The sequence below is a fragment of the Phytobacter sp. MRY16-398 genome, assembly GCF_003925915.1.
Taxonomy (GTDB): domain Bacteria; phylum Pseudomonadota; class Gammaproteobacteria; order Enterobacterales; family Enterobacteriaceae; genus Phytobacter; species Phytobacter diazotrophicus.
In genome coordinates this window covers 114359-171002 of record NZ_AP018756.1, presented here as the reverse complement: position 1 = coordinate 171002, position 56644 = coordinate 114359, and the positions used below count along the sequence as shown (strand labels likewise).

Below are 56644 nucleotides of genomic sequence, written 5' to 3'. Positions count from 1 at the left end.
GCAGTCCGCTGCCGGGGTGTTCTGGACCATTCCTGCTCGTCTGTTCAGCGCGGAAATGGCCGGTGGCGCACGCGGCGTGATTAACGCCCTGGGTAACCTGGGTGGCTTCTGCGGTCCGTATGCCGTGGGTGTGCTGATCACCATGTACAGCAAGGATGCGGGCGTCTACTGCCTGGCGGTGTCTCTGGCGATTGCCGCGCTGATGGCGCTGCTGCTGCCGGCGAAGTGTGATGCCAACAGCTCAAGCGTGGGCGCGACGAATACGGCCAAACGTGCGGTCTGATGCCCTCACCCCATCCCTCTCCCACGGGGAGAGGGTGAAAAAACAGGTGCGGTCTGATGCCCTCACCCCAGCCCTCTCCCACGGGGAGAGGGTGAAAAAACAGGACAAAAAGATGAGTGAAAAAGAGACCTTCTGGCTGGGTATCGATTGTGGCGGTACTTATCTGAAAGCAGGACTGTACAACAGCCAGGGTAAAGAATTTGCTATTGAACGCCAGTCCGTCCGCACTCTTAGCCCGTATCCGGGCTGGGCGGAGCGCGACATGGCGGAACTGTGGCAGCACTGCGCGGCGACCATCTCCCGCCTGTTGCGACGTACCGGCATTGGCGGTGAAAACATTAAGGGCGTGGGCATCTCCGCTCAGGGTAAGGGACTGTTTTTGCTTGATAAAAATGACCAGCCGCTGGGCACCGCGATCCTCTCTTCCGACCGCCGCGCCATGGAAATCGTCAAGCGCTGGCAGCAGGACGGCATTCCGCAAAAGCTCTACCCGTTAACGCGCCAGACCCTGTGGACCGGGCACCCGGCCTCGCTGCTGCGCTGGGTAAAAGAAAACGAGCCGCAACGTTACGCACAGATTGGCTGCGTGATGATGGGCCACGACTACCTGCGCTGGTGTCTGACCGGCGTAAAGGGGTGTGAAGAGAGCAATATCTCTGAATCCAACCTCTACCATATGACCACCGGGCAGTATGACCCCTGCCTGACACAATGGCTGGGCATTAGCGAGATAGACCCCGCGTTGCCGCCGATTGTGGGTTCTGCAGAAATCAGCGGGGAAATCACCGCTCAGGCAGCCGCCATTACCGGTCTCGCAGCGGGAACACCCGTTGTGGGCGGTCTGTTTGATGTGGTTTCCACCGCGATCTGCGCCGGTCTGAAAGACGAATACACGCTCAATGCCGTGATGGGCACCTGGGCTGTCACCAGCGGTATTGCCGAAGGCCTGCGCGACAACGAAGCGCATCCCTATGTGTATGGCCGCTACGTCAATGACGGGCAATACATCGTGCACGAAGCCAGCCCCACCTCGTCCGGCAACCTGGAATGGCTGACCGCGCAGTGGGGCGATATCAGCTTTTCTGAGATCAATCAGCTCGTCGACAGCCTGCCGAAAGCCGCCAGCGAGGTCTTCTTCTTACCTTTCCTGTATGGCAGCAACGCCGGGCTGGATATGACCAGCGGCTTTTATGGCATGCAGGCGCTGCATACCCGCGCGCACTTGTTGCAGGCGGTCTACGAAGGGGTGGTGTTCAGCCATATGACGCACCTCAACCGCATGCGCGAGCGCTTTACCGACGTGCGCGCTCTGCGCGTCACCGGCGGCCCGGCCCATTCCAGAATCTGGATGCAGATGCTCGCAGATGTCAGCGGCCTGCCCGTTGAGTTGCCGCAGGTGGAAGAGACCGGCTGCTTTGGCGCGGCCATCGCCGCACTGGTCGGCACCGGCGTCTATCAGAACTTTAGCGATGCCCAGCAGACGCTCAACTACGAGATGCACACCCTGACGCCGGACATGAACGCCCATGCGGCCTACCAGCGCAAATATCACCGTTACCAGATTTTAATTGAAGCACTTCAGGGCTTTCATGCCCGTATTAAGGAGCACTCTTTATGAGCCGACCACTACTGCAACTGGCGCTCGACCACACCAGCCTTGTCGCCGCCCAGCGCGACGTTGCGTTGCTAAAAGATCACGTCGATATCGTGGAAGCGGGCACCATCCTCTGCCTCAGTGAAGGGTTAAATGCCGTGCGCGCCTTACGTGCACAGTGCCCGGAGAAAATCATCGTTGCCGACTGGAAGGTGGCCGATGCCGGTGAAACTCTGGCCCAGCAGGCGCTGGACGCAGGTGCAAACTGGATGACTATTATCTGTGCCGCACCGCTGGCTACCATCGAAAAAGGCCATGCCGTTGCCGCCGCACGCGGGGGAGAAATTCAGATTGAGTTGTTTGGTAACTGGACCTTCGACGATGCCCGCGACTGGTACAACACCGGGGTGCGTCAGGCCATTTACCACCGTGGTCGTGACGCGCAGGCGAGCGGCCAGCAGTGGGGTGAAGCGGACCTGGCACGCATGAAAGCGCTGTCCGATATTGGTCTCGAACTCTCCATTACCGGCGGCATCACCCCTGCCGATTTGCCGTTATTTAAAGAGATCAATGTGAAGGCGTTCATTGCCGGACGCGCGCTGTCTGGTGCGGCGAATCCGCAGCAGGTCGCCGAAGAATTCCACGCCCGCATCCACGACATCTGGGGAGCGTAAACATGCGCAACCATCCGTTAGGTATTTATGAAAAAGCGTTACCGAAAGACTTATCCTGGCCGGAGCGTCTGGTTCTGGCTAAAAGCTGCGGATTCGACTTCGTGGAAATGTCCGTCGACGAAACCGACGAGCGCCTCTCGCGACTCGAATGGACCACCGCCCAGCGCGCCTCGTTAGTGGAAGCGATGCTGGAAACCAATGTGTCGATTCCGTCGATGTGCCTTTCCGCCCATCGTCGCTTCCCGTTCGGCAGCCGCGATGAAACCGTGCGCGAACGTGCCCGCGACATCATGACCAAAGCCATCAAACTGGCGCGCGACTTAGGTATCCGCACCATTCAGCTTGCGGGCTACGACGTCTATTACGAAGAGCATGACGCAGGCACCCAGCAGCGTTTCGCCGAAGGGCTGGCGTGGGCCGTTGAGCAGGCCGCAGGCGCACAGGTCATGCTGGCGGTGGAGATCATGGATACCGCGTTTATGAACTCTATTACCAAATGGAAAAAATGGGACGAGATGCTCGCTTCACCGTGGTTCACCGTCTACCCGGACGTGGGCAACCTCAGCGCCTGGGGTAACGACGTACCGGCAGAGCTGGCGCTCGGTATCGACCGTATCGCAGCTATTCACCTGAAAGACACGCAGCCCGTCACCGAAACCAGCCCTGGTCAGTTCCGTGATGTGCCGTTTGGCGAAGGCTGTGTGGATTTCGTCAATGTGTTCAGCACGTTGCAGAACCTGAATTATCGCGGCGCATTTCTGATTGAGATGTGGACCGAAAAAGCCAAAGAGCCAGTGCTGGAGATCATCCAGGCCCGTCGCTGGATTGAAGCCCGTATGCAGGAAGGAGGATTCGTATGTTAGAGCAACTGAAAGCCGAGGTGCTGGCGGCAAACCTGGCGCTACCCGCACACGGGCTTGTCACCTTTACCTGGGGAAACGTCAGCGCCGTCGATGAAACCCGCAAACTGATGGTAATTAAACCGTCCGGCGTGGAGTACGACGTGATGAAAGCCGAGGATATGGTGGTGGTGGATATCGCCACTGGCAACGTGGTCGACGGCAGTAAAAAGCCCTCTTCTGATACGCCAACGCACCTGGCGCTGTATCGTCGTTTCCCGGAGATTGGCGGCATTGTGCATACCCACTCCCGCCACGCGACGATCTGGTCGCAGGCGGGTCTGGATCTGCCCGCCTGGGGTACCACGCACGCGGACTACTTCTACGGCACCATTCCCTGCACGCGCCTGATGACCACCGAGGAAATCAACGGCGAGTACGAATACGAAACCGGCGAAGTGATCATCAAGACCTTTGAAGCGCGCGACCTGAACCCGATGCAGGTTCCGGCCGTGCTGGTCCATTCCCACGGGCCGTTTGCCTGGGGCAAAAACGCGGCGGATGCGGTGCACAACGCGGTGGTGCTGGAAGAGTGCGCCTATATGGGCCTGTTCTCCCGTCAACTGGCGCCGCAGTTGCCGGATATGCAGTCTGAATTGTTGGATAAGCACTATCTGCGTAAGCACGGCGCGAACGCCTACTACGGGCAGTAAGTTTTCTGCGGTCTGGACCCCTCACCCTAACCCTCTCCCCAAAGGAGAGGGAACCGATCGAGCCCGGTTGCACCTTAGCACCGGTTTGCTGGGCCGGGGTGAGCGCTCCGGTTTCTCCCTCTCCCTGTGGGAGAGGGAACCGATCGAGCCCGGTTGCACCTTAGCACCGGTTTACTGGGCCAGGGTGAGGGTTACGGTTTCTCCCTCTCCCTGTGGGAGAGGGCCGGGGTGAGGGCATCAGACCGCACCACATCAAAACATTCACCCCGAATTAATATGCTCCTTACAATACCGCCGCTTCCATGCGGCGGGCGTCAGCCCGGTGTGTTTGCGAAAAATCTGCCGGAAATAGCCCACATCATGAAACCCACACTGCCCCGCCACCTCTTTTAACGATAACGAGTCGCTGATCAGTAATTTTTCCGCCGCCCGTACCCGCTGGCGATGAATGGCTTCGGTCAGCGTCAGACTAAAGGCGCGCCGGTACACCCGCCCCAGGTAGTCAGCGTTGCAGTGCAGCTCTTTTGCCAGCGTCGAGGCCGAAATCGGCAGATGAAATTGCGTACCAATCATTTGCCGGGCTTTCCAGGCGAGCGCCATTCCTGGATTATCCACGGCACGCTCGCTGAGCGCAGAGGCCGATATTTGTTGCAGAATCAGCAGCAAAATACATTCCATTGCCACGCTGCGATGGACATTTTCCTGCTCATGTAAAAACTGGCGAAATAATGCCGTCATATATTGCGGATCATTTAAAGCTGTATGTTGCGGCAACATAAGCACACTGTTTTGTCCTGTTTTTTCCACCGCAGCCGTTAATTCAAAATGCAGCCAGTAGAATTTAAGATCTGCCGGAAATTCCCCTACGCCAACATGTCGTCGTTGCGGCCAGAGTAAAAGTGTTTCGCCGGCATTAACCGTAAAGAGTTTCTCTTCTTCGCGGATCGTTAATGTCCCCTTTTCGACGAAAATCACCTCCCAGGAATGCAGAGTCCGTGACGGATGGCTTCCCACACCGCGCGAGATAAATAAGCCGCCATTTTGCACACGAAGCGGAAATATTATGGATAATTCAAGCATAAATATGTCAATTCTCGCTACAGGAGAGCCATTACACTGCATCTTGTTTTTGATTATTAACGAAATATAAGCCCCGCGCCGGATCAAAATCACACTTTGCGCATCAGGTCGGAATCGTCATCTTTTTGTACTTTTCCCTTCCCTTGTTGTGTGGTCAATTCAATGCAAAATAAATAACGTACTTTGCAAACTACACAACAAAATCTGCAAATAAGCGGGTTACTTTTGGAATATCCGTGAGGCGTTTTCCATGACTTCAACATTAATTTCCAATACCGATTCAGCGCAAAAAGCGCTGGACGATAAATTATCCGTACGTGAAAAAATAGGCTATGGGTTGGGTGACGCAGGCGGAACGGTAATTACCTGCTTAATCATGAATTTCCTGACCTTTTTTTATACCGATATTTTTGGCTTAACCCCGGCATTGGTCGGCACACTGTTTATGGCATTACGTGTATTCGATGCCATATCCGACCCGGTAATGGGGATCATCGCTGACCGCACCCAAAGTCGCTGGGGCCGTTTTCGCCCCTGGCAGCTATGGATTGCCCTGCCTATCGGCATTATCGGTGTGCTGACCTTCACCGTCCCCGATGCCAGCATGAACGTGAAAATTGCCTGGGCGTTTGGCACTTATCTTCTGCTTTCTGTGGGTTATACCGCCATCAACGTGCCCTACTGCGCGCTAATCAATACGATGACCACGCGCCACAGCGAAGTGATCTCCTGCCAGTCCTGGCGTTTTGTGCTCTGTGGCGTGGCGGGTTTTCTGGTCTCAGTAGGCCTGCCGTGGCTGGTCTCCTCGCTGGGTAAAGGGAATGCCGCGCAGGGTTATCAGCTCGGTGTCGGCGTGCTGTGCGCCATCGCCGTGGTGATGTTCCTGTGCTGTTTCTTCTGGGTGCGCGAACGGGTGCCGCTGTCGACGATGGGTAAATTCACCCTGCGTGAACATCTGGCGGGGCTGCGTAAAAACGACCAGTTGTTACTGATGCTGCTGATGTCTTTCCTGCTGATCAATGTGTTCAACATTCGCGGCGGCGGCTACATGTACTTCATCACCTATGTACTGCAAGGCAGCACCGGTTATACCTCGCTATTTTTCACCATGGTGACCTTTGCCTCGATTCTTGGCTCGGTGCTGGTTAACCCGTTGTCGAAACGCTTCGACACGGTGAAATTCTACTACTACACCAACCTCGTGCTGGCCGCGCTATCGGTGATGATGTGGCTCCTGCCTACCGGACCGGCCTGGCAGACCCTGTGGCTGGCGGTCATTCTGGGTAATGGCGTGATCCTCGGCTTTACCCTGCCGTTGCACTTCTCACTGATGGCCTTCGCCGATGATTACGGCGAGTGGAAGACCGGCGTGCGTTCGTCCGGTATGAACTTCGCCTTCAACCTCTTCTGCATCAAGCTCGCGTGGGCGTCCAGCGCCGTCATCATCAGCCTGGTGTTCGTTTTCGTCGCCTATCAGCCCGGCGCAGGAAATCAGACACCCGCTTCGTTACAAGGCATCACCGCAATGGAGACGCTGCTGCCTGCCCTGTTCCACCTGCTGCTGGCGTTCGCTATCCGCGCCTGCAAGCTCAACAATCCCATGATGGCGCGTATTGCCACCGATCTGCGCCAGCGTCATGTTCAGTCTTAAGGAGTCTGTAATGGAAGTCGATCTGCACAAACTGAAAGTCAGCGATGCGTTTCTCGGCCAGTATCAACAACTGGTGCGCGAGGTTGTTATTCCCTACCAGTGGGATGCGCTGAATGACCGTATCGCCGAAGCCGACCCCAGCCATGCGATTGAAAACTTTCGTATCGCCGCCGGGCTGCAGGAGGGGGAGTTTTACGGCATGGTCTTTCAGGACAGCGACGTCGCCAAGTGGCTGGAAGCGGTGGCCTGGTCACTGTGCCAGAAGCCGGATGCGGAACTGGAGAAGACCGCTGATGAGGTGATCGAGCTGGTCGCCGCAGCCCAGTGTGACGATGGTTACCTCAACACCTATTTCACGGTCAAAGCGCCGCAGGACCGTTGGACCAACCTGGCCGAATGCCATGAGCTCTATTGCGCCGGGCATATGATTGAGGCGGGCGTGGCTTATTTTCAGGGCACCGGGAAACGCCGTCTGCTGGAGGTGGTCTGCCGCCTGGCGGATCATATCGATTCGGTCTTCGGCCCCGGTGAACAGCAGTTGCACGGCTATCCAGGGCATCCGGAGATCGAACTGGCGCTAATGCGTTTGTACGAAGTTACTCAGCAGCCCCGCTATCTGGCGCTGGTAAATTACTTTGTTGAGCAGCGTGGCACACAGCCGCATTTCTACGATGTCGAATATGAAAAGCGCGGGCGGACCTCTTACTGGCATACCTACGGCCCGGCGTGGATGGTCAAAGACAAAGCCTACAGTCAGGCACACCAGCCGTTAGCCGAACAGCAAACGGCTATCGGCCACGCGGTACGCTTCGTCTACCTGATGACCGGCGTGGCCCACCTGGCGCGCTTAAGCCAGGACGAAGGGAAGCGTCAGGATTGCCTGCGGCTATGGAACAATATGGCGCAGCGCCAGCTTTACATCACCGGCGGCATCGGCTCGCAGAGCAGCGGCGAGGCGTTCAGCAGCGATTACGATCTACCCAACGATACGGTGTATGCCGAAAGCTGTGCCTCCATTGGGCTGATGATGTTCGCCCGCAGAATGCTGGAGATGGAGGCCGACAGCCAGTACGCCGATGTGATGGAGCGTGCGCTCTACAATACGGTGCTCGGCGGCATGGCACTGGACGGGAAGCACTTCTTCTACGTTAACCCGCTGGAAGTGCACCCGAAGTCACTGAAATTCAACCATATCTATGACCATGTGAAACCGGTTCGTCAGCGCTGGTTTGGCTGTGCCTGCTGCCCCCCGAATATCGCCCGCGTGCTCACCTCGCTCGGCCATTATCTCTACACTCCGCGCGAAGATGCGCTTTATATCAACCTCTACGTTGGCAATAGCGTGGAGATCCCGGTGGGCGGCCAGGCGCTGCGGCTGCGGGTCAGCGGCAACTATCCGTGGCAGGAGCAGGTCACCATTACCATCGAGTCGCCGCAGGCGGTTGACCACACGCTGGCGCTGCGTCTGCCGGACTGGTGCGCCGATCCGCACATCACGCTGAACGGCGCGGAGGTGGCCAGCGATATCCGTAAAGGCTATTTGCATATTCAGCGCCGCTGGCAGGAGGGCGATACCCTGACGCTCACCCTGCCAATGCCGGTACGCCGGGTTTATGGCAATCCGCTGCTGCGTCATGTGGCGGGTAAAGTGGCGATTCAGCGCGGGCCGCTGGTTTACTGCCTGGAGCAGGCGGACAACGGGGAAGAGCTGCATAATCTGTGGCTCTCACCGCAGGCGACATTCACCGTTTTTGAGGGTAAGGGCATTTTCGCCCATAAAATGCTGATTCAGGCGCAGGGCTATAAGCAAACAGCGGCTGACGCGGGGCAGCAGGCTCTGTGGCGTTATGACAAAACGCCAGGCGAACGTCAGGCGCAGACGCTGACCTTTATTCCGTGGTTTTCCTGGGCAAATCGCGGCGAAGGGGAGATGCGGATTTGGGTTAACGAGGAAAGGTAACCGGATGCCGTAATCGCCGGAATGTCCCGGATGTCGGCGTAACGCCTTATCCGGGTTACCGTTCACCGTCTTACTTGAGCAGACGCACCCGGCAGGCTTTGCCTTTGATTTTGCCCTGCTGGAGTTGCTTCCAGGCCTGTTTTGCCACGGACTGACGCACGGCAACATAGGCATGCATCGGGTGCATATCAATCTTGCCGATATCCGCGCCATCCAGGCCAATATCACCGGTCAGTGCGCCCAGAATATCACCGGGGCGCATTTTGGCTTTCTTACCGCCATCGATGCACAGGGTCGCCATCTCCGCTTCCAGCGGCTTGATGTTGTTGCTGATAACCGGGGATTGCCAGTCGAGCGAAATAGCCAGCATTTCACCGAGAATAGCCGCACGCTGCGCTTCTTCCGGTGCGCACAGGCTAAGCGCCATACCGCTCTGCCCGGCACGCGCGGTACGGCCAATGCGGTGTACGTGCACTTCCGGGTCCCAGGACAGCTCGTAGTTGATGACCATTTCCAGCGCTTTGATATCCAGCCCGCGCGCGGCGACGTCGGTAGCCACCAGAACACGGCTACTGCCGTTGGCAAAGCGCACCAGCGTCTGGTCGCGGTCACGCTGTTCCATATCGCCATGCAGCGCCAGCGCGCTCTGGTTACGCTCATTCAGCGCATCGCACACTTCCTGGCAATCTTTTTTGGTGTTGCAGAACACCACGCAGGAAGCTGGCTGATGCTTGCTTAACAGACTCAGCAGCAGCGGAATTTTTTCCCGGCGCGAGACTTCATAGAAGTGCTGTTCCACCGCCGGTAAGGTTTCGACCGAGTCGATTTCAATGGTTTGCGGATCGCGCTGGAAACGGGTACTGATGGCCGCAATAGCCGCAGGCCAGGTGGCGGAAAAGAGCAGAGTCTGACGACGTTCCGGCGCATGACGCAGGATGGCGTCAATGGCGTCGCTAAAGCCCATATCGAGCATGCGATCGGCTTCATCCAGGACCAGCGTTTTCAGGGCGTCCAGGGTGACGGTGGCTTTTTCCAGATGATCCAGCAGACGACCCGGCGTGGCGACGATGATATGCGGCGCATGCTGGAGCGAATCGCGCTGTGCACCAAAGGGCACACCGCCGCACAAGGTCAGAATTTTAATGTTGGGCAGATAACGCGCCAGACGACGAAGCTCTTTGGCGACCTGGTCGGCCAGCTCACGCGTTGGGCATAGTACCAGAGATTGGGTCACAAACTGGCTGGCATCGATGTGCTGCAGCAAGCCTAAGCCAAAAGCGGCGGTTTTGCCGCTGCCGGTCTGCGCCTGTACGCGCACGTCTTTGCCTTCAAGGATCGCCGGCAATGCCGCCGCCTGGACCGGGGTCATGGAGTGATAACCCAGCTCATCAAGGTTGGCGAGGAGTTCAGCGGGCAAAGCATTTAAGGTTGAAAAGGCGGTCACGGTGTTATCTCTGAGTAGTTGCAGGCCGCTATGCTAGCAGACTCTGTGTGTCCGGTCATTGCGGCTACATATGTTTGCCTTTAGCTCGCTTTAAAAGGGTCTTTCTGGTCGTCCTTGCTGTCATCGCGCTTACGAGGGATTTCCCCCTGTTTGTTTGGCGCGTCTTTAACATCTTTGGTGTGTTGGTCATCGGACTGGTGATGTGTGGCCATATTTTCCTCCCGTGTTGTTTTATCGAGTATAGACAATCGGGATCGGGGACCGGAGGAATGGCGAATATTCCCTGTCATTCAGTCTGTTCCCCACCCGGTCGTAACCCCGGATGGCGGCGCAAACGCCTTATCCGGGCTACACCCGGTTTTCTCCCTATCCCCCGGGGAGAGGGTTGGGGTGAGGGGAATATGCGGCTCGGAAGGTGGGTTCCGTTCCCTTTATGTTTATGGCGAAATGGACCTCCTGAACACGTGAACGGGTAAAGGGGAACACCGCGTTCCCCTTTACAATCCCCGTAGCCCGGTAAGCGTAGCGCCACCGGGGGGCAGGCTATTTCGTAAACAGCGCTTTATCGCGCAGCACGTGGTCATTGCCGCGACGGCGGGTAAAACCGATGCGGTCGAAGTATTCCAGGATCTGAATCGCCAGCTTACGCCCGACGTTAAGGGTGTCGCGGAAATCCGCTGCGCTGGTCGAACCGTGAATCGGATCGCGGTCGCGGATCATACTCGCGAAAGCGACAATCCGATCGTTGCGGTAATAACGATCTTTGACGATCGCCGTTATCAGCCCCTGTTGTGCCGCCTGGCGCAACACGCTGCGCATCGCCTGCTCATCCGCGCCCGTCTCACGCGCTAAATCACGTACCCACCAGGGTTCGTCGCCGAACAACGGTTCGGCACGCTGCCAGATGGCGGCCTGCTCGTCGGTAAAGCCCGCTTTATGATCCGGCAGATGCAGCCAGCCGTGGTGGCTGTGGATCTCGCCGCTGTCGCGCATCTGCTCAATCAGCGTCAGCACCAGCGCTTCATCTTCCATCGGCAGGGCCATACGCCGTAAACGCTCGCGTCCAGGACCGGGTTCATCCGCATGCTGATCGTGATATTGGGCAAGCGTCGCCAGCAATTTACGCTGCCAGCCTGCGGCCACGGGCGCACTGAGCAGGTTGTCTCCCGCACGAATAAACCCAGGTTCGCTCACCAACGCCTCAAGCCCGGCATCGTTCAACTGCCGCGCCCAGGCAAAGGCCGGAAGGTTCACCGCCCCGCGTTGCAGATGCACGGCCAGCGCCTGCGCATCGCTTTCTGTTGCCGCCAGTGCGCCAAGCCACTGCTGATACTCCGGTTTGCGCTTGCCGCGACGCGGTGGGTGCAACGCCACCACGCGCGCGCCTGCCAGCGTTTCACGCGCGGAAATGTCCCGCAGCACCAGTCTGTCGTTGTCTGCCAGCCATAACGGCGTATCGAGCACCAGCTCCGCCAGGTTGTTATCCAGCAATGATACGCGCCCGGTGATATGACTCGCAGCGTGGTGAATATGCAGCGGCTGCCACTGGGTCAACGGCGTATGGGTTTGCAGCGCCACAATGACACGCTCCGAAGGTTCGGGCGGCGTGACGGAAAGCAGCCAGTCCCCACGGGTCAGGGCCTCTTTTTCCGCATCACCGGCGATATTCAGGGCGATGCGTTGCCCGGCATACGCCCGCTCGGTCGGCTGATTTTGGGCATGCAATCCGCGCACGCGCATCGGCTTATTCACCCCGGTGAGCCACAGCGTATCGCCCACGCGCACTTCACCCGACAGCGCGGTTCCGGTCACCACCAGCCCCGCCCCTTTCACCGTAAACGCCCGGTCGAGTGCCAGGCGAAAACGTTGATGCTGCGGATGCGCACGCGCAGGCAGTTGCAGCAGGTGCGCTCGCAGTTCGTCAATGCCACGCGCTTCGGTTGCCGCCGTCACAAACAGCGCCGCCTCTTTCCAGCCAAAGTCGTTTAACGTCGCCAGTACCTCGTGGCGGACGGCATCAATACGCGCCTCATCCACGCGATCGGCTTTGGTCAGCGCAACAGTCAGCGCCGGGTTACCGGTGAGTTGCAAAATAGCCAGATGCTCGCGGGTTTGCGCCATCACGCCATCGTCGCAGGCCACCACCAGCAGCGCATGGTCGATACCGCCCACACCTGCGAGCATATTGGACAGAAACTTCTCGTGGCCCGGCACATCAATAAAGCCTGGCACGCTGCCATCAGGCTGCGGCCAGTAGGCATAGCCAAGATCGATGGTCATACCGCGCGCTTTCTCTTCCGGCAAACGGTCAGCATTCACGCCGGTAATGGCCTGTAGTAATGTCGTTTTGCCGTGGTCGACGTGCCCGGCGGTGGCAATAATCATTTCAACAACATCTCCAGAAATCGGGGTTCATTCTCAAGACAGCGTAAATCCAGCCATAAGCGGCCATCAGAGATCCGCCCCAGCACCGGCTCTGGCAGGTTACGCCAGGATGCCGCGAGCGCTTCCAGGCGACGCCCGCTGCCGTCACGCGGGGTAAAAGTCAGCGCGGCGCTGGGCAGCCTGTCCACCGGCAGGGAACCGCTGCCGATTTGCGATAAACACGCTTCCACACGCAGGTCGAACGCATCGTAATGGTCGGCAAGTACCCCGGCAAGGCGCAACGCTTGCTGGCGAATCTCGTCTGGTTTTCGCGTCAGCAAACGCAGGGTGGGTAAATTGTCCCGCAGCTTTTCCGGGTGCAGATACAGACGCAGCGTCGCTTCCAGTGCCGCCAGCGTCATTTTATCTGCCCGCAGCGCACGCTTGAGCGGGTGGCGCTGCAACTGCGCGATCAGCGCTTTTTTTCCCACAATGATGCCCGCCTGCGGGCCGCCAAGCAGTTTATCGCCGGAAAAACTCACCAGACTCACGCCTGCGGCAATCAGTTCCTGCGGCATCGGCTCTTTTGGCAAACCATAGAGACTTAAATCCACCAGCGAGCCGCTGCCCAAATCCGCAATCACCGGCACATTTAACTCATCACCGAGCGTCACCAGCTCCGCTTCGTCTACCGTTTTGGTAAAGCCTTCAATGTGATAGTTGCTGGTATGAACCTTCATCAGCAGCGCGGTATTGTCGTTGACCGCCTCACGATAATCTTTCGCATGGGTGCGATTGGTGGTGCCGACTTCATGCAGAAAGCAGCCCGCCTGGCGCATGACATCCGGAATGCGAAACGCGCCGCCGATCTCCACCAGCTCGCCACGGGAGACCACCACCTCTTTACCACTGGCCGTTGCCGCCAGCATCAGAAGAACCGCCGCTGCATTGTTATTGACGATGCAGGCATCCTCCGCGCCCGTCAGGCGGCAGAGGATATCGGCGAGCGCCTGGTCGCGGTGGCCGCGCCCGGCGTCATCCAGCGAATACTCCAGCGTCACGGGTGAACGCATCACCTGCGCGACGGCGTCGATCGCCGCTTGCGCCTGTAACGCGCGCCCAAGATTGGTGTGTAACACGGTGCCCGTCAGGTTGATAACCGGGCGCAGCGCGCTGGCATTTTCATCCCACAAGCGCTGGTACGTTGCCTGTGCCCAGTCATTACACCAGACGGGCAGTGCCTGGCGCTGGCGGATGTCATCACGGGCTTCGTCCTGCAACTGACGCAGCGTCTGCGCCACACGGTTGTGCCCAAATTCGGTCAGTAACAGAGTGAACGCCTCATCACGTAACAGGCGATCGGTTGAGGGGATCTGGCTGTAAAGCGAGTGATTTTCCGTTGTCATGAAATGGCCTGGCTGAGGGTTGCCCCCTCCCGATGGGAGAGGGATTCGACATGAGGGGGATTGTACAGCGACTTGGTTCAGCCTGACATAACGGGCGTCAATCCTTTGGCGGTTCTGTGCGCGCAAAGCTTTCACGCTGAAAGAGATTTTCCACCATTTTAACCAATTGCGGACGATCCACACACCAGCCAGGGGAGACACGGCGGAAATTGAGATAGCTAATGGCGCAGGCAATGGCGATAGTGGCGAGGTTCATCTCATCAACGCGTAATGCCCCTTCGTTGATATAGCTCTCCAGGGTGTCGAGACCGCGATTGATTTTTTCGCGCTGGCGTAAGAGCTCCGTTTCCGATTGCTGGGCCACCGGACGCGCCTGCTCACGCACGGAAACCAGCGCCGCATCCATGATACCGTCCGCCAGCGCTTCAATCTGACGAATTTTCAGCGCGGCTTTGGGATCGGCAGGCAGCATGGCCGGAGCGATACCCAACAGGTCGATATATTCGGCAATGATCGGCGAGTCGTACCACACTTCACCGTCATCGGTTACCAGGGCCGGTACTTTTCCCAACGGGTTGTAATGCGCCACGCCGTTGATAGCGTTGTAGGGTTGTTCATTCACAAATTCGAAGGTGATGCCCTTCTCAAGCAGGATGACCGATATTTTTCGTACAAAAGGGCTGGTATAGCTGCCGATAAGTTTCATTGCCTTCTCCTCTTCGCCAACAAAACAGTAAGTATGTACTACCCGACCAAAGCGCGCGCTGACCATTTCATAAATGTGAAAACTGCTCTGACTATAGTGCGTTACGTCTTGCCTTCGCAGCCACGCGAAAAGTGAAAGGGAATTACAGTGGCTCAGGCCAGGAAAAACCACAGTTTGCGAGCGATCACACTCGGAAAACTCCTGGCAAAAATATCTTGTGATTTAGATCACAAACAAACAACAAACTCACCGCTAACAATTGTGATTAACATCACATTAACAGGCGCATGGCGGTGAAATTTTAGCCTTTGTTCTTTTTTTACACATAATTTTTGTGACGAAGATCACTTCATTGGATGGTATACCCCCTGCATTAACGTGATCTTTATCACACAAATTAGCACCATCTGGACAGTTCATCGATTCGGTGCGAGATTTCGCAGCACAGATCATGGGTCCGGCTACCTCTGCCGCCACGTTAACAACAAAACCTCGGGCTTCCGGCCTGTGAGATAGCAAACATAAGAAGGGGTGTTTTATGTCATCCGATATCAAGATCAGAGTGCAAAGCTTTGGTCGCTTCCTCAGCAACATGGTAATGCCCAATATCGGCGCGTTTATCGCGTGGGGTATTATTACCGCATTGTTTATTCCTACAGGATGGTTACCAAACGAAACGCTGGCGAAACTCGTCGGCCCAATGATTACTTTCCTGCTGCCGCTGCTGATCGGTTTTACCGGTGGTCGTCTGGTGGGTGGCGATCGTGGTGGTGTGGTAGGTGCAATCACCACCATGGGTGTTATCGTCGGTGCTGATATGCCGATGTTCCTTGGTGCAATGGTTGCCGGTCCTCTGGGCGGTCTGTGCATCAAGAAATTCGACGCCGCTGTAGACGGTAAGATCAAATCCGGTTTCGAAATGCTGGTGAATAACTTCTCCGCTGGCATCATCGGTATGATTCTGGCACTGCTGGCGTTTAAAGGCATCGGCCCTGCGGTTGAAGTTCTGTCCAAAGGCCTGGCTGCTGGCGTTAACTTCATGGTGGCGCACGACATGCTGCCGCTGGCGTCTATCTTTGTTGAACCGGCGAAAATCCTGTTCCTCAACAACGCCATCAACCACGGTATCTTCTCGCCGTTGGGTATTCAGCAGTCTCATGACCTCGGCAAGTCTATCTTCTTCCTGATCGAAGCCAACCCGGGTCCGGGGATGGGCGTTCTGCTGGCGTACATGTTCTTTGGTCGTGGTAGTGCTCGTCAGTCTGCTGGCGGCGCGGCTATCATCCACTTCCTGGGCGGTATCCACGAAATTTACTTCCCGTACGTGCTGATGAACCCACGTCTGCTGCTGGCGGTAATCCTCGGCGGTATGACTGGCGTGTTCACGCTGAGCGTGCTGAACGGCGGCCTGGTTTCTCCGGCTTCTCCGGGTTCCATCCTGGCCGTACTGGCAATGACGCCGAAAGGCACTTACTTCGCGAACCTCGTGGCTATCTTTGCTGCGTTGATCGTCTCCTTCGTTATCTCCGCGATTCTGCTGAAAACCAGCAAAGTGAAAGAAGAAGATGACGATATCGAAGCGGCTACCCGTCGTGTACAGGACATGAAAGCACAGTCTAAAGGCGCTACCCCGCTGGCCGCTGGCGACGTGACCAACGACCTGAGCCACGTTCGTAAAATCATCGTTGCGTGTGATGCCGGTATGGGCTCCAGCGCAATGGGTGCCGGTGTGCTGCGTAAGAAAGTTCAGGATGCCGGTCTGACCAACATCTCTGTGACCAACAGCGCTATCAACAGCCTGCCGTCTGACGTTGACCTGGTGATTACGCACCGTGACCTGACCGAGCGCGCTATGCGTCAGGCTCCTCAGGCACAGCACATTTCGCTGACCAACTTCCTGGACAGCGGCCTGTACACCAACCTGACTGAACGCCTGGTTGCCGCACAGCGCCACGTGGACAACAGCGTAAAGGTTCAGACCAGCTTGCAGGATAGCTTTGACGCTGGCGACAGCAACCTGTTCAAGCTGGGCGCAGACAATGTGTTCCTGGGTCGTACAGCCAGTAACAAAGAAGAAGCTATCCGTTTTGCCGGCGAACAACTGGTGAAAGGCGGTTATGTTCAGCCGGAATACGTTGAAGCGATGCTGGAACGCGAAAAACTGACCCCGACTTACCTGGGTGAGTCCATCGCGGTACCGCACGGCACCGTTGAAGCGAAAGATCGCGTGCTGAAAACCGGCGTAGTATTCTGCCAGTACCCGCAAGGCGTGCGTTTCGGTGAAGAAGAGGATGACATCGCCCGTCTGGTTATCGGTATCGCTGCGCGCAATAACGAGCACATTCAGGTGATTACCAGCCTGACCAACGCACTGGATGATGAAACCGTTATCGAGCGTCTGGCAAATACCAACAGCGTTGAAGAAGTGCTGGCGCTGCTGAAAGCGTAACCCTGGTCCCGGATAAGCGAAGCGCATCCGGGAGACACCTCCCCTCTCCCTCAGGGAGAGGGTTAGGGTGAGGATAATTTCACGTGGTTCCTCACCCCAGCCCTCTCGGGTAAAAACATTGATTAAGGTTAATTCTATGAAAGCATTACATTTTGGCGCAGGTAATATCGGACGTGGCTTCATCGGCAAACTGCTGGCTGACGCGGGGATTACGCTGACATTCGCCGATGTTAATCAGGTGGTTCTCGACGCCCTTAATGCCCGTCATAGCTATCAGGTTCACGTTGTTGGTGAAAAAGAGCAGGTAGACACCGTTTCCGGCGTCAATGCGGTGAGCAGCATCGGCGACGATGTGGTTGATCTGATTGCCTCTGTTGATCTGGTGACAACCGCCGTTGGTCCGGTGGTTCTGGAGCGTATCGCCCCGGCCATCGCCAAAGGCCTGGCAAAACGTAAAGCGCAGGGCGTAGAAGCCCCGCTGAATATCATCGCCTGTGAGAACATGGTGCGCGGCACCTCTCAGTTAAAAGGCCATGTGTTCAATGCGCTGGCAGCAGAAGATAAAGCGTGGGTTGAAGCCCATGTCGGCTTCGTTGATTCCGCAGTGGACCGCATTGTTCCGCCTTCTGAATCTGCAACTAACGATCCGCTGGAAGTAACCGTAGAAACCTTTAGCGAGTGGATTGTTGATAAAACCCAATTTGTTGGCGACCTGCCAAACATTCCAGGCATGGAATTAACCGACAATCTGATGGCGTTTGTTGAGCGCAAGCTCTTCACGTTGAACACCGGGCATGCTATAACCGCGTACCTTGGACAACAGACCGGTCATCAGACCATTCGTGACGCCATTCTGGATGACAGCATCCGTGCAGTGGTGAAAGGCGCAATGGAAGAGAGTGGCGCGGTTCTGATCAAGCGCTACGGCTTCGATGCTGCCAAACACGCCGCGTATATCGAAAAAATCCTTGGTCGTTTTGAGAACCCATACCTGAAAGATGATGTTGAGCGCGTAGGCCGTCAGCCGCTGCGTAAACTGAGCGCAGGCGATCGTCTGATCAAACCGCTGCTCGGCACGCTGGAATATGGTTTACCGCACGCGAACCTGGTAAAAGGTATCGCCGCTGCCATGCATTACCGCAGTGAACAGGATCCACAGGCGCAGGAATTAGCGACCTTAATTGAAGAAAAAGGCCCACAGGCCGCGCTGGTGCAGATCTCCGGTCTGGACGCAGCAAGCGACGTGGTAGCCGAAGCTGTTAACGCATACAACGCAAAGGCATGATGCCGAGTTTGGCGCGGGACATCCCGCGCCTGTTAACAAGATTGTCAGATATGCAGGCAATAATGGAACTAACACAGGCTTTCGAAAACCGTGTCCTCGAGCGTCTGAATGCTGGCAAAACCGTACGAAGCTTTCTGATTGCCGCCGTCGAGTTATTGACCGAGGCGGTGAATATCCTGGTGCTTCAGGTCTTCCGCAAAGACGACTATGCAGTGAAATATGCTGTAGAGCCGTTGCTTGACGGAGATGGACCGCTGGGCAATTTGTCCGTGCGCTTAAAACTGATTTATGGGCTTGGCGTAATCAGTCGGCATGAGTATGAAGATGCGGAATTGTTGATGGCGTTACGTGAAGAACTGAATCACGACGGCACTGAATACGCCTTCACGGATGATGAAATCCTGGGGCCGTTTGGCGAACTGCACTGCGTGGCGGCGCTGCCTGCAACACCGCCCTTTGATACCAGCGACCCCGACCTGTTTGCTATGCAAAAACAGCGTTACCAGCAGGTCGTTCGTTCAACCATGGTGCTTTCCCTGACGGAGTTGATTTCCCGAATCAGCCTGAAAAAAGCATTCCAGAAATAAGCTTACTCTGTCTCTTCTTCATGAACACATGCAGGCCGATAAAGATGGCGATAATATTCCAGCCTTTCACGGTACATATCGACCTTATCTGTGGGAATATCATCAGGAACACGGTCTTTCTTATGCTGATGCGCCAGGTACTCACGGAACGCCTGGCTTGAAGCCATAAAATCGATCGCTTTATCGATGATTTGTGGGGTGTAGTCACCTAATTTAGCCATTTTCTCCTCTCCTTTTTGCCCAACCGTAAAACAAAGATGGACCTGCATGCGGGATACTTTTAGTGTTTCCGTGCTTTTCTGGGGTTGTTCGCCGCAATGCGGTATCCTTATATTTTAATCTGCAGAAATACATTCCTATGAAAGAAGTTGAAAAGAACGAAATTAAACGCCTGAGTGACCGTCTGGACGCTATCCGTCACCAGCAGGCCGGTTTGTCGCTGGTGGAATCCGCCGAAAAATACGCGGAGCTGGAGAAAGAAAAAGCGACTATCGAAACTGAAATTGAACGTCTGCGTGGCCAGTACAGCCAGAAACTCAGTAAAGAAGCACAAAAGCTGGTAAGCATGCCGTTCAAGCGCGCCATCACCAAAAAAGAGCAGGCCGATCTGGGCAAGCTGAAAAAAAGCGTGCGGGGTATTATTGTTGTGCACCCGATGACCGCGCTGGGCCGCGAAATGGGCCTCAAAGAGATGACAGGCTTCTCGAAAACCGATTTCTGATCCCGCTTCCCCTTCTTCACCGAAGGGGAGCCCTTTTTCTGCGTAAAAATCCATCCCACCAGGCGTAATCGGCGCAGGAAGTTTAAGCCTGGACTGCGCGGAAAAACCGGAGCGTACACGGAGCACGTGAGGATTCTGCGCTTCGCTTATCCCTACGGGACAGCCTGAGGGCGTTCAAAACGCTCTGCGTTTTGTTTGAGCACTACCCATGTTCAAACGGGCAAGCAAGAGAGCCTGATGGAATGGATTTCAAGTGGCCCTACCACTTCACGCATTTATGCGCGTCACTTCACACCCCGCAAAATCACATAAAATTAACATTGCCATTACAAACCAGCCAATTAACCTTGTGCTAATGGCATTGTGCTGCCGCTAACTGGCAGTACCACTTTCCCCCGAATTTGACTGACACGGAGCAGACCATGACCGCGATTGCTGAACGGCTTTCTGAGGATGTTGCCCGGCGAATCAGAACGCTTATTCGTGAAAAAGGGCTTGAAGCGGGCATGCGTTTGCCCTCTGAGCGCCAGCTCGCCCTGCAACTTGGCGTGTCGCGCAACTCTCTGCGCGAAGCTATCGCAAAACTGATCAGCGAAGGCGTTTTGCTGAGTCGCCACGGCGGCGGCACGTTCGTGCGCTGGCAGCATGAGGCATGGTCGGAACAGAACATTGTGCAGCCGTTAAAAACGCTGCTTGAAGATGACCCGGATTACAGCTTCGATATCCTTGAAGCGCGCCATGCCATTGAAGGCAGCACCGCCTGGCATGCGGCCTTACGCGCCACACCCATCGAGAAAGAAAAAATTCGTCTGTGCTTTGAGGCCACCCTGGCCGAGGACCCGGATCTTGCGTCACAAGCGGACGTCCGCTTTCACCTGGCAATTGCCGAAGCGTCGCACAATATCGTACTGCTGCAAACCATGCGCGGCTTTTTCGACCTGCTGCAAAGCTCGGTGAAACAGAGCCGCCAGCGCATGTACCAGGTTCCCCCGGTCTTTACGCAGCTCACCGTGCAGCACCGAGAAATTATGGACGCCATTTTTGCCGGAGATGCCGATGGCGCCCGCGAAGCGATGATGGCGCACCTTGGTTTTGTTCACACCACGATTCGTCAGTTTGATGAAGACCAGGCGCGCAGCGCGCGCATCACTCGCCTGCCCAATGAACGGCATCCGCATTCTTTTGGAGACCCAGCATGATCATTTCCGCCGCCAGCGACTACCGCGCTGCCGCCCAACGCATACTGCCCCCCTTCCTGTTCCACTACATTGACGGTGGTGCCTATGCAGAATACACGCTGCGTCGGAACGTGGAGGATTTGGGTCAGGTTGCTCTACGCCAGCGGGTGCTGAAAAACATGTCAGCACTGAGCACGGAGACCACCCTCTTTGGCGAGAAACTGTCTATGCCAGTTGCGCTCGGCCCGGTGGGATTATGCGGCATGTACGCGCGGCGGGGGGAAGTCCAGGCGGCAGGCGCGGCGGATGCGAAAGGCATACCGTTTACCTTATCGACCGTATCTGTTTGTCCGATTGAAGAGGTAGCACCGACCATTAAGCGCCCGATGTGGTTTCAGTTGTATGTTCTGCGCGACCGTGGATTTATGCGCAACGCCCTGGAGCGCGCCAAAGCGGCGGGGTGTTCCACGCTGGTCTTTACTGTTGATATGCCCACACCCGGTGCGCGATACCGCGATGCCCATTCCGGCATGAGTGGACAAAACGCCGCATTGCGCCGCTACTGGCAGGCAGTGACACATCCACAATGGGCGTGGGATGTGGGTCTGCATGGCAGACCGCACGATTTAGGCAATATCTCGACCTACCTGGGTAAACCCACCGGGCTTGAAGATTATATCGGCTGGCTGGCGAACAATTTCGATCCCTCTATATCCTGGAAAGACCTTGAGTGGATCCGCGAGTTTTGGGATGGCCCGATGGTGATCAAAGGGATCCTCGATCCCGAAGATGCGCGGGACGCGGTGCGCTTTGGCGCAGACGGGATTGTGGTGTCGAACCACGGCGGACGTCAGCTTGATGGCGTGCTCTCTTCCGCACGAGCATTGCCTGCCATTGCCGATGCGGTGAAAGGCGATATCGCAATTCTGGCGGACAGCGGTATTCGCAACGGGCTGGACGTGGTGCGGATGATTGCGCTGGGCGCAGATACGGTGCTGCTGGGCCGCGCTTATCTATACGCGCTGGCGACACATGGCCGCGCCGGGGTGACAAACCTGCTGAATCTGATCGAAAAAGAGATGCGGGTGGCGATGACCCTGACCGGCGCGAAATCCATCAGCGAAATCAGCAAAGACTCGCTGGTGCAGGAGCTGAATAAGATCCCGGCGGCGCTGGCACCGTTGTCGCAGGGGGATGCGGCTTAAATAAGAGCTGCCTGATGCCCTCACCCCGGCCCTCTCCCACAGGGAGAGGGAGAAAAAAGCACCCAGTCTCACACCGGGCAGAGGGAGAGGGTTAGGGTGAGGGCAAAATTCTGCTATCCTGCCCCCCGCTATCAAGGGGGCAGCATGTTAAATATCGTTTTATTCGAGCCAGAAATACCACCGAATACCGGGAACATCATCCGCTTATGCGCTAACACCGGCTTTCGCCTGCACATTATCGAGCCCATGGGATTTACCTGGGATGATAAGCGCCTGCGCCGTGCCGGGCTGGATTACCATGAGTTTGCCGCCGTGAAGCGTCACCATGATTATGCCGCGTTTGTTGAGGCCGAAAAGCCGGAACGTCTGTTTGCTCTCACCACCAAAGGAACGCCAGCACACAGCGCGGTGAGTTATCAGGACGGCGATTATCTGATGTTTGGCCCGGAAACGCGCGGATTACCGATGTCGATTCTGGACGCGCTACCTTCAGAACAAAAAATCCGTATTCCGATGATGCCGGACAGCCGCAGCATGAACCTGTCTAACGCGGTGTCGGTAGTGGTGTATGAAGCCTGGCGCCAGTTAGGATATGCTGGCGCGGTATTGCGAAGCTGAGTCAGCGCTCTCCCGGAGGCGGCGCGTAGCATCGCCTCCGGGCACTCAATCAAATCCCGTCGCCGTACTCAAACCCGTGGTTAATCCCATTAAAATGCTGATCCATATCCATCGCGGGTTTGTCTGATTCCGGCTTGCCGACAATGCGCGCCGGAACGCCTGCGGCGGTGGTGTGCGGCGGTACAGGTTGCAACACCACGGAGCCTGCGCCGATTTTCGCACCGCGGCCAACTTCGATATTGCCGAGGATTTTCGCCCCGGCGCCAATCATTACCCCTTCACGGATTTTCGGGTGACGGTCGCCGCTGGTTTTGCCTGTCCCGCCCAGCGTCACCGACTGCAGAATCGATACGTCATCTTCAATCACCGCGGTTTCACCCACCACAATGCCTGTAGCATGGTCGAGCATGATGCCACGCCCGATTTTAGCCGCCGGGTGGATATCAACCTGGAACGATACGGAGACCTGATTTTGCAGGAAAATGGCCAACGCGCGGCGTCCCTGGTTCCAAAGCCAGTGGCCGATGCGGTACGCCTGTAGCGCGTGAAAACCTTTCAGATACAAAAGCGGCGTGGAGTATTTATCCACCGCCGGATCGCGGGTGCGCACCGCCTGAATGTCGCAGGCCGCTGAGGCGATCATCTCCGGGTCAGCCGCATAGGCTTCCTCGACCACTTCACGAATGGCGATGGCAGGCATAATGGGTGATGCCAGCTTATTTGCCAGCATATAGCTTAGCGCGCTGCCCAGGTTTTCATGCTTGAGTAACGTTGCGTGGTAAAAACTGGCCAGCATTGGCTCACAGTCCGCCAGCGCCCGGGCTTCGGCTTTAATATTATTCCAGACGATATCCAGTTCTTCACACGGCATTGCTTACTCCAGACGTAATAAGTTCAGCCAGTCACTGCTTAACTGGCTGAGGACATAAACACAAAATCATTCTTACTGTGTCGCGACGGCGAGGCTGGAAACCCCAGACGCTTACATAAGTAAATGACTGAGGTAGGCAGCCGAAGCCAACAACCAGGCAGCATGAAGGATGACGTATGTGCTAAATACTACTGCGCTCGTCCTTGCGCGCACGACCTAATAAGGTCAATGCTGCCTCGCGCGCATTTTTTCCGCAATACAATACCTGATAAATTTCCTCGGTTATTGGCATTTCGACACCAAACCGATGCGCCAGAGCGCGAACTTCTTTGGTATTGCGGTAGCCCTCGACGACCTGACCAATCTGGTCCTGCGCCGTTTGCACGTCCATCCCCTGCCCCAGCGCCATACCGAAACGACGGTTGCGCGACTGATTATCGGTACAGGTCAGCACCAAATCCCCTAAACCCGCCATGCCCATAAAGGTGGCAGGATCGGCACCCAGCGCCGCGCCCAGACGTGACATTTCGGTCAAACCACGGGTGATAAGCGCTGTTCGGGCGTTAGCGCCAAAACCGATGCCGTCCGACATGCCTGCGCCAATCGCAATGACGTTTTTCACCGCGCCGCCAAGCTGCACGCCAATGAAATCCGGATTGCTGTAGACGCGGAAGCTTTTACCACAGTGCAGCAATTGCTGGAGATCATCGGCAAACACCGGGTCAGTCGACGCCAGAGAAATCGCCGTTGGCAACCCTGCCGCCAGCTCCTTCGCAAAGGTCGGCCCGGAGATAACCGCCAGAGGAATCTCATCGCCCAGCACTTCACGCGCCACGTCCTGCAACAGGCGCCCCGTCTCAGCTTCCAGACCTTTGGTGGCCCAGACAATGCGCGCATCGCTGCGCATCAGCGGTTTAATCTGCTGTAAAACAGTGCCAAACACGTGGCTTGGCACAACCACGAGAATGTTACGGCTGGCCGCCAGAGCACAAGCGAGATCGCTTTCCAGCGCAAGCGTATCAGGAAAAGGGACATCAGGAAGGAAAGCGGCGTTACAACGGTCATGCTGTAAGGTCGCAATATGTTTCGGGTCATGGCCCCAAAGAACAACCTGGTGGCCATTTCTTGCCAGTGTGATGGCAAGAGCGGTGCCGTAAGAGCCGGCACCGATCACAGTCATTTCAGCATTGCGTGCGTTCATCAGGCATCCTGATGTTGTTCAGCACCTTCGCCAGCCTGCTGCTGCAGATAGTTCATGAACAGCGCATCAAAGTTCACCGGCGCAAGGTTCAGTTGCGGGAAAGTACCGCGGGAAACCAGGCTGGTGATGCACTCACGCGCGTAAGGGAACAGGATGTTCGGGCAATACGCACCGAGGCAATGCGCCAGTTGGTTACCATCGATACCGTCAATGGAGAAGATACCGCCTTGCTGTACTTCGCACAGGAAGCCCGTTTCTTCACCCAGGGAAGCGGTAACGGTAACACGCAGTACCACTTCATAAACGCCTTCAGCCAGCTGAGTGGATGCAGTATCCAGATCCAGTTTCACTTCCGGCTGCCAGTCTTTCTGAAACACATGCGGAGCATTCGGTGCTTCGAAAGAGATATCTTTAGTGTAGATGCGTTGAATCTGGAAAGTCATTTCCGTGTTGTTTTGTTCAGACATGTCTAAAACCCTTAAGTGTTGTCCTTAATACGCTTTATTCTTCAGGCTGCCTCTGTTTGTCGGCCTTGACGCAACGTGAATCACTTCTTCTATGCATTAACGCAACAGGGGATCGAGCCCACCGCGCGCGTCCAGCGCATATAAATCATCACAGCCGCCAATGTGCTGTGCATCAATAAAAATCTGCGGTACCGTCGTACGGCCACTACGCTTAATCATCTCTTCGCGTTTCACCGCGTCGCCATCGATCGGCAGTTCTTCAAAAGAAACGCCTTTGCTGCTCAGCAGCGCTTTTGCGCGATGGCAAAACGGGCAGGTTGCTTTGGTGTAGATCTCAATATTGGCCATGACTTTGCTCCAGTTGTTTTACCCAATGGATTTCATATTGCAGGAAGGCGGCAAAATTATGAATCCCAGGAGCTTACCTCAGTAAGTGACCAGGTTGAATAATTGCAGCCAACGCCCCTGCGGCATGAAAGACGACGGGTAAATTACTTACCGCGTACCAGCGGAAGATTCTCACCGCTCCAGCCTGCGATGCCTTCTTTGAGCACGAAAACTTGCTCGAAACCGGCTTTGATCAGTGCGTTTGCAGGTTCCTGAGCCTGCATCCCGGAGCCGTCCACGACGATAACCGGTTTGCTTTTATGTTTCTCAAGCTCACCTACATTATTGGCCTTGATTTCGGTTGGCAGCAAATTCACTGAGCCTGCGATGTGACCTTTTCGGAAATCATCGCGCTGGCGCAAGTCCACGATAACAGCATCTTCTTTGTTGATCAGACGCGTCGCTTCACCACGAGTGATCACTTTCACTTTCGATGCGAGGCCTTTGAACGTCATGAACAGCACCGCCCCCAGTAATACAACCCAGGCGAGGCAAAGTACGGGGTGGCGACTAACAAATTGCATAATTTCTTGCATGGGGGGTAACAGCTCCCGAATCAGTGAGTAAAAACCAGGAAAGGAGTATACCTGTGCGGTGTAGCAAATACAGCCAGCGAGCGTAATGGAATGCATTTTCTGCGGACTGTTACGAAAAAAATTCATCAACGCCGTGAAATCCTCACCTCTTGCGGCGGTATTCTTTGATCTTCTGCGGCTATTTTATCGATTCAGCTGTAGTAAAATTACGCAAATTTTTCGTCTTTCAGCATGAGGTTGTCGCAATGTCGGTTTCTAAAAAACCTATGGTACTGGTGATCCTGGATGGCTATGGCTACCGTGAAGAGCAGCAGGATAACGCAATTTACAGCGCAAAAACTCCCGTTATGGACGCATTGTGGGCCAAACGTCCACATACTCTGATTGACGCTTCTGGTCTGGAAGTCGGCCTGCCGGATCGCCAGATGGGTAACTCCGAAGTGGGTCACGTCAACCTGGGTGCTGGCCGCATCGTGTATCAGGATTTGACCCGTCTGGATGTTGAAATCAAAGAGCGTACCTTCTTCACCAACCCGGTATTGGCGGGCGCGGTGGATAAAGCCGTTGCTGCGGGCAAAGCCGTTCATATCATGGGTCTGCTGTCTGCCGGTGGCGTTCACAGCCATGAAGATCACATCCTGGCCATGGTAGAGCTGGCCGCTGAGCGCGGTGCGGAAAAAATCTACCTGCACGCATTCCTGGATGGTCGCGATACGCCGCCGCGTAGCGCTGACTCCTCACTGAAACGTTTTGAAGACAAGTTTGCCGCCCTGGGCAAAGGCCGGGTGGCATCTATCATTGGCCGTTACTACGCCATGGACCGCGATAACCGCTGGGACCGTGTTGAACAAGCCTATGATCTGATGACGCTTGCAAAAGGTGAATTCCAGTTCGCGACCGCGGTTGAAGGCCTTGCTGCTGCCTATGCGCGTGACGAAAACGACGAATTCGTGAAAGCCACCGTGATCCGCGCCGAAGGCCAGCCCGATGCGGCAATGGAAGACGGCGACGCGCTGATTTTCATGAACTTCCGCGCAGACCGCGCCCGTGAAATCACCCGTGCATTTGTTAACAGCGATTTCGACGGTTTCGCCCGTAAGAAAGTAGTGAACCTCGATTTTGTCATGCTGACCGAATATGCCGCAGACATCAAAACCGCCGTTGCATACCCGCCTGCCTCCCTGGCGAACACCTTCGGCGAATGGATGGCGAAGAAAGACAAAACGCAGTTGCGTATCTCTGAAACGGAAAAATATGCTCACGTGACGTTCTTCTTCAACGGCGGCGTTGAAGAGCCGTTCCCGGGCGAAGATCGTATTCTGATTAACTCTCCGAAAGTGGCGACCTACGATCTGCAGCCGGAAATGAGCTCCGCAGAGCTGACAGAAAAACTGGTTGGCGCTATCACCAGCGGTAAGTACGACACCATCATCTGTAACTACCCGAACGGCGACATGGTCGGCCATACCGGTGTCATGGAAGCGGCAATCAAGGCAGTTGAAGCGCTGGACCACTGTGTTGAGCAGGTAACCAAAGCGGTGGAATCCGTTGGCGGTCAGTTGCTGATCACCGCTGACCACGGTAACGCTGAGCAGATGCGTGACCCGGCAACCGGCCAGGCGCACACTGCCCATACCAACCTGCCAGTCCCGCTGATTTACGTTGGCGATAAAGCGCTGAAAGCGGTCGAAGGTGGCAAACTTTCCGATATCGCACCGACCATGCTGACCCTGATGGGCATGGAAATCCCGAAAGAGATGACTGGTAAGCCGCTGTTCATCGTGGAATAATCGCTCCCCATGAGGGGAAAGGCGATTTTTTCTGTCACATTGGCCGCAGTCAGGCCTTTGCTTTGCGCCAGCGCTTTTAGCGCTGGCGCATTGTTGTGCGCCTTTTCTGCCCACGCGGATGACCGCGACCAGTTAAAATCCATTCAGGCGGATATCGCCGCAAAAGAACGCGACGTACGCCAGCAGCAACAACAGCGTTCCGGCCTGCTTGCGCAACTCAAAGAGCAAGAAGTCGCCATCTCCGCAGCCACACGTCAGTTGCGCGAAACGCAGAACACTCTCGCCCAGCTCAATAAGCAAATCGATGCCATGAACGCATCTATCGCCAAACTGGAAAAACAGAAGGCGACACAAGAGCATAACCTGGCCGCCCAGTTGGATGCCGCGTTCCGCCAGGGTCAACATACTGGGGTTCAGTTGATTCTCAGCGGGGAAGAAACCCAACGCGGGCAACGTCTGCAGGCCTACTTCGGCTATCTCAACCAGGCCAGGCAGGAGACCATCGCGCAACTCAAGCAAACGCGCGAAGAGGTTGCCACGCAAAAAGCGGAGCTGGAAGAGAAGCAGAGTCAGCAGCAAACGCTGATGTACGAACAAAAAGCACAGCAGGCGAAGCTCGAACAAGCGCGCAACGAGCGTAAGAAAACGCTCGCCGGGCTGGAGTCATCTATTCAGGAAGGGCAGCAGCAGTTAGGCGAACTGCGGGCGAACGAATCCCGTTTGCGCGATCGTCTGGCCCGTGCCGAAGCCGCAGCCAAAGCCCGCGCCGAGCGTGAAGCTCGCGAAGCGCAGGCCGTGCGTGAAAAACAGCAGGATGCATCCCGTAAAGGCACCACCTACAAACCGACCGAAGGCGAACGTTCACTAATGTCCCGTACAGGTGGGCTGGGCGCGCCATCCGGCCAGGCTTACTGGCCTGTTCGCGGTCCGTTACTACATCGTTATGGCGAACAACTGCAGGGTGAGCTACGTTGGAAAGGGATTGTTATCGGTGCGTCTGAGGGTAGCGAAGTCAAAGCCGTGGCCGACGGGCGGGTGATCCTCGCCGACTGGCTTCAGGGGTATGGCCTGGTGGTCGTGGTTGAACACGGCAAAGGCGATATGAGTTTGTACGGCTACAACCAGAGCGCGCTGGTGAGCGTAGGCGCGCAAGTCCGCGCCGGTCAGCCGATAGCCCTTGTCGGGAGCAGTGGCGGTCAGGGTAGACCTTCACTTTATTTCGAAATTCGCCGCCAGGGTCAGGCGGTCAATCCACAGCCGTGGTTGGGAAGATAAGTTTTGCTTCAATTTCGTCGCGTTGTTGTTGTCGCTGCCAGCATGCTGGCTTTTTCTGTGCCAGCGTTTGCCGGCAAACTCGCCATTGTTATTGATGATTTCGGTTATCGTCCACAGACCGAAAATCAGGTTATTGCCATGCCTGCGGCGGTCACCGTTGCCGTGCTGCCAAACGCGCCGCACGCAAAAGAGATGGCCACCAAAGCCCATAACGCCGGGCATGAGGTGCTGATCCATCTGCCCATGGCACCGCTCAGCAAACAGCCACTGGAAAAAGATACCCTGCGCCCGGATATGAGCAGCGCGGAGATTGAGCGCATCATCAGCGATGCGGTCAGCAAAGTGCCGTATGCCACCGGGTTAAACAACCATATGGGCAGTGCCATGACCTCCAGCCTGTTTGGCATGCAGAAGGTGATGCAGGTTCTGGGGCATTACGATCTCTACTTTCTGGACAGCATGACCATCGGCAACAGCCAGGCGATGCGCGCCGCAAGCGGTACGGGCGTGAAGGTCATCAAACGTAAAGTGTTTCTTGATGACACGCAAAACGAGAGCGATATTCGCTTTCAGTTTAATCGTGCCGTCGATCAGGCGCGTCGTAGCGGTTCCGCCATCGCTATCGGCCACCCGCACCCAACCACAGTACGTGTGCTGCAACAGATGCTTTACAACCTGCCTGCGGATATCACCCTGGTTCGCGCAGGAAGCCTGCTGAATGAACCGCAAACGGATACCTCAACGCCGGGCCAGGTGCCGCCACGCAATCAGCCACCGCGTAACCCGTTCCGGGGCGTGAAGTTGTGCAAAGCGCCGCATAAACCGCAGCCCGTTTATGCCAGCTATTTCTTTACGGTCGTGAAGGACAGCATCAGTGAGAGTACGCTGGTGAAATATGTCACGAATGAGTGGCAAGGCTGGGGTAAAAAACACCCCTAAACCGTACGGGTGTTTTTCTTTTCTTCTGCCACAGCGTTTTTTTCATCGTTGTGGCCATTGTGGGCATACCAGGCTTTGAAATATTTAAGAAAGCTGTACAAGGTGGCATATAAACCTGTCACCGCGCCCACTTTGCCGTTACGCCATGCGCCGCTAAATAAATACCATTTAAAGAACGCACCGATGGCGCTAATAATTCCACGGCCAATGGAGGGGCGGACTTTCTGATATTTCACCAGTCGCGTGGTGTAACTATTAAGTTTACTGAATACTTCATGCAGCGAATAAAACGTATCGTGACGCACATGTCCTGGTATTTTTGTCGATGCCGAATAACCTTCCACCTGATCATCAACTGCACGATTGTTAAAACGCGCCGTGCGGCGGTTATATAAACGCACGGGGAAATCAGGGGAGGAGACAGGATATATCGTGCGGGTTTGTTCACCCAGCACATACCAGTAACGCGGCAAACGCCATGCCTGGTCAGCACCTGGCTCTTCACCTGCTTTTAGCTGCAAAATAAAGTTTACCGTCTGCTCATCAAGGATTTCATCGCTATCCATACAGAGCACCCAGTCATGCGCAGCCAGGCTGGTTGCGTGATTCATCTGCGCGCCATGCATCGCATAGGGATGATAATGAACATGAAGATCATATTCCCGACAAATATCCAGCGTCTCGTCTGTACTGCCGGAATCCAGAACCACAAAATCATCCGCGATTTTAAGCAGTGGCGGGAGAACGTCCCGTAATAAGCGAGCGGAATTGCAGGTTAACAGACACACCGAAAGTTTGAACATAATTAGCCGCACTGAAAAGGTTAAACGGATCGTCAACGAACTCTACTTTCTAATGTAGAACACTGTTACGGAAATTGTGCCTTTAGTGCGATGTAAGGTTGAAAACAGGAAAAGGATAAGAGAAAGACGCCCGCAGGCGTCTTTATTTTTAGTTCCAGCTAAGGATTACCTTACCTGACTGACCAGAACGCATAGCATCAAAACCTTTCTGGAAGTCATCAATGCCGAAACGGTGGGTGATAATAGGCGACAAATCCAGTCCGGACTGGATTAATGCCGCCATTTTGTACCAGGTTTCAAACATTTCACGGCCATAGATACCTTTAATAAAGAGGCCCTTGAAGATCACTTTATTCCAGTCGATAGCCATATCAGACGGCGGAATACCCAGCATCGCAATACGACCGCCGTGGTTCATGGTATCAAGCATGGTACGGAAGGCTGGCGGCGCGCCGGACATTTCCAGACCGACATCAAAACCTTCGGTCATTCCCAGCTCTGCCATCACATCGGAGAGGTTCTCTTTCGCTACGTTGACCGCACGGGTAACACCCATTTTACGCGCCAGATCCAGACGGTATTCATTCACGTCAGTGATAACCACATGGCGCGCGCCAACGTGTTTTGCCACCGCCGCCGCCATAATACCAATCGGGCCAGCGCCGGAAACCAGCACATCTTCCCCAACCAGGTCGAAGGAGAGCGCGGTGTGAACCGCGTTGCCGAACGGATCGAAAATAGAGGCAAGGTCGTCGGAAATGTTGTCCGGGATTTTGAAAGCGTTAAAGGCAGGAATAACCAGGTATTCTGCAAAACAACCGGGACGGTTGACGCCAACACCCACGGTGTTGCGGCATAAGTGCGTGCGTCCAGCGCGGCAGTTACGGCAATGGCCGCAGGTAATGTGGCCTTCACCGGAAACGCGGTCGCCGATGTTAAAGCCTTTCACTTCCTGGCCGATGCCAACCACTTCACCCACGTACTCATGCCCAACCACCATCGGTACCGGGATCGTTTTTTGCGACCATTCGTCCCAGTTATAGATATGCACATCAGTACCGCAAATAGCCGTTTTGCGAATTTTAATCAGCAGGTCGTTATGTCCGACTTCCGGAGCCGGAACATCGTTCATCCAGATGCCTTCTTCCGCTTTCAACTTAGATAGCGCTTTCATCTTACGTCCTCAGGCGATGACGCCCAGTTGTTTACCGATGCGGGTAAAGGCAGCCACCGCACGTTCGATTTGCTCAGGGGTATGAGCAGCAGACATTTGGGTACGAATACGCGCCTGGCCTTTTGGCACAACCGGGAAGAAGAAGCCCGTCACGTAAATCCCCTCTTTTTGCAGCTCGCGGGCAAAGTTCTGCGCCACTACCGCATCACCGAGCATTACCGGAATGATGGCGTGATCGGCGCCCGCCAGGGTAAAGCCTGCGGCACTCATCTTTTCACGGAACAGACGCGCGTTAGACCACAGACGGTCACGCAGCTCGCTTCCCGCTTCAACCATCTCCAGCACCTTAATGGAGGCAGCGACGATCGCCGGGGCCAGAGAGTTGGAGAACAGATACGGGCGTGAGCGCTGACGCAGCCACTCAACGACCTCTTTACGCGCTGCGGTATAACCGCCAGACGCGCCGCCGAGCGCTTTACCCAGCGTACCGGTAATGATGTCCACACGGCCCATGACGTCGCAGTACTCGTGCGAGCCACGACCGTTATCACCAACAAACCCCACCGCGTGGGAGTCATCAACCATTACCAGCGCATCGTACTTATCTGCCAGGTCGCAGACACCTTTCAGGTTGGCAATCACGCCGTCCATCGAGAAGACGCCGTCGGTGGCAATCAGCACATGGCGGGCACCGGCTTCGCGGGCCTCTTTCAGACGCGCTTCCAGCTCCTGCATATCGTTGTTGGCGTAGCGGAAACGCTTCGCTTTACACAGACGCACGCCGTCGATGATCGAGGCATGGTTCAGGGCATCAGAGATAATGGCGTCTTCTGCGCCCAGCAGGGTTTCGAACAGACCGCCGTTGGCATCAAAGCAGGAGGAATAGAGGATCGCATCTTCCATACCGAGGAACTCAGCGAGTTTCTTTTCAAGCTCTTTGTGGCTGTCCTGCGTACCGCAAATAAAACGTACAGAGGCCATGCCGAAGCCGTGGCTGTCCATCCCCGCTTTCGCGGCGGCAATCAATTCAGGATGGTTGGCCAGACCGAGGTAGTTGTTGGCGCAGAAGTTAATGACGTGGCTTCCATTCGCCACGGTGATATCAGCTTGCTGGGCCGACGTGATAATGCGTTCTTCTTTAAACAACCCTTCCGCACGTGCGGTCTCCAGGTCGCTCGTTAACTGCTTGTAAAAATCCCCACGCATCGCAATTCTCCAGACTGGGCAAATTTCGGCACATATTACCCAAAGCTATACGTTGATACGAGATGACGCATCACCTGTTGCGCATTTTGTAGCATAAATCACGTGTAAGATTATGGCCTGTCCGTGAATGGCTGTCGGGCTGGCAATGAGATGGTATGATAAGAATCATTAGTGTCTGAGATAGTCTCGGAGCTCCACAATTCAAAGGTCATAGTTATGATTATCGTTACCGGCGGCGCGGGTTTTATCGGCAGCAATATCGTTAAAGCCCTGAATGATAAAGGCATCACCGACATTCTGGTGGTGGACAATCTGAAAGACGGCACCAAGTTTGTGAACCTGGTGGATCTGGATATTGCCGACTACATGGACAAAGAAGACTTCCTTATCCAGATTATGGCGGGTGAAGAATTCGGCGATATCGAGGCTATTTTCCACGAAGGCGCCTGCTCCTCTACCACTGAGTGGGACGGTAAGTACATGATGGATAATAACTATCAGTACTCCAAAGAGGTTCTGCACTACTGTCTGGAACGTGAAATTCCGTTCCTGTACGCCTCTTCTGCGGCGACCTACGGCGGGCGCACCAGCGACTTTATCGAATCACGTGAATATGAAAAACCGCTGAATGTCTACGGTTACTCTAAATTCCTGTTCGATGAGTATGTGCGCCAGATCCTGCCGGAAGCCAACTCTCCGGTTGTCGGTTTCCGCTATTTCAACGTTTATGGGCCGCGCGAAGGGCACAAAGGCAGCATGGCGAGCGTAGCGTTCCACCTCAACACCCAGTTGAATAATGGCGAAAGCCCGAAACTGTTTGAAGGCAGCGACAGCTTCAAACGCGACTTCGTCTATGTAGGCGACGTGGCTGCCGTCAACCTGTGGTTCTGGGAAAATGGCGTATCCGGTATTTTCAACCTCGGGACCGGCCGTGCGGAATCTTTCCAGGCCGTGGCCGATGCCACGCTGGCGTTCCACAAAAAAGGCAGCATCGAATACATTCCGTTCCCGGATAAACTGAAAGGCCGCTATCAGGCATTCACCCAGGCTGACTTAACCAACCTGCGTGCCGCGGGCTATGACAAGCCATTCAAAACCGTTGCCGAAGGCGTAACGGAATATATGGCCTGGCTGAACCGCGATAACGGCACCCATTCATAAAATCATTAAAGCGGTATCAAGACGGCAACTGAGTGAGTCCCCAGGAGCATAGAATAACGATGTGACTGGGGTGAACAAAGGCAGCCAACGCAGAGACAGCTTGAAGGATGAAGTGAATGAAAATATTGGTGATCGGCCCGTCCTGGGTGGGCGACATGATGATGTCGCAAAGTCTCTATCGCACGCTCAAAGCGCGCTACCCCCAGGCGATTATCGACGTGATGGCACCCGCATGGTGCCGTCCGCTGTTATCGCGGATGCCGGAAGTCAACGAGGCGATTCCGATGCCGCTGGGCCACGGCGCGCTGGAACTTGGCGAACGCCGTAAGTTGGGTCACAGCCTGCGGGAAAAACGCTATGACCGGGCATACGTCCTGCCAAACTCCTTTAAATCGGCGCTGGTGCCGTTCTTTGCCAACGTGCCTCACCGTACCGGCTGGCGCGGCGAAATGCGCTACGGCTTACTGAACGATGTGCGTGTTTTGGACAAGCAGGCCTGGCCGCTAATGGTCGAACGCTATGTTGCATTGGCCTACGATAAAGGCGTGATGGCATCGGCGAAAGATTTGCCGCAACCGCTGTTGTGGCCGCAGTTACAGGTGACTGAAAGCGAAAAAGGCCAGACCTGTGCTGCCTTTAGCCTCTCAGCAGAACGTCCGCTGATCGGTTTTTGCCCCGGCGCTGAGTTTGGTCCGGCCAAGCGCTGGCCACACTATCACTATGCGGAACTGGCAAAACAGCTAATTGATGAAGGCTTCCAAATTGTGCTGTTTGGTTCGGCGAAAGATCATGAAGCAGGCAATCAGATTCTCGCGACGCTAAGCGTTGAACAGCAGGCCTGGTGCCGTAATCTGGCTGGAGAAACCCAACTGGAACAGGCGGTCATTCTGCTCGCGTCCTGTAAAGCGGTCGTCAGCAATGACTCTGGCCTGATGCATGTTGCCGCAGCACTCAATCGCCCGCTGGTCGCACTTTATGGGCCAAGCAGCCCGGATTTCACGCCACCGCTGTCGCACAAAGCGCGGGTGATTCGCCTGATTACCGGCTACCACAAAGTACGCAAAGGCGATGCCGCCGAAGGCTATCATCAGAGCCTGATCGACATTACCCCGCAGCAGGTATTGAGCGAGCTAAACACGCTGTTGCTGAATGAAGAAGGATAACGCATGCGGGTTCTTATCGTTAAAACCTCTTCAATGGGTGATGTACTGCATACCCTGCCTGCGTTAACTGACGCGGTGCGGGCCATTCCAGGTATTCGCTTTGACTGGGTGGTAGAAGAAAATTTTGCGCAAATCCCGTCGTGGCATGATGCGGTCGACAGGGTTATTCCCGTGGCGATTCGCCGCTGGCGTAAAGCGTGGTTTTCTGCGCCTGTAAAAGCAGAGCGTCGCGCATTTCGTCACGCCGTGCAGGCCGAATATTACGACGTTATCATCGATGCTCAAGGGCTGGTAAAAAGCGCCGCGCTGGTGACACGCCTGGCCCACGGCATCAAACATGGGATGGACTGGCAAACCGCGCGTGAACCGCTGGCGAGCCTGTTCTATAACCGTCGTCACCACATTGCAAAGCAGCAGCATGCGGTGGAACGCACCCGTGAACTGTTCGCGAAAAGCCTGGGCTACGACAAACCGCAAACTCAGGGTGATTACGCCATTGCCCGCCATTTTCCCAATAGCAGCGGCCTGAAAACGCCGTATGCTGTCTTTTTACATGCCACAACGCGTGATGATAAACACTGGCCTGAGAGCCACTGGCGCGAGCTGATTGGCCTGCTGGCTAACAGCGGTCTGCGTATTAAGCTTCCCTGGGGCGCGCCGCATGAAGAGGCACGGGCAAAACGCCTTGCCGAGGGCTATGATTTCGTTGATGTCCTGCCACGCATGAGCCTGGAGAACGTCGCTCAGGTGCTGGCCGGGGCAAAGTTTGTGGTTTCCGTCGATACCGGTCTGAGTCATTTAACGGCGGCACTGGATCGCCCGAATTTGACGCTCTACGGGCCAACAGACCCAGGGTTGATCGGTGGTTACGGTAAAAACCAGCGCGAGATGACTAGCGCAACACGAAGTATGGACACAATCACGGCAGATCGTATTTTTGAAATTCTAAAAAACGATCACTATATCGACTCCCTTTAGAAAAATACGCATGCTTATTCCTCTTTTATCACCACCTGCATCTGTGCATAAGATTGTCGTGGTCTGCTGGCCCGGTATCACATCAGACATCACAGTAAATCCTGCACCTAAGGAACATTGCTCAAATCCAGGAATAAATAATGAAACCGCATAAGCAGAAAAAATTTGCGACCCTACGCGCATGGAACCGGAAACGTAACTATTTCATGAAAGCATTGCGCATGCGAATGGCAAAATGGATATGGGATGAACCGGTCAGAAGACCCTTTGATTTGCGGGCGATCAGTAAAGTACTGCTTCTGCGCAACGACGGTAAGATTGGCGATATGATTGTCTCAACATCGCTGATCAGAGAACTTAAGACCAACGGCTATACGGTTGATATTCTGGCAACGCGCAGTAATGTTGTGGTGATTGAGCACAATCCGCACATCCGAAAAATACACTTCGATGATAACCCAAACATCACGACTGAACTGGCGGCTGAGGATTACGATCTGGTGATCGATATGGGTGATAAGATATCGCCCGCCAGTTTCCATTTTTTAAAGAAAATTAAAGCGAAAAACGTTCTCGGTTTTAATAAAGAACAATATAACCTCTACAATAAAACCATCGCCTTTCTGGGTTATCAGGAACACATCACTCATCGCTATGCCTTGCTCATGGATGAGCTAAATTTTAGCCACTCCAGTACAGCTTACGAACTGTTCTATCCGGATGCTATCAATACCGAAACAACGGCTTTCCTACAAACCTTGCCTAATGCAAAAAATATTATCGTTAACCCTTTTGCTGCCGATGCTAAAAGAGAAATGTCTGTCACGCAGGTGCGGCAGCTTTTTTCTGAACTACGTCAAAAACACCCTGATTATAATATAGTCTACTTTGATCCCAATAAGCGATTTGATATCGAGTTACCCGATGGGGTTTACAAAAATCCACACCCGACTTTATACAGCGCAATGGCTTTGATTGCCCATGCTGATCTGATCATATCGCCGGATACCGCTATCGTACATATTGCTGCGACGTATAATAAACCGCTTGTTGCATTATATGGTAACGAGATGCATGGTAAATATCATAACAATGATATTTGGGGTCCGGGATATGATGCAGCCGTTCAGATCATGACTAAGGACAAATATCACCCCATTTCAACCATTAAAGTCAGTGACATTATCGATGCCGTTGGACATATGCTGCATAAGCATACGACGAACAGTCATGCATAATTAAGGGGGGATGTTTCCCCCCTCATACTATCGTTGCTTGTTAAAAGAAATAGCGCATAACGTTAGCGAAATCAGGAAAAGCATAGCCGTCTGAGCATTAATCAATACGGAATCCGCCAGACCGCAGACAAACATAACGGATAGTGGTAGCGCCGCTGACGTAAATACTCTTTTGGTTATCGCAACTCGCAGATAGGAAAGATAAATCAAAGCAAAAAATAGCAACCCCAAAACACCCTGCAAGGTTAATATTTCAAGGAATTCATTGTGCATGTTGTATCTGACATTGGTATATCCCTCCAGATTACCTGGATGGTGTTCCTTAATATATGACTGCGCAAATGTCGTCCTTTGATATGGCGTACTGAAAAGAAAATGATGGCTGGCAAAGTGAATACCACTGTCCCAAATTGCTACCCTTGCCCCCAACGATGTTGAGCTATTAGTTTGATAATCTTCAATGTTTTTTATCCCTTCGGCCCAGCGTTGATTTGTAACACCAATAATGAAGAGAGCTAAAACAAAGCTAGCAATAATAATTGTCCGACCCTTTACATACCTTTTTAAATCGCCATTCATTAAGAGATACAGTACTGTCACGACAATAAATGCCAGAACGGAAATCCGGGTTTCACAAAGTATTAATAACGCGAAAATGATCGCGGCATAAAACAGGTCAAAGAGATGCTCTAAGGCTTGTGATGTTTTCCTCGATAGCGCTAAATAAGAAGCATAAGCCATCAGAATCATATACGATGAACTGCTTGCTGCATCCGCCGTTAATTTTATCCGCTCATGAGTCACATAAAAATATTCGTAGCAGCCAACACCGGCGGTTATAACAATAGCCACAAAAAGAATGACTTTACAAATTGTAATGGTTTTTGCTGTAATAAACTTAGATAAAACCAATGCAGCACCGATCATAAACGCTGACAAAATAAAGCGTTTACCACTGAGATCATAATTCCTTAGATTATTAAGGTCATACTCACTAAAATTTGAGGTATCTGACTTAGAATAAACAAACCAGCAATATCGAATGACACCAGTTATCAGTAAGGCCAAAATCAAGGGAAATACTGGCGTAACGACTGCAAACAGTTCACGGCGTTTAAAATACGCATAGCAAACAATGAAAAAAGAGACATAACCTAACGTATAAAATATTTTTTGAGAAAAACCAATAGTAAAAAGGGTAGTAGATAATGACAGTACCAGCATGATAAAAAACAGATTAGCACTTAATTCTGGGTAATTCTTTCTTATTGATACATTCTTCATAATGTACCTTGCTTACGTTGCTGCAATATATTTTTGAAATTCGTCATATAGGCATCTTCATAAAAATCATGGATACTGTCTTTCACAATCTCCTGATCCGGCAGTGTTTTACAAAAATCAGGCGCATCAAGGATACTCACTAACTCATCGACATTGTACGTCTCATAGAGTTGCCCATTGATGCCGTCTTTAATGATATCCGAAGGACCACTGACACAATCAGAAGATACACAATAAATACCACGAGCGATGGCCTCTAACAGAACCAGTGGCAATCCTTCCATTGAGGAGGTCAGCACCAGGCAGGTAACCTCTTTAATATTTTTCTCAATGTAATCCCAACTGTTGTCCTGCCAGCCATGCCAGGTAATGTGCTGTGCAATTCCCAGGCTGTCGGCATAGGCCAGGCATCGAGCATAATCCTCACCGTCCCCCAGAATATCGAGAGACCAGGTGGTTGTTAATTTGCTCGCAGCATCAAGCAGGTCTTTAAGATTCTTTTGCCCGGTGAAATGGATGCGGCCGAGGTATAACATCTTCAAACTCTCGGGCCGCTTAATCACAGTCGCCACCTTTCTGACGGGGTTAAATACCACGTCGATAGACTCTGGCGCCGCCCCTAATGCGACCAGTTGATTTGCAATGTCCCTACTGATGGCGAAATGGTGGTCAGCACGCATCAGGTAACGAGGCCGATATCTGCCATTGGGCGGCAAATGCATCCAGGTGGATAAAACTGTCTTTACACGAGAAAGCGTAATTGCGCGCCTGGCAATGAGACATGGAATGGTGTTCATCGCAATGACATGATCTGGTTTATGTTTCGCAATAAATAACGCCAGCATGACAGCATGCATCAAGCGTGTAATTTTTGGGTTACGAGTGATCCTTTTGCTTTGTCCCCAAACAATACCTTCACGCCAGGACGAAGCGGAAAATTCGCAATCGCTATCAAGAAGAAAAAGACCTGCCGAATACTCAGGATCGGCATTTAATTGCAATATGACCTGCCGAGTAACATTTTCCATACCTCCTCTTCCTGCCAGCATTTCAGCGATAAAGAGGATTTTTTTCTTTTCGATCATGAGTATTCTTCTGAGTAATTACTATCATCATAAACATGGTGACTTAACGTAAATCAGTCAAATCCCATGAGTGTCCCACAACGCGGCAGTGGGGCATAAGTCTTATAGTTTTGATGTTTTCTGCTGATAATAGTCCGCCAGAGTCATTCCCTGAACGCGCGGCTGCAGCCATGTAAAGAAGGACTCAAGGTCATCGTACAGACGCTCAATATCCTGTTCATTCTTAAATGTCGGGCTCCCGCCCGGCATATATTCAGACGAGTGCAGCATGTACTCAACGTAGTCGTTGCCCTGCGCCAGCGTCTGCTCCACAACCCGCTGCATCGTCTCAACATTGCCGCCCATCGGGCGTAGCCAATGGACAGAAGGCGAACGCAATTTACCGCGCAGTTTGTCGTAGCCCTGTTTGATACTGTTCATCAGCGCCGAGTGCTTGAACTGAATGCTCATTGGCACCTCAAGCAGCGGCGAATTGCCGGGTTTACTGATGTCGTTTTCATCAAGAAAATAGGCCTGCAACGGGAACTGGCGATAATCCGTACCCCCGGTTCCCTGGGGTGCCCCTTTCGCGGTTTTCCAGTTCACTTTTGGTGTGACGGAACAGTCCACCTCGTAGCCATATTCGATCAGCAGACGCGCATAACGTTCATCAAAGGCCCAGCGACCGGCACGATGGCTGCGCATTTTGGTCTGGAAGGTGTCCTGCAGGAGTTTGGTCATAAAATCGACCTTTTCCCGCATCAGTGCGTCGGAATATTCAATGAGGTAGGGTTTGTAGCGCCAGTCGTTATCGGTCAGCGGCGTCTCTGGCGGGCTATTCCAGGCATGTAAATGCATGCCGATTTCTGCCGTCCCCCGGGCAATCACGTCCTGGCCAAACTCAATAAAAAACGGGTCGATGGCCATTTCGTAGTTAGTCAGATAGACCGGTTTAAAACCATACTTTTCGCACACAGCCTGAAAACGCGGCAAATATTTCGCATTTTCCGTAGTGATACTGTCATTTTTTTGCCAGAGGTTGTCGCCCTCTGTATCGATCGTGATAAGAAATGCCGGTTTCTGCACGTCTTTGTCCTCAGGCTTAGTTATCCGGTCATGGTAGAGCAATACAACGCTTCTCTCAATGCATCTGATAACCTAGAATCAGAGGCTTGTGATCGGATTAAGAAGACCGTATGACGCCCGAAACCCGCCCTTTCGACAGCAAAATGCCTGCGCGCATTTTAGTGATAAAGCTACGCCATCATGGCGATATGCTGCTGATTACACCCGTGATTCAGACACTTCGCCAGCGCTATCCTGACGCTAAAATCGACGTTTTGCTGTATGAAGAGACACGGGATATGCTCGCCGCCAACACAGATATCCATCACATTTACGGCATTGACCGAAAATGGAAAAAACAGGGGCAGCGGCACCTGATTGCGATGGAATGGGGGCTTCTGCGCACTTTACGCAAGCAACATTACGACCTGGTACTGAACCTGGCCGACCAATGGCGCAGCGCTATTGTCACCCGCTTTACCGGCGCCCCACAGCGCATCGGCTTTGATTTCCCGAAACGCCGTCACCCCATTTGGCGTTTTTGCCATACCGTTCTGGCTTCTACGCAGGCCCATAACAGCCTGCATACGGTCCAGCAAAATCTCTCCATTCTGGCGCCGCTGGGCATAGAGGTACAAAATGCCCCGGCCAAAATGGGCTATAGCGAGGCGGACTGGCAGATCTGCAAAGCATTGTTACCAGAAGGATTAACCGGGGGCTATATCGTCGTGCAACCCACCTCACGCTGGTTCTTTAAATGCTGGCGAGAGGATCGGATGAGCGCGGTGATTAACGCGCTCTCGGCTGACGGATACACCGTTGTGCTCACCTCTGGCCCGGACGCCAAAGAAAAACAGATGGTCGATACCATTATCGCAGGCTGCCCGGATGCACGCCTGGTCTCGCTGGCCGGTAAACTGACGCTGCGCCAGCTCGGTGCGCTGATTGACCACGCCCGCCTGTTTATTGGCGTCGATTCCGTACCGATGCACATGGCCGCCGCGCTGAATACGCCGCTGGTTGCCTTGTTTGGCCCCTCTAAACTGACCTTCTGGCGTCCCTGGCAGGCTCAGGGCGAAGTCATTTGGGCTGGCGATTACGGCCCGCTTCCCGATCCGGATGCGATTGATACCCGCACTGATGAACGCTACCTGGATTTAATTCCTGAGGAAGAGGTTATCGCCGCGGCAAGAAGGGTTTTAGCATGAGTAAATTTCGCCTGGCGCTGGTCAGACAGAAATACCGCCCTGATGGCGGCGCGGAACGTTTTGTCTCACGCGCGCTGGAAGCGCTCGATAGTAGCAATCTCGAACTGAATGTCATCACCCGCGAGTGGCAGGGGCCGGTAAAGCCGGACTGGCGCATTCATATCTGTAACCCCAGAAAATGGGGACGCATCAGCCGCGAACGCGGGTTCGCCAATGCCGCAAGAGCACTCTGGGAAAGCAAACAGTTCGACCTTGTGCAAAGCCATGAGCGCATCCCAGGGTGCGACCTGTATCGCGCTGGTGATGGCGTGCACCGCCGCTGGCTGGAGCAACGCGCGCGAATTCTCCCCGGCTGGAAACAAGCCTTGTTGTTCGCTGACCGCTATCACCGTTATGTGATGAATGCCGAACGCGAGATGTACCAGCATGACCATCTGCGTGGCGTCATTTGCAACGCTGAGATGATAAAGCAGGAGATCATTGCGGATTTCGGCCTGCCGGCAGAAAAAATCCACGTGATTTACAACGCTATCGATAATCAGCGTTTCACGCCGCCAGATGAAGAGACGTTTGCAGCCCTGCGACAAGCGCGCGGGATCCCGCTACAGGCAACCTGCCTGGTCTATGTCGGATCGGGCTTTGAACGTAAGGGACTGGATGCGGCCATTCGCGCTATTGCCCCTACGGATCGCCATCTTTTCGTCGTTGGCAAAGATAAAGACCAGCGTCGCTACGAATCTCTGGCGGCATCGCTCAATTGCGCCAGTCGGGTGCATTTCTTTGGCATGCAAACAGAGACACTACCGTTCTATCAAATGGCGGATGGTCTGCTGCTGCCAACCCTTTACGATCCGTTCCCCAATGTGATTCTGGAAGCAATGGCCTGCGGTTTACCGGTCATCACCACGACCGGCTGCGGCGGCCAGGAATTCATAATGCAGGGGCAGAATGGCTACGTATGCGATGCGCTGGATATTCCCGCATTGCAGGACGCCGTTATGGCGCTCCCCGCACGCGCGTTAGGCTCCAGCGAAGGCCTGCATGCCCGGGAGCGTATTTTGTCCTGCACCGCCGGGCGTCTGTCGACGCAATTACTTGCCCTTTACCAGAAGCTGGTGAAATGACCATGCGCATACTGTTTATCATTGATGGATTACCGGGCGGCGGCGCCGAGAAAGTCGTTTTGACGCTCGCAGAGACTTTTTTACGCCAGGGCGATGAGGTATCACTCTTTTCCCTGCGCGACGTCTGCGAATATCCTCTGCCTGAGGGGCTGGATTACCGGGTTATCGCCGATAAATGTCGTAAGCCCTGGCGTAAGCTGACGGAGATTTCACGTCGTGCGCGCCAGCTTGACGATGCGGTCATTGCTGCCGAACGGTCTGGTCGTTTCGACCTGGTGTTATCTAACCTGCATAAAACCGATCGTATTGTGTCGCGCAGTAAAACGCTGCGCTCGCACAACCTCTGGTTCTGTCTGCATGGCGTGTTTTCAACCTCTTATCTTGGCCACCGGACAGGCTTTGACCGCTGGCTAAAACAGCAGAAAATTAAACGCGTTTACCAGGGGCGTAATATCGTTAGCGTCTCCAGCGCTGTCGGGCAGGACCTGGTCGAACAATTCACCATTCAGCCTGCACAACTGAAAACCATCTATAACCCTTTTGATATTGCCGCGATCCGCGCAAGCGCCGAGGCTCCCTTTGAGATGGCCGGGCAGGATTACATTATCCACGTCGGGCGCCTGCATCCCGGAAAACGTCAGGACCGCCTGATTGAAGCCTATGCGCTGAGTCACATCACCGCGCCGTTAGTGATGCTCGGCCAGGGCAAACCAGAGCAAGAAGAGCGTTTGCGCGCCTTGGCTGAAAAGCTGGGTGTGGCGGACCGCGTGCTGTTTAAAGGTTTTCAGAGCAACCCACATTCATGGATGAAGCAGGCACGGATGCTGGTACTCAGCTCCGATAGCGAAGGCCTGGGCAATGTGGTCATAGAAGCGCTGATTCTGGGCACTCCCGTTGCCAGTACCCGTTGTCCGGGCGGCATCCCGGAGATCCTGACGGGCCCGCTGGCGCAAGGGCTTGCAGACCTCAATAGCCCTGCGCTGGCTCAGGCGATGCAAAGCATTTACACTAACCCGCCGATTATTGAGCAGGCTGCGCTGGAAAAATTCAGCGTGGAGACAATCTGTCAGCAATATCGCCAGTTGGGCAAAGAGTAACAGGCACCTTACCGATACCGGATCTTTTATGAGTCAAAACCCTTTACTGAGCATCGTGGTCGCGGTGTATAACGGCGGGAAATTTCTCGCACAGTTTTTTGAATGCATTGAACAACAGCAGCTTGAAAGCTATGAACTGATCCTGGTAAACGATGGTTCGACCGATGACAGCCTGACCGTTATCGATGCCTGGCGCGACAGAATGCAAAACGTTACGCTAATTCAGCAGGAAAACCAGGGCGTTTCCGTCGCGCGAAATTCCGGCCTCGCCATTGCGAAAGGTAAATACCTGACCTTCCCGGATATTGACGACAAGCTCTACCCTGGGATGTTCCGCACGCTGCTGGACATGGCTGAAAAAGGCAATCTTGATGTTGCCACCTGTAATGGCCGCTATGTTTACGAAAAGAACCGTGAAAGCCACCCTATTTTCCCACCTGAGCGCTTATCTTCCACACCGGTATTGCCGGGCCACGTCTGGCTGAAAACCGCGCTCGACTCGCGCAAATTTCTGCACGTCACCTGGCTGAATATCTATCGCCGGGAATTTATTACCCGGCACAATTTTCATTTCGAACCGGGGCTGCGTCATCAGGATATTCCCTGGACCACGGAAGTGCTGCTGGCTGCAGAACGCGTGCAGTACACCAGTGAATCCTTTTATGACTACTACATTCATTCGGAATCGGTGTCGCACAAGCCGGACAATGACGATACGCTGATGCGCTCAGCGCGCCATTACATGAAAATTCTTGAGATGCTGGACGCCATCAATAAGCGTTACCCGGATAAGGCGCGTAACATCTCCGCCTGTCGCTGGCAAATCGCCAAAGAGGGACTTGGCATTATTCATACGTTCGATGAAATGAAAGATGAAGCGAAAAAACGTATTATCATCAGTGAGTTTTTCGATCGTGGAATCTGGCGGCTGATTTGGACCAATGCCAGCTCATTGCGTTTACGCTGGCGTCTGGGGCGCCGTTATTTTCGGATTAAAAAATACCGCGATGTCGCATAGCGTGTACCGCGTTCCCGCTATAGCCCTGGCGCAGTATCAATGCGCCAAAGAGATAGCTTTAAGCGGGCTAAATGCTTAGAATTTGCCCGCCGAAACTCAAAAAACGGATAATCGCTTGGAATTGTTGTATACCATCCTGCTCTACTTAATTCAGCCTCTGGTGTGGCTGCGGCTTCTGCTTCGCAGCCGCAAGGCCCCGGCTTACCGTAAACGCTGGGCTGAACGCTATGGTTTTTGCCGTAATAAAGTGAAGCCGGACGGTATTTTGCTGCATTCCGTCTCCGTTGGCGAAACGCTGGCGGCCATTCCGCTGGTACGTGCATTGCGCCACCGCTATCCCATGCTGCCCATTACCGTCACCACCATGACACCGACGGGCTCAGAGCGGGTGATGTCTGCCTTTGGCAAAGATGTTCATCATGTCTATCTCCCTTACGATCTGCCCGGCGCGATGGGCCGTTTTCTTGATACGGTCCGCCCAAAGCTGGTGATCGTTATGGAAACCGAACTGTGGCCCAATATGATTGCCGCGCTGAACCGTCGCAAAATTCCGCTGGTGATCGCCAATGCGCGCCTGTCGGACCGTTCGGCTAAAGGCTACGGCAAACTGGGGCGATTTATGCGTCGTCTGCTCAGCAGAATCACCTTAATTGCCGCGCAAACCCAGGAAGATGGCGATCGTTTTCTGCAGTTGGGCCTGAAACGGGGCCAGCTTGCCGTTACCGGCAGCCTGAAATTTGATATCTCCGTCACCCCGGAATTAGCCGCCAAAGCCATAACACTGCGGCGTCAGTGGGCGCCTCGCCGTAAAGTATGGATTGCTACCAGCACCCACGACGGCGAAGAGACAATTATCCTGCAGGCACATCGCAAGTTGCTGGAGACGTTCCCTGATTTACTGCTGATCCTGGTGCCGCGTCACCCGGAGCGCTTCCCTGACGCCCGCGAAATGGTGCGCAAAGGCGGCTTTAGTTTCATCATGAGAAGCTCGGGTGAAATTCCTTCCGGCAGTACTCAGGTCGTTATTGGCGATACCATGGGTGAGCTGATGCTGCTTTACGGTATTGCTGATATGGCCTTTGTCGGCGGCAGCCTGGTCGAGCGCGGCGGTCATAACCCGCTGGAGCCGGCGGCACATGCCATTCCTGTGCTGATGGGCCCGCATACCTTCAACTTCAAAGATATCTGCGCGCGTCTGCAAGCCGCTGATGGCCTGATTACCGTCACCGATGCCGACTCGCTGGTCAAAGAGGTCTCGACCTTGCTGACCGACGAAGATTACCGTCTGTGGTGTGGCCGCCACGCCGTGGAAGTCCTGCATCAGAACCAGGGCGCGCTGACGCGTCTGCTGCAACTCCTGCAACCGTATTTGCCTCAGCGGAGCCATTAATGTCTCAACGCCTGTCGGTGGTCATGATCGCCAAAAACGCGGCAGATCTGCTGCCAGATTGCTTAGCGTCAGTCGCATGGGCCGATGAAATTATCCTGCTCGATTCCGGCAGCCAGGATGCAACGTCAGAGGTCGCGCGCGCGGCAGGGGTAAAGGTTTTCACTGATACCAACTGGCAGGGCTATGGTATTCAGCGCCAGAAGGCGCAACGCTTTGCCAGCGGTGACTATGTCCTGATGATTGACACCGATGAACGGGTCACACCGGAACTGGCGCAATCTATTCGCGCGGTACTTGATGCCCCACAGCCGGATGCGGTTTACAGCATCGCCCGCCGTAACTTTTTCCTGGGACGTTTTATGCGTCACAGTGGCTGGTACCCTGACCGGGTGATGCGGCTCTACCCACGCGAGCGTTACCAGTACAACGCCAGTCTCGTACATGAGTCACTGGACACCCAGGGCGCAAAAGTTATCGAACTGAAAGGCGACCTGCTGCATTTAACCTGCCGTGATTTCGCCAGCTTTCAGCGCAAACAGCTCAATTACGCCACAGCCTGGGCGCAAGAACGTCATCAGAAGGGCAAGAAGGCATCGCTGGCGGGTATTTTCACCCATACGCTGGGGGCGTTCCTGAAGACGCTGCTGCTGCGCGGTGGCGTGCTGGATGGCAAACAAGGCTGGCTGCTCGCGGTGGTCAATGCGCAGTATACTTTCAACAAATACACCGAACTGTGGGCGCTAAACCACGGTTACAGCGAGAAAGCCTAAGCGATGAGCACAAAAGCAATTTATCCCGGTACGTTTGATCCCATCACTAACGGGCATATTGATATCGTGACCCGCGCCGCCACCATGTTCGATGAAGTGGTGATGGCGATTGCCGCCAGCCCAAGCAAAAAACCAATGTTTACGCTCGATGAGCGCGTGGCGCTGGCTCAGGAAGCAACCAAACAGATTCCGAACGTCACGGTGATGGGCTTTAGCGATCTGATGGCCAATTTTGCGCGCGCCCAGCAGGCGAACATTCTGATTCGTGGCCTGCGTGCGGTGGCAGATTTTGAATATGAGATGCAACTGGCGCATATGAATCGCCATCTGATGCCTGACCTGGAAAGCGTATTTCTGATGCCATCAAAAGAGTGGTCGTTTATTTCCTCCACCCTTGTAAAAGAGGTGGCGCGCCATGCCGGTGATGTCACTCATTTCCTGCCAGCGAATGTCCACCAGGCGCTGCTGAAAAAGCTGTAGGGCGTTCTTCCCGGAGGCGGCGCTTGACGCGCCTTGTCCGGGCTACCAGTCCGCAACCTATAGCCCAGTTAAGCGCAGCGCGGGCCGGGATAAACGCAACCACCGCACTTTACTTCTGGCACTGGCGGCAATAAAAGGTCGCCCGCTGTGCATGTTTTGACGCAATAATCGGCGTACCACACGCCCGGCACGGCTCTCCTTTACGTCCATAGACCTGCAATTCCTGCGCAAAATATCCGGGCTTACCGTCGCTTTGCAGAAAATCTTTCAGCGTGGTACCGCCCTGCTCAATCGAACGCAGCAGAACGGCTTTAATCACCCGCACCAGCAGCTCACACTCCTCGCGCGACAGTGACGAGGCCAGTCTGTCAGGATGGATCCCGGCAGCAAACAGCGACTCGCTGGCGTAGATATTGCCTACCCCCACCACCAGCTTGTTATCCATCAGCCAGGGTTTGATGGCGATTTTCTTCTTCGCGCATTTCTGTTGCAGGTAATCGACGTTAAACGCCTCGCTTAACGGTTCCGGCCCCAGATGCGCCAACACATTGTGACCTTCCAGCTCTTTCGTCCACAGCCAGGCGCCAAAGCGTCGTGGATCGGTGTAACGCAGCACTTTGCCATTGCTCATCACCAGATCGACATGGTCGTGTTTTTCCGCCGGGAGGTCTTCGGTGAGGATACGCAGGCTGCCGGACATCCCCAGATGGATGATTATCCAGCCGTCCGGTAACTCCAGCAGCAGGTATTTGGCACGGCGCTGCACGCTGAGAACCGGTTTGTCGCTCAGGCGATGAATTTCATCCGAGACAGGCCACCGGAGGCGCCCGTTACGGACGACAGCATGAAGAATTTTGGCGCCGACCAGATGCGGTTCAATACCGCGGCGGCTGGTTTCTACCTCGGGTAACTCTGGCATGTTTATTTCTCCTTATTTCCCCAATGTAATTTGAGTCACAGGAAGGCGGCAAGAAGTGAATCCCGGGCGCTTACCTGAGTAGGGGACCAGGGTGAGCGTACACAGCTAACGTATCTGCGGCTCAAACTACGAAGGGCAAAATGCAAAAAACCCCGCCGAAGCGAGGTTTTCGTACAAAGAAAGCGCAAATTATTTAATTTTTGCTTCTTTGTAAAGAACGTGCTGACGGACAACTGGATCGAATTTTTTCAGTTCCAGTTTTTCCGGCTTAGTACGTTTGTTCTTCGTGGTGGTATAGAAGTGACCAGTACCAGCAGAAGAAACCAGCTTGATTTTCTCACGAATACCTTTAGCCATGATTTATTTCCTCTAAGTACTTAGTACTTTTCGCCACGGGCACGCAGTTCAGACAGAACTGTATCGATGCCTTTCTTATCGATTACACGCATACCTTTAGCAGATACGCGCAGGGTGACAAAACGCTTCTCGCTCTCAACCCAGAAACGGTGAGAGTGCAGGTTCGGCAGGAAACGGCGTTTAGTCGCGTTCAGTGCGTGGGAACGGTTGTTACCGGTCACCGGACGCTTGCCAGTAACTTGGCAGACTCGGGACATGTCTATTCTCCAAAAATCAAATTAGCTCGAGCTTCGTATGGGGTATTGGCGCCTCGTCAGGCTTTCACAGCCTGGTCTGACGGTTCTAAGCGAACTCGTGTAGCCAGGCCCAATTGCCAAACCCGAGATTCTCAAAGGTGGCGTAGTATACGCTGAGTCGGCGATGTGCTCAAGTCCCGAACAGACAAAGATCCCGATGGATCGCCCAAAGAGGTCTAAATCCAGCCCCGCTCTGCGAACGAAACGTACTCTCCACGGCCTATCACCAGATGATCGAGCACACGAATATCCATAAACTGACAGCACTTCACCACCCTTTCGGTGATGATTCTATCCGCTTTACTGGGTTCAGCGCTACCCGAAGGATGATTATGCGCAAGGATCACGGCGGCGGCATTCACTTTAATCGCCTCGCGGACAATTTCGCGCGGATGCACTTCCACCTGATTAATGGTGCCGGAAAAAAGACGGCAATGCTTCAACACCCGATTTTGGTTGTCGAGAAAGATCGCCATGAAGATCTCGCGCTCTTCGCCCGTCAACTGGCTTTGCAGAAATTCCCGGGTCAGCTCCGGGCTTAACAATGATGTTTCTTCCAGTAGCCGAACGCTGTAGTAGCGCCGCGCCAGCTCGGCAATGCCTTTTAGTTGCGCGTATTTCGCCACCCCAATGCCATTAACATTGGCAAAATCTTTATAGTCCGCCGAGAGCAGCCCGTAGAGTGAGCCGAAGTGCTGCAGCAAATCACGGGAAAGCGTCATCACTGATTTCCCCTGTGTGCCAGTGCGTAAAAACAGCGCCAGTAGCTCGACATCCGTCAGCGACTCAATGCCCGCACTCATCATTTTTTCTCTGGGCAATGGGGGTAAATAAACTATATCCATGTCGAATCCTCCCTTTTACGCACCATGCTGCCACAAGCGAAAAGGGCCATCGACACTGGATCGCCACACTTGCGTAATACCTCGCAAAGAGCACGACGGGCAAAAGCACGACAGCACCAGGATTGTGATAAAATGCCCGCCTTCTGGTGAAATCCAACAGGAAAGAGTCATGATGAGTCTGGCGGGTAAAAAAATCGTTCTCGGCATAAGCGGCGGCATCGCGGCTTATAAAGCGCCTGAACTGGTGCGTCGTCTGCGCGATCGCGGCGCCGATGTGCGCGTTGCGATGACCGAAGCAGCGAAAGCCTTTATTACGCCGCTGAGCCTGCAGGCGGTTTCCGGCTACCCGGTTTCCGACAGTCTGCTCGACCCGGCCGCCGAAGCCGCAATGGGCCATATTGAGCTTGGCAAATGGGCCGACCTGGTCATTCTCGCCCCCGCCACCGCCGATTTAATCGCGCGCGTCGCCGCCGGTATGGCTAATGACCTGGTGTCGACGATTTGCCTTGCCACGCCTTCTCCGGTTGCGGTTGTGCCTGCCATGAACCAGCAGATGTATCGCGCCGCCGCCACTCAGCATAATTTAGAGGTGCTGGCCTCGCGCGGCCTGTTATTGTGGGGCCCGGACAGCGGCAGCCAGGCCTGCGGCGACATTGGGCCGGGCCGGATGCTGGATCCGCTAACCATCGTTGATCTCGCCGCCGCACATTTCTCGCCTGTCAACGATCTGCAACATCTGAACATCATGATTACCGCCGGTCCGACCCGCGAGCCGCTGGACCCGGTGCGTTATATTACAAACCACAGCTCCGGCAAGATGGGCTTTGCCATCGCTGCGGCGGCTGCCCGTCGTGGCGCTAACGTGACGCTGGTGTCAGGCCCGGTGTCGTTGGCAACGCCAGCATGGGTCAAACGGATTGACGTGACCACCGCTCTGGAGATGGAGGCCGCGGTACAGGGTCTCGCTCAGCAGCAACACATTTTTATTGGCTGTGCCGCCGTCGCGGATTATCGCGCCGCCGCCATTGCCGACGAAAAAATCAAAAAGCAAGGCGATGAATTAACAATAAAAATGGTCAAAAACCCGGATATCGTCGCCGGTGTCGCCGCATTGACCGAGCATCGCCCCTATGTCGTTGGGTTTGCCGCCGAAACAAATAATGTGGAAGAATATGCCCGGCAAAAACGTGCCCGCAAAAACCTCGACCTGATCTGCGCTAACGACGTTTCGCAATCAAATCAAGGGTTTAATAGCGACAATAACGCTTTGCATCTTTTCTGGCAGGATGGCGATAAACATTTACCGCTAAAGAGCAAGGAACAGTTAGGCCACTTATTACTGGACGAGATCGTTACCCGTTATGATGAAAAAAATCGACGTTAAGATTCTGGACCCGCGTGTAGGCAAGCAATTCCCACTGCCGACCTACGCCACCGCCGGTTCTGCCGGCCTTGATCTGCGTGCCTGTCTCGATGACGCCGTAGAGCTGGCACCGGGCGCGACCACCCTGCTGCCGACCGGTCTGGCGATTCATATTGCCGATCCGTCGCTTGCCGCAGTGATTCTGCCGCGCTCTGGCCTCGGCCATAAGCATGGTATTGTGCTGGGTAACCTGGTAGGGCTCATTGACTCTGACTATCAGGGGCAATTGATGGTGTCCGTCTGGAACCGTGGTCAGGACAGCTTTACCATTGAACCCGGTGAGCGCATCGCGCAAATGGTGTTTGTCCCGGTCGTTCAGGCTGAATTTAATCTGGTTGAAGAGTTTGACGCCACAGATCGTGGTGAAGGTGGCTTCGGTCACTCCGGGCGTAAATAAGCAGCCCATTTAACGCATCCTGCGGCGAAATAACGCCATAACATTTCCGCAAACACCGGTTTGCGGCCGCCGCGTGGATGTTCGCCTGATAAGCGCTTATTTCAGGGGTATTTTGCAACATGGCAGAAAAACAAACCGCGAAAAGGAATCGTCGCGAAGAAATACTTCAGTCTCTGGCACTGATGCTTGAATCCAGCGATGGAAGTCAACGCATCACGACGGCAAAACTGGCGGCGTCTGTTGGCGTCTCCGAGGCCGCTTTGTACCGTCATTTCCCTAGCAAGACACGCATGTTCGATAGCCTCATTGAGTTTATCGAAGATAGCCTGATTACCCGTATCAACCTGATCATGAAAGATGAAAAGGACACCACAGCGCGCCTGCGTCTGATTGTGCAACTGATTCTGGGGTTTGGTGAGCGTAATCCAGGGCTGACCCGCATTCTTACCGGTCATGCGCTGATGTTTGAACAGGATCGCTTACAGGGGCGTATCAATCAGCTTTTCGAGCGTATCGAATCCCAGATTCGCCAGGTGCTGCGCGAAAAGAAGATGCGTGAAGGCGAAGGCTACGTCACTGACGAAACGCTGCTGGCAAGTCAGTTGCTGTCGTTTTGTGAGGGGATGTTGTCGCGCTATGTGCGTAGCGAGTTCAAATACAGTCCGACCGATGAGTTTGAAGCACGCTGGCCCTTGCTGGCCGCGCAGTTGCAATAAGCGATAAGTTATCCCGGATGGCGGTTAACCGCCTTATCCGGGCAACTCTTTCGATCTATCCCAGGTACGCCGGGAATACTATTAAATCCCGTACTCTTCCCGATATGCCTTCACCGCGGCCAGATGGTCAGCCATTTCCGGCTTCTCTTCCAGATAAGCAATCAGCTCTTTCAGGGTGATAATTGAAATCACTTTGCAGCCGTAGTCGCGCTCCACTTCCTGGATCGCGGAAATATCCGCGCGTCCACGCTCCTGACGATCAAGGGAGATCAGCACGCCTGCCAGCGTCGCGCCGTTCGCCTGGATTATCTCCATGGATTCGCGAATTGCCGTACCGGCAGTGATCACATCATCCACCAGCATGACGCGGCCCTGCAATGCGCTGCCGACCAGCGTGCCACCTTCACCGTGATCTTTGGCCTCTTTGCGGTTAAAGCAATACGGCACGTCACGCTCGTGGTGCTCAGCCAGCGCGACTGCTGTGGTGGTCGCGATAGGGATACCTTTGTAGGCCGGGCCAAACAACAGGTCGAAATCAATTTTCGAATCCACCAGCGCGGCGGCGTAAAAACGGCCCAGCAACGCCAGGTCACGCCCGGTATTAAACAGGCCGGCGTTAAAGAAATAGGGGCTCTTACGCCCGGATTTCAGGGTGAACTCGCCAAACTTGAGCACCTGTTTGTTAAGCGCAAACTCAATAAACTCACGCTGATACTGTTTCATGGATTCGCTCCTCATCTTAGAACCTATCCCATCAGGCTATCTTACTTGCCAGTTTTAACCCGGGCAGTGCTCGAATCCTCATGTACTTCGTGTACGTTCCGGATTTTCCGCGCTGTCCGCGTTCAAACGGTCTTCGCCGATTACGCCGGCTGGGAAAGGATTTCACTTTTCTATGGACAAAAAAAAGGCGACTTCTCAGTCGCCTTAAAAACTAGTTTGCCAACGCCGCTTTCTGCGTAGCAATAATCGATTCGATTCCCCCTCGGGCCAACGCCAGCAAGGTCAGGAGTTCTTCGTGGGTGAACGGTTCGCCCTCGGCGGTGCCCTGAACTTCAATGATGCGCCCATCTTCGGTCATCACTACGTTCATATCGGTTTCCGCTGCGGAGTCTTCCAAGTATTCCAGATCACAAACCGCTTCGCCATTGACGATGCCGACTGAAACCGCCGCCACCAGCCCTTTCATCGGGTTCGCTTTCAGTTTGCCTGCGCTTACCAACGCGTTCAGCGCATCGGCCAGCGCAACGCATGCTCCGGTGATGGAGGCAGTACGGGTACCGCCATCGGCCTGAATCACGTCGCAGTCCAGGGTGATGGTGTATTCACCCAGCGCCGTTAAGTCTACCGCCGCACGCAGCGCACGGGCGATAAGACGCTGAATTTCCATAGTGCGCCCGCCCTGTTTGCCCTTCGCCGCTTCGCGCGCGTTACGGGTGTGGGTGGAACGCGGCAGCATGCCATATTCAGCGGTGATCCAGCCCTGGCCCTGGCCTTTGAGGAAACGCGGCACACCCTCTTCAAGGGTGGCGGTGCACAGCACTTTGGTATCACCAAATTCAACCAGCACGGAGCCTTCTGCGTGTTTTGTGTAATTACGGGTCAGGGTGACGGGACGCACCTCGGTGGTGCTACGGCCTGATGGACGCATGATGATTTCTCCGGCTGTTACGAATGTGGCTGCGCATTATACTGGCTTACCAAGGTTATTCCTATCCTGATAAGCCCATGAAAGCTATAATCCCCGCATCTCTCCTTAAAAAACGGGAACGTCTATGATCCGCAGTATGACCGCCTACGCCCGGCGTGAAATCAAGGGTAGCTGGGGCTCTGCCTCATGGGAACTGCGCTCGGTAAACCAGCGTTATCTTGAAACTTACTTCCGTCTGCCGGAACAATTTCGTAGCCTGGAGCCTGTGGTTCGCGAGCGCATCCGTACGCGTCTGACTCGCGGGAAAATCGAATGTAATCTGCGTTTTGAACCTGACGCCAGCGCCCAAAGCGAACTGATTCTCAACGAGAAACTGGCAAAACAGCTGGTGAACGCCGCCAACTGGGTCAAAATGCAGAGCGATGAAGGCGAAATCAACCCGGTGGATATTCTGCGTTGGCCGGGCGTTATGGCCGCTCAGGAACAGGATCTGGACGCGATTGCCGCTGAAATTCTGTCTGCCCTTGATGGCGCGCTGGACGATTTTATCGTCGCCCGCGAGACCGAAGGCCAGGCGCTGAAAGCCTTAATTGAGCAGCGTCTGGAAGGCGTCAGCACTGAAGTGAAAAACGTGCGTGCACAGATGCCGGAAATCCTGCAATGGCAGCGCGACCGCCTGGTAGCAAAACTGGAAGAAGCGCAGGTCCAGTTGGAAAATAATCGACTGGAACAAGAGCTGGTGCTGATGGCACAGCGTATCGACGTTGCCGAAGAGCTTGACCGTCTGGAAGCGCACGTTAAAGAAACCTACAACATCCTCAAGAAGAAAGAGGCTGTGGGCCGCCGTCTCGACTTTATGATGCAGGAGTTCAACCGTGAGTCGAACACCCTGGCGTCTAAATCTATCAATGCCGATGTCACCAATTCAGCCATTGAGCTGAAAGTGTTGATTGAGCAGATGCGCGAGCAGATTCAGAACATCGAATAATCCCGCCAGTGCTCTGAAAGCCCGCAATGCTGCGGGCTTTTTTATTTTCTGCCCTCCGCTCCCGGCCATCGCTTTACAGGTCCGTACCGCCCCCGGTATTGTGATTTTCAGGTTTCCACCTGTCCGGACTTTTTATGTCTTCACCCTTGCGACCACTTCATGTTCGTACGCTAACGGCCATACTGTTGCTCTGTTCCGCAGGGGCACAGGCAGGAGATACGCGCACCGTCACCCAACCCGTCACACCGCCGCCTTGTCAGACCCTTTATGCCAGTGGAACAGACGATGCAACGCAGGCAATCCAGACGGCGCTCAATACCTGCGCTCGCGGAAAAACAGTGCATCTGGCCGCAGCAGAAAACACGGATACCTTCTACAGTGGCCCACTCAGCCTGCCATCGGGGGTTAGCCTTGCGATTGATAAAGGAGCAACGCTGAGGGCTGTCGCCAACCCGGTCCGCTTCGACACAGGCAAACAGATCTGCGGCACGCTGGATGATTCAGGGAAGGGCTGTAAACCGTTTATCTGGATTAAAGAGGCGGTTGGCAGCGGGATTTATGGACAGGGGACAATTGATGGTCAGGGTGGCACGGTCATGGCCGGGC

Annotated in this window: 57 protein-coding genes (2 of these 57 cut by a window edge); 33 read left to right on the top strand and 24 right to left on the bottom strand. The window is 54.4% G+C overall.

Translation table 11 applies throughout. From position 1 onward, the window contains the following. The 5 genes from MRY16398_RS00830 to araD form a co-directional block, all read left to right on the top strand. A protein-coding gene (locus tag MRY16398_RS00830) for an MFS transporter (protein ID WP_039080157.1) crosses the window boundary here: on the top strand, positions 1 to 283 show its end. Its footprint begins 1037 nt before the window's first position; only the last 283 of its 1320 coding nucleotides appear in the window; the start codon falls outside the window, past its left edge; the stop codon is at positions 281 to 283. Positions 284 to 395: 112 nt separating this feature from the next. Beyond that, positions 396 to 1901: an FGGY-family carbohydrate kinase gene (locus MRY16398_RS00825; RefSeq protein ID WP_125123726.1), complete on the top strand. Its 1506-nt coding sequence runs from the start codon at positions 396 to 398 to the stop codon at positions 1899 to 1901. After that, on the top strand, positions 1898 to 2551 hold the full coding sequence (ulaD, locus tag MRY16398_RS00820; RefSeq protein ID WP_039080155.1) for a 3-keto-L-gulonate-6-phosphate decarboxylase UlaD: 654 nt from the start codon (positions 1898 to 1900) through the stop codon (positions 2549 to 2551). Before MRY16398_RS00825 ends, ulaD begins: the two co-directional genes overlap by 4 nt. 2 nt (positions 2552 to 2553) lie before the next feature. Then, positions 2554 to 3414 carry an L-ribulose-5-phosphate 3-epimerase gene (locus MRY16398_RS00815; protein ID WP_039080154.1) on the top strand — a complete coding sequence of 287 codons (861 nt, stop codon included), beginning with the start codon at positions 2554 to 2556 and terminating at the stop codon, positions 3412 to 3414. Beyond that, a complete protein-coding gene (araD, locus tag MRY16398_RS00810) occupies positions 3408 to 4103 on the top strand; it encodes an L-ribulose-5-phosphate 4-epimerase (protein WP_039080153.1) in 696 nt (231 codons plus the stop codon). The genes MRY16398_RS00815 and araD overlap by 7 nt, the downstream gene beginning before the upstream one ends. A 261-nt stretch (positions 4104 to 4364) precedes the next feature. On the opposite strand, the gene MRY16398_RS00805 is transcribed toward araD, so the two are convergent. Further along, a complete protein-coding gene (locus tag MRY16398_RS00805) occupies positions 4365 to 5183 on the bottom strand; it encodes an AraC family transcriptional regulator (protein WP_125123725.1) in 819 nt (272 codons plus the stop codon). Between the two features lie 250 nt (positions 5184 to 5433). On the opposite strand from MRY16398_RS00805, the gene MRY16398_RS00800 reads away from it, so the two are divergent. After that, positions 5434 to 6834, top strand: a complete 1401-nt coding sequence (locus MRY16398_RS00800) for an MFS transporter (protein ID WP_039080151.1) — start codon at positions 5434 to 5436, stop codon at positions 6832 to 6834. Then, positions 6821 to 8794 (top strand): glycoside hydrolase family 127 protein, encoded by a 1974-nt coding sequence (locus MRY16398_RS00795; RefSeq protein ID WP_125123724.1) that lies wholly within the window; start codon positions 6821 to 6823, stop codon positions 8792 to 8794. The genes MRY16398_RS00800 and MRY16398_RS00795 overlap by 14 nt, the downstream gene beginning before the upstream one ends. A 70-nt stretch (positions 8795 to 8864) precedes the next feature. Here the strand turns inward: MRY16398_RS00795 and dbpA are convergent, their stop codons facing one another. The 5 genes from dbpA to MRY16398_RS00775 all read right to left on the bottom strand — a co-directional run bounded on the left by dbpA (position 8865) and on the right by MRY16398_RS00775 (position 14714). Next, positions 8865 to 10238, bottom strand: coding sequence for an ATP-dependent RNA helicase DbpA (gene dbpA / locus MRY16398_RS00790; protein ID WP_110296447.1), 1374 nt, complete (start codon positions 10236 to 10238; stop codon positions 8865 to 8867). An 80-nt stretch (positions 10239 to 10318) separates the two neighbouring features. Beyond that, complete coding sequence (locus tag MRY16398_RS30830) at positions 10319 to 10450, bottom strand: hypothetical protein (protein ID WP_223878750.1); 132 nt, start codon at positions 10448 to 10450, stop codon at positions 10319 to 10321. A gap of 331 nt (positions 10451 to 10781) precedes the next feature. Further along, complete coding sequence (selB, locus tag MRY16398_RS00785) at positions 10782 to 12623, bottom strand: selenocysteine-specific translation elongation factor (protein ID WP_110296563.1); 1842 nt, start codon at positions 12621 to 12623, stop codon at positions 10782 to 10784. Further along, complete coding sequence (selA, locus tag MRY16398_RS00780; RefSeq protein ID WP_071195062.1) at positions 12620 to 14008, bottom strand: L-seryl-tRNA(Sec) selenium transferase; 1389 nt, start codon at positions 14006 to 14008, stop codon at positions 12620 to 12622. The genes selB and selA overlap by 4 nt, the downstream gene beginning before the upstream one ends. Before the next feature lie 97 nt (positions 14009 to 14105). Continuing rightward, a complete protein-coding gene (locus tag MRY16398_RS00775; RefSeq protein WP_039080146.1) occupies positions 14106 to 14714 on the bottom strand; it encodes a glutathione S-transferase in 609 nt (202 codons plus the stop codon). A 538-nt stretch (positions 14715 to 15252) separates the two neighbouring features. On the opposite strand from MRY16398_RS00775, the gene MRY16398_RS00770 reads away from it, so the two are divergent. From MRY16398_RS00770 to mtlR, 3 genes are all read left to right on the top strand, one after another. Further along, positions 15253 to 17163 carry a PTS mannitol transporter subunit IICBA gene (locus MRY16398_RS00770; RefSeq protein WP_039080145.1) on the top strand — a complete coding sequence of 637 codons (1911 nt, stop codon included), beginning with the start codon at positions 15253 to 15255 and terminating at the stop codon, positions 17161 to 17163. 136 nt (positions 17164 to 17299) lie between these two features. Beyond that, positions 17300 to 18448, top strand: a complete 1149-nt coding sequence (mtlD, locus tag MRY16398_RS00765; RefSeq protein WP_039080144.1) for a mannitol-1-phosphate 5-dehydrogenase — start codon at positions 17300 to 17302, stop codon at positions 18446 to 18448. Continuing rightward, positions 18448 to 19035: a mannitol operon repressor MtlR gene (gene mtlR / locus MRY16398_RS00760; protein ID WP_103245146.1), complete on the top strand. Its 588-nt coding sequence runs from the start codon at positions 18448 to 18450 to the stop codon at positions 19033 to 19035. Before mtlD ends, mtlR begins: the two co-directional genes overlap by 1 nt. Positions 19036 to 19037: 2 nt before the next feature. Here the strand turns inward: mtlR and MRY16398_RS00755 are convergent, their stop codons facing one another. Then, the gene (locus MRY16398_RS00755; RefSeq protein ID WP_079496903.1) at positions 19038 to 19256 is read right to left on the bottom strand and encodes a hypothetical protein; all 219 of its coding nucleotides are present in this window, start codon (positions 19254 to 19256) and stop codon (positions 19038 to 19040) included. 137 nt (positions 19257 to 19393) lie between these two features. Between MRY16398_RS00755 and MRY16398_RS00750 the strand changes: the two genes are divergently transcribed. The 4 genes from MRY16398_RS00750 (at position 19394) to trmL (ending at position 22757) form a co-directional block, all read left to right on the top strand. Next, positions 19394 to 19756: a YibL family ribosome-associated protein gene (locus MRY16398_RS00750; protein ID WP_039080141.1), complete on the top strand. Its 363-nt coding sequence runs from the start codon at positions 19394 to 19396 to the stop codon at positions 19754 to 19756. 422 nt (positions 19757 to 20178) lie between these two features. Further along, a complete protein-coding gene (gene lldR, locus MRY16398_RS00745) occupies positions 20179 to 20955 on the top strand; it encodes a transcriptional regulator LldR (protein ID WP_107222640.1) in 777 nt (258 codons plus the stop codon). After that, positions 20952 to 22139 (top strand): FMN-dependent L-lactate dehydrogenase LldD, encoded by a 1188-nt coding sequence (gene lldD, locus MRY16398_RS00740; protein ID WP_125123723.1) that lies wholly within the window; start codon positions 20952 to 20954, stop codon positions 22137 to 22139. The genes lldR and lldD overlap by 4 nt, the downstream gene beginning before the upstream one ends. A gap of 144 nt (positions 22140 to 22283) precedes the next feature. Beyond that, positions 22284 to 22757, top strand: a complete 474-nt coding sequence (trmL, locus tag MRY16398_RS00735) for a tRNA (uridine(34)/cytosine(34)/5-carboxymethylaminomethyluridine(34)-2'-O)-methyltransferase TrmL (protein ID WP_125123722.1) — start codon at positions 22284 to 22286, stop codon at positions 22755 to 22757. A 49-nt stretch (positions 22758 to 22806) separates the two neighbouring features. On the opposite strand, the gene cysE is transcribed toward trmL, so the two are convergent. The 5 genes from cysE to MRY16398_RS00710 all read right to left on the bottom strand — a co-directional run bounded on the left by cysE (position 22807) and on the right by MRY16398_RS00710 (position 26219). Then, complete coding sequence (cysE, locus tag MRY16398_RS00730) at positions 22807 to 23628, bottom strand: serine O-acetyltransferase (protein WP_047372612.1); 822 nt, start codon at positions 23626 to 23628, stop codon at positions 22807 to 22809. 181 nt (positions 23629 to 23809) lie between these two features. After that, a complete protein-coding gene (gene gpsA, locus MRY16398_RS00725; protein WP_039080136.1) occupies positions 23810 to 24829 on the bottom strand; it encodes an NAD(P)H-dependent glycerol-3-phosphate dehydrogenase in 1020 nt (339 codons plus the stop codon). After that, the gene (gene secB / locus MRY16398_RS00720) at positions 24829 to 25296 is read right to left on the bottom strand and encodes a protein-export chaperone SecB (protein ID WP_039080135.1); all 468 of its coding nucleotides are present in this window, start codon (positions 25294 to 25296) and stop codon (positions 24829 to 24831) included. The genes gpsA and secB overlap by 1 nt, the downstream gene beginning before the upstream one ends. A 96-nt stretch (positions 25297 to 25392) precedes the next feature. Next, positions 25393 to 25644 carry a glutaredoxin 3 gene (gene grxC / locus MRY16398_RS00715; RefSeq protein ID WP_039080134.1) on the bottom strand — a complete coding sequence of 84 codons (252 nt, stop codon included), beginning with the start codon at positions 25642 to 25644 and terminating at the stop codon, positions 25393 to 25395. Between the two features lie 143 nt (positions 25645 to 25787). Then, a complete protein-coding gene (locus MRY16398_RS00710) occupies positions 25788 to 26219 on the bottom strand; it encodes a rhodanese-like domain-containing protein (RefSeq protein ID WP_039080265.1) in 432 nt (143 codons plus the stop codon). Between the two features lie 245 nt (positions 26220 to 26464). On the opposite strand from MRY16398_RS00710, the gene gpmM reads away from it, so the two are divergent. From gpmM to MRY16398_RS00695, 3 genes are read left to right on the top strand one after another with little or no spacing between them, the layout of a single operon-like run. Further along, the gene (gene gpmM / locus MRY16398_RS00705; RefSeq protein WP_039080264.1) at positions 26465 to 28009 is read left to right on the top strand and encodes a 2,3-bisphosphoglycerate-independent phosphoglycerate mutase; all 1545 of its coding nucleotides are present in this window, start codon (positions 26465 to 26467) and stop codon (positions 28007 to 28009) included. A 9-nt stretch (positions 28010 to 28018) separates the two neighbouring features. Next, the gene (gene envC, locus MRY16398_RS00700; protein WP_039080133.1) at positions 28019 to 29284 is read left to right on the top strand and encodes a murein hydrolase activator EnvC; all 1266 of its coding nucleotides are present in this window, start codon (positions 28019 to 28021) and stop codon (positions 29282 to 29284) included. A gap of 3 nt (positions 29285 to 29287) precedes the next feature. Continuing rightward, entirely contained in the window at positions 29288 to 30223 is a 936-nt protein-coding gene (locus MRY16398_RS00695; protein WP_039080132.1) for a divergent polysaccharide deacetylase family protein, read from the top strand. Here MRY16398_RS00695 and MRY16398_RS00690 read toward each other — a convergent pair. The 3 genes from MRY16398_RS00690 to kbl form a co-directional block, all read right to left on the bottom strand. Next, a complete protein-coding gene (locus MRY16398_RS00690) occupies positions 30220 to 31026 on the bottom strand; it encodes a glycosyltransferase family 2 protein (RefSeq protein ID WP_107222641.1) in 807 nt (268 codons plus the stop codon). The genes MRY16398_RS00695 and MRY16398_RS00690 overlap by 4 nt on opposite strands. Before the next feature lie 148 nt (positions 31027 to 31174). Beyond that, on the bottom strand, positions 31175 to 32200 hold the full coding sequence (gene tdh / locus MRY16398_RS00685) for an L-threonine 3-dehydrogenase (RefSeq protein WP_039080130.1): 1026 nt from the start codon (positions 32198 to 32200) through the stop codon (positions 31175 to 31177). A gap of 9 nt (positions 32201 to 32209) precedes the next feature. Next, positions 32210 to 33406, bottom strand: a complete 1197-nt coding sequence (kbl, locus tag MRY16398_RS00680) for a glycine C-acetyltransferase (protein ID WP_039080129.1) — start codon at positions 33404 to 33406, stop codon at positions 32210 to 32212. 216 nt (positions 33407 to 33622) lie between these two features. On the opposite strand from kbl, the gene rfaD reads away from it, so the two are divergent. From rfaD to MRY16398_RS00660, 4 genes are all read left to right on the top strand, one after another. Then, on the top strand, positions 33623 to 34567 hold the full coding sequence (gene rfaD / locus MRY16398_RS00675) for an ADP-glyceromanno-heptose 6-epimerase (RefSeq protein WP_039080128.1): 945 nt from the start codon (positions 33623 to 33625) through the stop codon (positions 34565 to 34567). A 116-nt stretch (positions 34568 to 34683) separates the two neighbouring features. Further along, positions 34684 to 35730, top strand: a complete 1047-nt coding sequence (rfaF, locus tag MRY16398_RS00670) for an ADP-heptose--LPS heptosyltransferase RfaF (RefSeq protein WP_071195066.1) — start codon at positions 34684 to 34686, stop codon at positions 35728 to 35730. A gap of 3 nt (positions 35731 to 35733) precedes the next feature. Beyond that, entirely contained in the window at positions 35734 to 36708 is a 975-nt protein-coding gene (gene rfaC / locus MRY16398_RS00665) for a lipopolysaccharide heptosyltransferase RfaC (protein ID WP_125123721.1), read from the top strand. Positions 36709 to 36848: 140 nt separating this feature from the next. Further along, entirely contained in the window at positions 36849 to 37946 is a 1098-nt protein-coding gene (locus MRY16398_RS00660; RefSeq protein WP_039080125.1) for a glycosyltransferase family 9 protein, read from the top strand. Between the two features lie 27 nt (positions 37947 to 37973). Here MRY16398_RS00660 and MRY16398_RS00655 read toward each other — a convergent pair whose 3' ends face one another. The 3 genes from MRY16398_RS00655 to MRY16398_RS00645 form a co-directional block, all read right to left on the bottom strand. Then, on the bottom strand, positions 37974 to 39230 hold the full coding sequence (locus tag MRY16398_RS00655; RefSeq protein ID WP_110296560.1) for an O-antigen ligase family protein: 1257 nt from the start codon (positions 39228 to 39230) through the stop codon (positions 37974 to 37976). After that, complete coding sequence (locus tag MRY16398_RS00650) at positions 39227 to 40315, bottom strand: glycosyltransferase (protein WP_039080124.1); 1089 nt, start codon at positions 40313 to 40315, stop codon at positions 39227 to 39229. The genes MRY16398_RS00655 and MRY16398_RS00650 overlap by 4 nt, the downstream gene beginning before the upstream one ends. 102 nt (positions 40316 to 40417) lie before the next feature. Then, the gene (locus tag MRY16398_RS00645) at positions 40418 to 41380 is read right to left on the bottom strand and encodes a polysaccharide deacetylase family protein (RefSeq protein ID WP_079496897.1); all 963 of its coding nucleotides are present in this window, start codon (positions 41378 to 41380) and stop codon (positions 40418 to 40420) included. 110 nt (positions 41381 to 41490) lie between these two features. Here MRY16398_RS00645 and rfaQ point away from each other — a divergent pair, with 110 nt between their 5' ends. From rfaQ to coaD, 7 genes are all read left to right on the top strand, one after another. Then, positions 41491 to 42567 carry a putative lipopolysaccharide heptosyltransferase III gene (gene rfaQ / locus MRY16398_RS00640; RefSeq protein ID WP_125123720.1) on the top strand — a complete coding sequence of 359 codons (1077 nt, stop codon included), beginning with the start codon at positions 41491 to 41493 and terminating at the stop codon, positions 42565 to 42567. Continuing rightward, positions 42564 to 43691, top strand: coding sequence for a glycosyltransferase family 4 protein (locus MRY16398_RS00635; RefSeq protein ID WP_125123719.1), 1128 nt, complete (start codon positions 42564 to 42566; stop codon positions 43689 to 43691). Before rfaQ ends, MRY16398_RS00635 begins: the two co-directional genes overlap by 4 nt. A gap of 2 nt (positions 43692 to 43693) precedes the next feature. Then, positions 43694 to 44788 (top strand): glycosyltransferase, encoded by a 1095-nt coding sequence (locus tag MRY16398_RS00630; protein ID WP_125125616.1) that lies wholly within the window; start codon positions 43694 to 43696, stop codon positions 44786 to 44788. 28 nt (positions 44789 to 44816) lie between these two features. Then, positions 44817 to 45806, top strand: a complete 990-nt coding sequence (locus tag MRY16398_RS00625) for a glycosyltransferase (protein WP_071195073.1) — start codon at positions 44817 to 44819, stop codon at positions 45804 to 45806. Between the two features lie 115 nt (positions 45807 to 45921). Further along, positions 45922 to 47196 carry a lipid IV(A) 3-deoxy-D-manno-octulosonic acid transferase gene (waaA, locus tag MRY16398_RS00620; protein ID WP_039080119.1) on the top strand — a complete coding sequence of 425 codons (1275 nt, stop codon included), beginning with the start codon at positions 45922 to 45924 and terminating at the stop codon, positions 47194 to 47196. Then, positions 47196 to 47966, top strand: coding sequence for a glycosyltransferase family 2 protein (locus MRY16398_RS00615; RefSeq protein ID WP_039080118.1), 771 nt, complete (start codon positions 47196 to 47198; stop codon positions 47964 to 47966). The genes waaA and MRY16398_RS00615 overlap by 1 nt, the downstream gene beginning before the upstream one ends. A gap of 3 nt (positions 47967 to 47969) precedes the next feature. Next, positions 47970 to 48446, top strand: coding sequence for a pantetheine-phosphate adenylyltransferase (gene coaD / locus MRY16398_RS00610; RefSeq protein ID WP_071195076.1), 477 nt, complete (start codon positions 47970 to 47972; stop codon positions 48444 to 48446). Positions 48447 to 48555: 109 nt separating this feature from the next. Here the strand turns inward: coaD and mutM are convergent, their stop codons facing one another. From mutM to radC, 4 genes are all read right to left on the bottom strand, one after another. Beyond that, positions 48556 to 49365, bottom strand: coding sequence for a bifunctional DNA-formamidopyrimidine glycosylase/DNA-(apurinic or apyrimidinic site) lyase (mutM, locus tag MRY16398_RS00605; RefSeq protein ID WP_110296556.1), 810 nt, complete (start codon positions 49363 to 49365; stop codon positions 48556 to 48558). Between the two features lie 189 nt (positions 49366 to 49554). Next, positions 49555 to 49722, bottom strand: a complete 168-nt coding sequence (gene rpmG / locus MRY16398_RS00600) for a 50S ribosomal protein L33 (RefSeq protein ID WP_003024094.1) — start codon at positions 49720 to 49722, stop codon at positions 49555 to 49557. Positions 49723 to 49742: 20 nt separating this feature from the next. Beyond that, positions 49743 to 49979, bottom strand: coding sequence for a 50S ribosomal protein L28 (rpmB, locus tag MRY16398_RS00595; RefSeq protein WP_002436699.1), 237 nt, complete (start codon positions 49977 to 49979; stop codon positions 49743 to 49745). A 215-nt stretch (positions 49980 to 50194) separates the two neighbouring features. Further along, on the bottom strand, positions 50195 to 50863 hold the full coding sequence (gene radC / locus MRY16398_RS00590) for a RadC family protein (protein ID WP_039080115.1): 669 nt from the start codon (positions 50861 to 50863) through the stop codon (positions 50195 to 50197). 172 nt (positions 50864 to 51035) lie between these two features. On the opposite strand from radC, the gene coaBC reads away from it, so the two are divergent. The 3 genes from coaBC (at position 51036) to slmA (ending at position 53399) form a co-directional block, all read left to right on the top strand. After that, a complete protein-coding gene (coaBC, locus tag MRY16398_RS00585; protein ID WP_103245897.1) occupies positions 51036 to 52247 on the top strand; it encodes a bifunctional phosphopantothenoylcysteine decarboxylase/phosphopantothenate--cysteine ligase CoaBC in 1212 nt (403 codons plus the stop codon). Then, positions 52225 to 52683 (top strand): dUTP diphosphatase, encoded by a 459-nt coding sequence (dut, locus tag MRY16398_RS00580; protein WP_039080113.1) that lies wholly within the window; start codon positions 52225 to 52227, stop codon positions 52681 to 52683. The genes coaBC and dut overlap by 23 nt, the downstream gene beginning before the upstream one ends. 119 nt (positions 52684 to 52802) lie before the next feature. After that, positions 52803 to 53399, top strand: a complete 597-nt coding sequence (gene slmA, locus MRY16398_RS00575) for a nucleoid occlusion factor SlmA (protein WP_039080112.1) — start codon at positions 52803 to 52805, stop codon at positions 53397 to 53399. An 81-nt stretch (positions 53400 to 53480) separates the two neighbouring features. On the opposite strand, the gene pyrE is transcribed toward slmA, so the two are convergent. Both pyrE and rph read right to left on the bottom strand, forming a co-directional pair. After that, a complete protein-coding gene (gene pyrE / locus MRY16398_RS00570; protein WP_039080111.1) occupies positions 53481 to 54122 on the bottom strand; it encodes an orotate phosphoribosyltransferase in 642 nt (213 codons plus the stop codon). Between the two features lie 211 nt (positions 54123 to 54333). Further along, positions 54334 to 55050, bottom strand: coding sequence for a ribonuclease PH (gene rph / locus MRY16398_RS00565; RefSeq protein WP_125123718.1), 717 nt, complete (start codon positions 55048 to 55050; stop codon positions 54334 to 54336). 124 nt (positions 55051 to 55174) lie between these two features. Between rph and MRY16398_RS00560 the strand changes: the two genes are divergently transcribed. Continuing rightward, a complete protein-coding gene (locus tag MRY16398_RS00560; protein ID WP_039080109.1) occupies positions 55175 to 56038 on the top strand; it encodes a YicC/YloC family endoribonuclease in 864 nt (287 codons plus the stop codon). A gap of 134 nt (positions 56039 to 56172) precedes the next feature. After that, positions 56173 to 56644 carry the 5' portion of a glycoside hydrolase family 28 protein gene (locus MRY16398_RS00555; protein WP_125123717.1) on the top strand. The gene runs 773 nt beyond the window's last position, so 472 of the gene's 1245 nt are visible here — the first part of the coding sequence; the start codon lies at positions 56173 to 56175; the stop codon falls past the right edge of the window.

What these genes read in the sequence shown, in the direction of transcription:
- gpsA (WP_039080136.1), bottom strand. Translation starts at nt 24,829, where the DNA reads ATGAACGCACGCAATGCTGAAATGACTGTGATCGGTGCCGGCTCTTAC.
- coaBC (WP_103245897.1), top strand. Translation starts at nt 51,036, where the DNA reads ATGAGTCTGGCGGGTAAAAAAATCGTTCTCGGCATAAGCGGCGGCATC.
- selB (WP_110296563.1), bottom strand. Translation starts at nt 12,623, where the DNA reads ATGATTATTGCCACCGCCGGGCACGTCGACCACGGCAAAACGACATTA.
- cysE (WP_047372612.1), bottom strand. Translation starts at nt 23,628, where the DNA reads ATGCCGTGTGAAGAACTGGATATCGTCTGGAATAATATTAAAGCCGAA.
- MRY16398_RS00660 (WP_039080125.1), top strand. Translation starts at nt 36,849, where the DNA reads ATGAAACCGCATAAGCAGAAAAAATTTGCGACCCTACGCGCATGGAAC.
- radC (WP_039080115.1), bottom strand. Translation starts at nt 50,863, where the DNA reads ATGGATATAGTTTATTTACCCCCATTGCCCAGAGAAAAAATGATGAGT.
- MRY16398_RS00775 (WP_039080146.1), bottom strand. Translation starts at nt 14,714, where the DNA reads ATGAAACTTATCGGCAGCTATACCAGCCCTTTTGTACGAAAAATATCG.
- envC (WP_039080133.1), top strand. Translation starts at nt 28,019, where the DNA reads ATGAGGGGAAAGGCGATTTTTTCTGTCACATTGGCCGCAGTCAGGCCT.
- MRY16398_RS00710 (WP_039080265.1), bottom strand. Translation starts at nt 26,219, where the DNA reads ATGCAAGAAATTATGCAATTTGTTAGTCGCCACCCCGTACTTTGCCTC.
- araD (WP_039080153.1), top strand. Translation starts at nt 3,408, where the DNA reads ATGTTAGAGCAACTGAAAGCCGAGGTGCTGGCGGCAAACCTGGCGCTA.
- rfaF (WP_071195066.1), top strand. Translation starts at nt 34,684, where the DNA reads ATGAAAATATTGGTGATCGGCCCGTCCTGGGTGGGCGACATGATGATG.
- mtlR (WP_103245146.1), top strand. Translation starts at nt 18,448, where the DNA reads ATGCCGAGTTTGGCGCGGGACATCCCGCGCCTGTTAACAAGATTGTCA.
- MRY16398_RS00630 (WP_125125616.1), top strand. Translation starts at nt 43,694, where the DNA reads ATGCGCATACTGTTTATCATTGATGGATTACCGGGCGGCGGCGCCGAG.
- ulaD (WP_039080155.1), top strand. Translation starts at nt 1,898, where the DNA reads ATGAGCCGACCACTACTGCAACTGGCGCTCGACCACACCAGCCTTGTC.
- MRY16398_RS00805 (WP_125123725.1), bottom strand. Translation starts at nt 5,183, where the DNA reads ATGCTTGAATTATCCATAATATTTCCGCTTCGTGTGCAAAATGGCGGC.
- MRY16398_RS00825 (WP_125123726.1), top strand. Translation starts at nt 396, where the DNA reads ATGAGTGAAAAAGAGACCTTCTGGCTGGGTATCGATTGTGGCGGTACT.
- rfaD (WP_039080128.1), top strand. Translation starts at nt 33,623, where the DNA reads ATGATTATCGTTACCGGCGGCGCGGGTTTTATCGGCAGCAATATCGTT.
- coaD (WP_071195076.1), top strand. Translation starts at nt 47,970, where the DNA reads ATGAGCACAAAAGCAATTTATCCCGGTACGTTTGATCCCATCACTAAC.
- rfaC (WP_125123721.1), top strand. Translation starts at nt 35,734, where the DNA reads ATGCGGGTTCTTATCGTTAAAACCTCTTCAATGGGTGATGTACTGCAT.
- MRY16398_RS00795 (WP_125123724.1), top strand. Translation starts at nt 6,821, where the DNA reads ATGTTCAGTCTTAAGGAGTCTGTAATGGAAGTCGATCTGCACAAACTG.
- rph (WP_125123718.1), bottom strand. Translation starts at nt 55,050, where the DNA reads ATGCGTCCATCAGGCCGTAGCACCACCGAGGTGCGTCCCGTCACCCTG.
- MRY16398_RS00750 (WP_039080141.1), top strand. Translation starts at nt 19,394, where the DNA reads ATGAAAGAAGTTGAAAAGAACGAAATTAAACGCCTGAGTGACCGTCTG.
- MRY16398_RS00560 (WP_039080109.1), top strand. Translation starts at nt 55,175, where the DNA reads ATGATCCGCAGTATGACCGCCTACGCCCGGCGTGAAATCAAGGGTAGC.
- MRY16398_RS30830 (WP_223878750.1), bottom strand. Translation starts at nt 10,450, where the DNA reads ATGGCCACACATCACCAGTCCGATGACCAACACACCAAAGATGTTAAA.
- rpmB (WP_002436699.1), bottom strand. Translation starts at nt 49,979, where the DNA reads ATGTCCCGAGTCTGCCAAGTTACTGGCAAGCGTCCGGTGACCGGTAAC.
- MRY16398_RS00650 (WP_039080124.1), bottom strand. Translation starts at nt 40,315, where the DNA reads ATGATCGAAAAGAAAAAAATCCTCTTTATCGCTGAAATGCTGGCAGGA.
- lldD (WP_125123723.1), top strand. Translation starts at nt 20,952, where the DNA reads ATGATCATTTCCGCCGCCAGCGACTACCGCGCTGCCGCCCAACGCATA.
- dut (WP_039080113.1), top strand. Translation starts at nt 52,225, where the DNA reads ATGATGAAAAAAATCGACGTTAAGATTCTGGACCCGCGTGTAGGCAAG.
- MRY16398_RS00770 (WP_039080145.1), top strand. Translation starts at nt 15,253, where the DNA reads ATGTCATCCGATATCAAGATCAGAGTGCAAAGCTTTGGTCGCTTCCTC.
- rfaQ (WP_125123720.1), top strand. Translation starts at nt 41,491, where the DNA reads ATGACGCCCGAAACCCGCCCTTTCGACAGCAAAATGCCTGCGCGCATT.
- gpmM (WP_039080264.1), top strand. Translation starts at nt 26,465, where the DNA reads ATGTCGGTTTCTAAAAAACCTATGGTACTGGTGATCCTGGATGGCTAT.
- slmA (WP_039080112.1), top strand. Translation starts at nt 52,803, where the DNA reads ATGGCAGAAAAACAAACCGCGAAAAGGAATCGTCGCGAAGAAATACTT.
- pyrE (WP_039080111.1), bottom strand. Translation starts at nt 54,122, where the DNA reads ATGAAACAGTATCAGCGTGAGTTTATTGAGTTTGCGCTTAACAAACAG.
- MRY16398_RS00690 (WP_107222641.1), bottom strand. Translation starts at nt 31,026, where the DNA reads ATGTTCAAACTTTCGGTGTGTCTGTTAACCTGCAATTCCGCTCGCTTA.
- mtlD (WP_039080144.1), top strand. Translation starts at nt 17,300, where the DNA reads ATGAAAGCATTACATTTTGGCGCAGGTAATATCGGACGTGGCTTCATC.
- MRY16398_RS00625 (WP_071195073.1), top strand. Translation starts at nt 44,817, where the DNA reads ATGAGTCAAAACCCTTTACTGAGCATCGTGGTCGCGGTGTATAACGGC.
- trmL (WP_125123722.1), top strand. Translation starts at nt 22,284, where the DNA reads ATGTTAAATATCGTTTTATTCGAGCCAGAAATACCACCGAATACCGGG.
- rpmG (WP_003024094.1), bottom strand. Translation starts at nt 49,722, where the DNA reads ATGGCTAAAGGTATTCGTGAGAAAATCAAGCTGGTTTCTTCTGCTGGT.
- grxC (WP_039080134.1), bottom strand. Translation starts at nt 25,644, where the DNA reads ATGGCCAATATTGAGATCTACACCAAAGCAACCTGCCCGTTTTGCCAT.
- MRY16398_RS00755 (WP_079496903.1), bottom strand. Translation starts at nt 19,256, where the DNA reads ATGGCTAAATTAGGTGACTACACCCCACAAATCATCGATAAAGCGATC.
- mutM (WP_110296556.1), bottom strand. Translation starts at nt 49,365, where the DNA reads ATGCCAGAGTTACCCGAGGTAGAAACCAGCCGCCGCGGTATTGAACCG.
- MRY16398_RS00615 (WP_039080118.1), top strand. Translation starts at nt 47,196, where the DNA reads ATGTCTCAACGCCTGTCGGTGGTCATGATCGCCAAAAACGCGGCAGAT.
- MRY16398_RS00800 (WP_039080151.1), top strand. Translation starts at nt 5,434, where the DNA reads ATGACTTCAACATTAATTTCCAATACCGATTCAGCGCAAAAAGCGCTG.
- kbl (WP_039080129.1), bottom strand. Translation starts at nt 33,406, where the DNA reads ATGCGTGGGGATTTTTACAAGCAGTTAACGAGCGACCTGGAGACCGCA.
- lldR (WP_107222640.1), top strand. Translation starts at nt 20,179, where the DNA reads ATGACCGCGATTGCTGAACGGCTTTCTGAGGATGTTGCCCGGCGAATC.
- MRY16398_RS00815 (WP_039080154.1), top strand. Translation starts at nt 2,554, where the DNA reads ATGCGCAACCATCCGTTAGGTATTTATGAAAAAGCGTTACCGAAAGAC.
- MRY16398_RS00635 (WP_125123719.1), top strand. Translation starts at nt 42,564, where the DNA reads ATGAGTAAATTTCGCCTGGCGCTGGTCAGACAGAAATACCGCCCTGAT.
- selA (WP_071195062.1), bottom strand. Translation starts at nt 14,008, where the DNA reads ATGACAACGGAAAATCACTCGCTTTACAGCCAGATCCCCTCAACCGAT.
- tdh (WP_039080130.1), bottom strand. Translation starts at nt 32,200, where the DNA reads ATGAAAGCGCTATCTAAGTTGAAAGCGGAAGAAGGCATCTGGATGAAC.
- MRY16398_RS00655 (WP_110296560.1), bottom strand. Translation starts at nt 39,230, where the DNA reads ATGAAGAATGTATCAATAAGAAAGAATTACCCAGAATTAAGTGCTAAT.
- secB (WP_039080135.1), bottom strand. Translation starts at nt 25,296, where the DNA reads ATGTCTGAACAAAACAACACGGAAATGACTTTCCAGATTCAACGCATC.